The following is a 57671-nucleotide window of genomic DNA, read 5'->3' as shown; positions in this document are numbered from 1 at the left end:
GAAATTGTCCGGTCGATTCAATTGATACCAACTCTCTACATACTCCAATGTATTTTTGAATGATGGGTACAGAAAGTCGTGATTTTTAAACTCAATGGGGGAGTAGGCATCTTCACTAAGGACGGCAAAGGCGAAGCCTTTTTTCATGGTAATTCTTTCTTTATATAATGCTAATTTCCCCTTTAATTTACCGCTGCCTGCGATATTGGTCCTCAGCTTAACCAAGGGTTTAAACTCAAATACGGTAGTTGGAGTTTTGTCTTTGTACTGAACAATAGCGTCAGGGGTGTAACGCCATGTCTTGCTTATTGCAATAGTGAATGGCTGTGTCACAAACCGTTTAACATTTGGGTTAAAATCCAGTGCTCGAACCATTTGCATTTCGAAGTATGACTCGCAGTACAGGAGTCTCGGGTGCTTAGGCGAATTATAATAATACACCTGATTTTTTTGTTTACTTTGAACCAGCGGTTTTGTGAGACTCATTGATTTACTCCAAAATTTTGAACGTAAAAAATCCGACCGTTATTTGCAGTCTAGTGAAAGTTTGCTAGGTTTAAAGGTTGACCCTTTCTAAAAGGGGGAGGTGTTTGACTTAATTAGATTGGGGGCTTGAGGACAAAATTTTTCATGTGACTGATTATCTCGAAAATCTGAATTGCAGGTATGGTCGAGAACTTTTGATTTTGGATCAAGCACAAATAAATCGTGTTTAAAAAGGAGGGGAGGAAAATATTACGAAATGTTTCAACAAGTTACATGTTCAAAAAATGCACAGTCTATTTTTCATTGACCACGTATGACTGTGAAAATACTCGGTAAAATTAAATTTGGAACCTAATATGGAAGGTTTATTTTGCGCTAATTCATGTGGAATTTAATGGAGATATAATTGCCAATTGTTGGATTATGGTCAAAAAGCAATCAAATAAGTTTAATAGAATATATTGCTATATGCTTATACCACGCACTTCTATTAGTCTATCTAGTATAATGATTTAAGATACAGAATCAAGAGCTTAATTTTTCAAAAAACACTTATTATTCAAATGTTTCTGAAATATATAGAAAATAAGATATGTTTGATTATTTTGATATTCGACCTCAAATGATAACTTTGTGATAAAAATCGAATGTGAGCAGAAATACGGTGGATTCGAAGCTTTTTTAATCTGGTCCCTACAAATTTACCAGCATTTTACATCGATTGTCTGGGTACTCATCCATCGCTAACTTCGAATCGAGACCTGCAAAATATTGCAAATGCTAGAATTTGAAATCAGATCTTGTTCATTTCCAGTCTTGATTGATAGTAGGAGTGGGAAGAATAAAATCCATCTAACCTATATTCATCTAAATATGCTGTATCTGCACTCACTTCTAAAGTTAGGTTAACGACTTAGAGATTCTACAGAAGGGTCATAATTTCTAACCAGTGTGTACTGAGTGGTCCTTCCCTCAGCGGCTTGTGCTTTATAATAAGTCTCTTCCGACTTTATCTGATTCTTGGTGAGCTTTGTCGATGCTATCTTGGGCTTCCATTGTATATATCATTGACTGTAACATTTGTTTGAGGCCAGGCATTTCTGGTGGAATAGGAACTGATTGGGCTTTATCATTAAGCTTTAATTCGGTCAGAGTCATACTAAATTCTTCAATTCGTATGAGACGCTTAAATTCTTTTTCAATTTTCGCGTCATCATGCCCCAAAAAAGCATATTCATTCATTCTTAAGCTCTTGTTGGCATCTTGTAATTTTTGAGCCAGATCTTGTTTATCTTTGTTATCACCTACTGAGCCAATATAAATCTCTAATGCATGATTCATTTCAATGTCTAATCCACTGGAACCTATAGCGGTCAGTATGTTTTCATTATTCTGATCTTTGATTGATAAAGTTTTTTTAAAAGGGTCTGGTCGATAAAGCCATAAGCTCAAACAATCTTCTGTATGAAAAAATCCATGTAAAATTATACTCATTTTCCTAGTCAGTATCTTTTTTAAAATTACGTGAATAAAGCTAGCGTAGCTGGCAAGAATAATTTGGCGTCGCTCATGTATAGATTTATCTGAAGCTAAGGAAAGACATAGGGATGCTACTGCAATTGGGTGAGCTTCTATAATTTGTTCTGCTAAAACCTCCAATTGTTCCTCTGACTTATTAGCTTCCGAGTCTTGTGACTCGTCGTCTCCTCTTAGGTCTTTAACTATTCTAAGTATTTTTGAAGCAGCATTTGCAGGGATTTCATCTAATAAAATGCAACTTAACCTTTCATAATCTTTTTCTAATTCAAGTCCCTTAAGGATTGCTTTAAAGGGACGTTTCAATCCGGATGCAGGTAACTTGAAACCATTTTTTGGTTCACTCTCACTTGCCGAACAAAAATCTTCTTCCATATCTATCCCTCAAATGGTTTTTTTATTTAGTTGACTGTAAAGCCTAGTACATAATGTTAAAAATGAAATTGAAACAGACACTTGAAATAGGAAATCAACTGGTTCTCCGGCAAGTTAATTCCTTCTATTAGAAATTTGTAGAACGACTACGTATCAAGTATTTTGCTTAGAACAAATTATTTAGTTACCTTTTAGCTTGAAGCAGAAGCGACTAAGTCATATTCAAACACCGTTACTTGAGCTGCTAAACATCAGTGGTAATATTTAATCCAAATCATCTAAACATTTATCATTTAGCTTACCGCGAATGCTTAGGGTTATCACAATACCGACTATAGATGTGGTCTGTAAATAAGCCTGCAAACAAACGTGCCTACTCCCATATCATCAGCATTTTCTCATTAGTCTTTTATATCTTATACAGAAGACGATGCTCAATCATTTGGTGAGGTTGGGGTAAATGATGCGGTTTAAAATAAGCGAAGCCGGTTCAAAGAAAATTTGGTTTGGATCCAAAGCCTTACACTCACTGACATAGTTTGTTGGGCTTTTTGATACTTTTAATATCGCAAATTCTATTAGCCAAAATATAGTGATACTGACTGTAATAGTTGTATTTATTGATTTTTAGTTAAAATTCACAGAGTAGATAAATTTATATGCAGGCACGATACTATGATCCGATGATGGCTTAATTCTAGTGCTTACCTAGCATCAATCACAATGAGAGAAAAATACGCGAATAGCTGGAATGTGCCATTTGCAGACGATGACACACTAACTCTGAAAGGCCTAAGTGAGCCGAACGGAGACAGAAAAAATAGAGAGGTGCTTCCCAAAGCATTGTCATAGACATCGGCCGACTACAAACCAACTGATAACTGTGGATTTCCACATTATTCCCTTAGACATTTAAAGCCCACCCTGACGGAAAGTAATAAAACAGCACTTCAATGAACCTAGTTGTTTCCTATACTTTCCCTGGTGATTTCTCAATATTAATCGAGTCGATCAAAGTTTTAGACAATCTATTCCAGGATATCTTTAGTGTTGTGATAAAGATGCGCTTTGGTGATGCATATTGTGCCTCGCAATCAATAAGTCAAAGCTATTGTAATACGCCTTCTCAAATTACACGTAATATGCACCGTACTTGTCTCTGAGGTATTCAACTATCGTTTCATTTTGCTGAGATAATAAGACACCTACTACTAGGCGGCCTCGAGATTTTCTCTTTGTCCACTTCACTAATCCCTCAGTCTTATCGCTTCGCATGAAGGTAAAGTTAAGTTTGTCCCCAGCCTTAAGGTCTCCTTTGGTTTCTAGTTTCATACCATTCTTAGAGATATCCATAGCGATTGCTGATGCGCCCTCAGAAGCTACGTTGACGGGGATTTGTACACTTGCCCTAGGGTGGATCCTCAAGCTCTTCAAGTATTGGGCACGTTTGGCGTGCTGAATTAGGAAAGTGACAAAAGTTCCCAGTATTATCCCTTTGAAAAAACCAATAATTGCGAGGTAGATCATCTTGTTGTTTTGAGCGACAAAAAAGTCGACAAGCCCACTGTAACTGATATTTTGGATGTTAAACGTGTAACTTACTGCACATTGCATTACCATCAATGTACCACCTAATAAAAAACCATTGTAGAACGCCAAGCGTTTTACTTCGTAGCTGTCGAACGTATTGTCAATGATGGCTCGATAAACTACGGGGCTTAGCATTGCAAATGAGAGTGCCAACACTATACGTGCCAATGGATTACTTTCACTTCGAGCATCTAAATCGCTAACAATAATGAAATACAACGCGGCCGCTAGGGTCGACAATGCAATACACGTAGCAATCGATATCAAGTGGCTAGAGCTCCTATCACTTTTCCGTTGCGCAGCAACAACTGCTGCTATCATGATAGCCACAGAAAATGATAAGAAACTGCCAAAGGACCAAAGGAAGAAACGGTCTGAGAAAAAATTCGCTGGGTCTGTGTCTATACTGTTCTCTAATACCATGAGTATCATTGCAACAGAGAAGATCGAAACAAAACTAACTCCAACCAAGCATTGACCCAAGGATGTGAGTAATTTAGATTTGAAAGCATCACGCCCATTTGGTTGAAAACCACAGTTTTTCAACGCGTTAAACCTTTCAGATTCGTCACTATACTTTCTGACAATGCTCTTGCAGATACAGATTTCAAAATATTCTGCCATCCTATCAAGCTCGTTGATAAATTTGTGACTTTCATTAATTTCTAGATTAAGTATTAAGCTACCTAGCTCTAGCATCCTGCGTTCGGATTCATCTGTTGGGCCAAGTAAGCGCGGTGGACAAACTGATTTAGCTACTACACACAACAATAAACTGTTTAAAAAGTGCCAATGAATTGTTTTATTTTTATGCTCTTCTGAAAAGTTATTTAGATGTTCAAGCCATGTAGTCTCAACAGACTTATAACGAGGGGTTAACTCTTCTCCAGATTTGATAATTTGTTCTTTTGCAATTTTTAGATAATAGTCCGTTGGGATAAATCTATCGGTCAATGGAAGACTGCCTCTTAATTCAACAACATCTCTGGGAATGCGGGCAAAGCCGTGTAACTTCTTTCTCCATTCTTTTTCATACTTTTCCAAAGGCGCAACACTAGCAACACTAATGGAGATTAGCGCAAAAATTGTCCACCCCTGACTTTCCTGCTTAATACCCAATGCTTCTAAGACAGGCTTAAAAAATGATAACTGACTAAGGCCAGGAATTCCGTAGAGCGCTAAGGTGAGGGTAGCAATTGACAACGCATATAATAAAAAATATGCTACAAAACTCTTCGGACTTATATAGTCAATTGGTTTTCCTTTAAAACTATCAGGTGGAGCCTCCGACCATGAATTGAATCTCTTTTGTGAAAAAAACAGAATTATTACAAGGGCAACAAAAACATCTAACAACATAAAATAGAGCTCTGAACTATTATCGTCCGCCATGATTTTTCCCTATCAGCTATACTACCGATGTTGCCATTAAGCTTATTTCAACTCGATTTTATATAAAAATGCACGGAGACTCTGAAAGCTTTACACAACTCTAATTCCTGCTACCCAGATTATAACGATGCTCATCGTCAGTACATTTATAAAGCCCCTATCTGAGAGTATAAATGTGTAAGAAAATAAGATTCAAGATATTAGCTTATGGCCAGCGTCATGAAACGATACTTTGTTTCATCTCTTTAGCAATTATAGAAGCGCCTACCAAAATAGAAAAGAAAATACTGCAGATCTCTGATTTAGTTTGCTTGAATCTCAAAACTGGCACAGAGCCATCTTTCAGATTTGGTAATGCTCTGCTATGAAAGAGTCTGTTAATACCCACCGGATGAAAAGTCACATCATACCCAAAGCTTGAAGTGAACAGGAAGTTAAGCAAGTGAACGAACTTCTGCTTCGAATTAGGATATATACTTAATGTTTTATGTCAGCGAATGTAGGCAATTCGCAAATTGCAGCCGTCATTTCCCCATGGAGCTAATGTCCGTAATACGTACATTAGCTACCTTTTAAGTGCTAGACCGTAAACGACAGCAACTGGCACATTTGAGTAGTTCGGCTTTGAGCTAAAAGCGGTCATCGGTTTATGTTTACCTACCGTATCAAAAGCTGAGTAAGCGGACATTCACATGGCGCTATTTAATTTTTTTAAAACATAGAAATCATTACCTTCGATATTTCATCTCACATCCATCGGACTTATTGCACCTGACTTATGTTTACCTAAAACATGAGTATAAATTTGGGTGGTTTTAACGTCATCATGCCCCAGTAACTCTTGGACCACTCTAATGTCATGCCCTGTTTCAAGTAAGCGAGTTGCACAAATTTGTCTGGAACTAAATTTGAACATCCGCAGGATGGCCAGTATGGAAAAATGTATGGACGCATTTTTTAAAGCTATGCCGAAAAGTATGTGATGTAACCCGCTTCAAAACACCAGCCTCTAGAACTGCTTTTCTCAACGCTTTGCGAAATGCGGTTTGATGCAGATGATGGCGGCAAACATATCCATCATAGGGATGTACGCATCGAGTAGTTGAAGGAAAAGCATATTGCCATGACAAGTTAGTTGCAGCTTTTCCATATTTACGAAGCAGTGAAGATGGCAGCGATGTCAGGCCGTACCCTTCATTAATGTCCTTTTGGTGGATGCTCTCTACTTTTTTAATTTGTTTGGCAATGGCATCTTTCGCCAATTCAGGGAACAGTGTTGCACGGTCTTTTTGCCCTTTTGAACGGAAGATAAAAATAGTGCTTCGTTCAAAGTCAAAATCCTTTAAGCGTAACTTTAGCACCTCAGATATGCGGAAACCTCCGCCATACATGAGTATGCCAATCGTTTTATGAACACCTTTCAGCGTATCGATAATAGCAATCGCGCCTTTATGGCTTAGCACTTCAGGAACACGAACAGGTGTCTTAGCAAACTGAAAGGACATGTTGGTCAGATCCATTTCGAGCACATGACGATACATAAAAATGACGGCACATAAGGCTTGGTTTTGCGTGGTTGGTGCGACTTTAATTTCGATAGCTAGATGCGTTAAAAACTGCTCAACCTCTAATTCACCCATGTCCTTGGGGTGGCGCTTGCCATTGAAATAAATAAATCGTCGGATCCAATGCAGGTAGGCTTTTTCTGTTTTCAGACTGTAATGCTTAGTTCGTAAAACCACTCTAATAGATTCTATAAAAGGAGAGCGGGACATAATATTACCTTTAAATAAGACTGTATGTAAAAACAGGTATAATGCGGTTTTTTGAAAAATACCATTATCACTTCCTATTAAATAGATTTCTTAGGTCTCACTTTGTTTTACAGAAAATCGCTAAGTTATTAATTTAATTATGGAAAATATTTTGCTCATGGTTTTTAATAGGAAGCGAAAAAAGTCTCGTTAAAGTCGAGTCGAAGCCGTCAGGCTCCTTTTGTTTTTTAGTTCTGCTGCAAATTTGACTGATTTAAGAGAATAATAGTTAGTAAAATCATAAAGTAAGCACTAAAAGTGACGAAAAAACAATCAAACCGAGCAGTTACATATACGAAAGGTTCGTTAATCAGCGTTATATTTTCAAGGACGTATTATGCCTCAGTGGTTACTAAATAGACTTTTTGAATCAAAAGATCAACCAAAACCGACTTTTGCAATTCAAGGGACAATCAATTGGATGAGGGCTTTATCTGAGGTCGTTAATAGTGACGAATTCTCTGATGAAATAACAAATGATATTTATAAAAAAGTACAGCGCCGACCTAAAAATGAGGGCGCCGACACACTTGTATTTGAAAATATGCTTATGGCATACCACAACTTAGCTTCTTTAGATTCTTTAGATAAAGATGTTTCACATAAATACGATGTAATCCGTTCTGCAATTGTTTCTTGGTATTATTCAACATATTTTGCAGCCAGTGCTATGGTTGCAGCCTCATCTGGATCGCAACAAGAAACTCATACTGCTACAGCTAAAGTATGGCATTCTGATTTTGCTGAAAAAGGATTGTTGCCTTACCCGTTTAATTTATGTCTCTCTACTTTAGTCGGTAAAGATGTTAAATCTCAAATCAAAACTCTCAGAGCTGGAAATAGCTACACTTTGAATGTTCACTCTACTAATCTAGATGAAGCTAAAGGCGCTTGCTTAAGCTACTTGAGTGGTACTGCTGACTACAAAAAGTGGGAAGTTGAGGAGCGAGTAAAGGCATCTCGAGACTTTAAAAACCTTGGTGTAGATAATTTTAAAACTAAAGCTGCACAATCTTTGAGGGATGATGCCTTAAATAAAGGGCAAGTAAATTATCTATTTCAAGCATTTAGATATCGCGGTAAAGCTAATTATAGAGATTCGATATTTCTTTCCTACGGTAATAGTTATGAAGATAAAATGGATCTTTTTGTTAGCGATCTAAAAGATGTGACCTCGGCTTTTGTAAGGGTGGCATCAATTTACTGTCAAAAACGGGTTGTTAAGGGCGATTGGGAGTTATTTATCTCTGATCTGGAAGAAAATACCCGTTTAACTTTACCCGTAAATATAATGAAAATATAACAAGCGCATCAAATCTGACTCCGAAAGCTGTCCGAATTTTTGCATAAAACAAAGGCGCAAAAAATGCGTCCAACTTACTCCGCAGTTTATGCGGGCGTTACATTGCATCGAAATATGGAGTCTCCTCGTTAAATGGAAATAATTAAGTCTGTTCAGATTAGAAAATTTCGTTCATTAAAGTCAGTAACCAAAAAATTGGAATTTTCAGACCTTAATATTTTTGTAGGACAAAATGACCAAGGAAAATCGAACTTATTGAGAGCATTAAATCTTTTCTTCAACAATGAAACGGATTTGGATACTCGTTTTAGATTTTCAGAAGATTACTGTTATCACTCAAATACTGGCAAGGGTACCAGAAATGAAATTAGGATAGATTTAGTCATTGAGCCACCTAAAAGACGTTTTAAGCATGCAAAGCCGTTACGGTGGACAAAACGCTGGAGAAAAGATGGCTCGATCATTGAAGAAAGAAAATATATAGAAAGTGGTAATGAAGTACCTTCTAGAGATGGCGTGTCACAATGGTTAGATAAAATTAGATATAGATATATTCCTGCGATAAAGGGACAAAATTACTTTTCAGCTTTAATGGGTGAACTTTACGATGTATTGAATGAAGCTTATGCAGATATTTTATCTGCACAAGGTGAAGAGTTCATAAGTGGAATCCAAAAAATAACTAAAGGCATAACTAAAGATTTATCTGAGCAAATTGGGATTTCAAATACAATTCAAGTTCCTTCGGACTTTAAGCAGTTATTTTCTAATCTAGATTTTGGTGTTCGACTAAGTGGTAATACTTACCACTTAAAGCAACGCGGTGATGGAATAAAAATTAGACATATACCTGTGATTTTGAAATATATGTCAGAACAAGAACGGAGTATTTCAAGAGCGGGTTATGTTAAACCCGATACTATTTGGGGCTTTGAGGAACCTGAAAATAATCTAGAGTTAAGATACGCCTTTGAGTTAGCTAAAACATTTAAAGAGTACTCAAAAGATATTCAAATTTTCATTACAACTCATTCTCCTGCATTTTATGCACTTGATCAAACTGATGGAGATAATGTAAATACGTTTTACATTTCACAAGATGAAGATAGCTGTACTCAGGTTGATGTTGTTTCGCAAGAGAAAACTAATGAACTTCATGAAAGTATGGGATTACTTCCAATTATTACTCCTTATTTGACTAAAATATATGAGCATCAAAGCGAAATTGAAAATTTAAAGTCTAAGTTAGTTCAACTTGAAGATAGTGTACGTTTTGTTGTATTAACAGAGGATGAAAAGCATGAACATGTTATTTCATATTTTAAAGCGCAAGGTTGCAATGCAGAAGTAACTGAATTTTACTCTTATCTTGGTGCCAATCAAATAAGTTCGGCGCTCATTCTAGGCAAATATCTAAAAGATAAAAGACCTGATATACAAGTAATTATTCACAGAGATAGAGATTATCATACTGATAAAGATATAGATTCTATAAAAGATAAAGTCGAAAAAAGTGGTTTCGTTTTTTTTGTTACTAAAGGTGTGGATTTAGAATCAGAGTATATTTGTCCAAAACATATTAATGCTTTATATCAAGAAATTTCAATAGAGGAGGCTGAAACACTAATCCATCGTGCTACAGTTAAAGCGAAGGATGCTTCTATAGATCGGCTAATTGATCATGATCTTAAGAGCAAGAAGCCTGAGCAATCGGCTTATGCAAAACAAATTCGCTTACTGAACAAAAAATATGAGGATAACGTAGAGCGCTATAGGTATGGAAAAAAAGTTTTTGGTGAATTAAAGTCTGAGATACAAAGAACATTAAAAACTAATCCAGACTTATTTAAAGAGACTGAATTTATCAAGAATGAAGTCCTAGTCAAAATATTTTCAGAATAGCAATGTAACAAGCCACTTCACACGGAATTTTTACTCGCTTCGCTCCCAAAATTCCGGTGAGTGGGGCTTTAGGAAGTCAGTAAATTAATGGAGCTACATCTCATCTACACAGATTCAAATATCGTATTGTCTAAAAAGAAATATGGCGACTGGATTCAAATTCAAGAAGACTTTCCTGATTATAAAACATCATTAGGCCCTTGGAGTTTAGATGAAATGATCGATTTTCTTAAGGACGAATATGATAATCTTTTACCAAGTGCTTCTGCTCAAGTAAATGAGTTATCAAATAGCAGTTTAATTACAAAGGAACTGTCATATGATCTTCCCCCAGTTTCGTAGACACTTAACTTGCCTGTGAATATGTATTTTCATATTCATCTGGGGACACATGTCCAAGGTGGCTATGCAGTCGAGTTCGATTGTAAAACACCTCAATGTAATCGAACAAATCCGCTTTGGCTTCACTTCGGTTCACGTACACTTTTCGTTTCACTCGCTCCGTTTTAAGTGAGTGAAAAAAACTTTCTGCAACCGCATTATCTAAACAATGGCCTCGGCGGCTCATGCTGGGTATCAGATTATGAACACTTAAAAAGTCTAGATAGTCACCGCTGGCATATTGACTGCCCTGATCACTGTGTACTATCACCTCTGATACCGCAGGTCGTCTCCATATCGCCATCAGTAACGCTTTAATTACGATATCTGATGTCATTGTAGGTTGCATCGACCAACCAATAACCTTTCGTGAGAACAAGTCCAACACCACGGCCAAATACAGCCAGCCTTCATAGGTTTTGATGTACGTTATATCTGATACCCAAGCGGTATCAGGCTCGCTCACAACAAATTGCTGTTGTAGATGGTTATCTGCTGCAATATGAGGCGTAGAAGACTTGAAGTAGCGTCGCTTATAGCCAATATTAGCTTTGAGCTTGGCCTGCTTCATCAACTTAGCAACACGATTCACACCACACCTTTCACCTTGTCGCCTAAGATCATGCGTGATCCTAGGGCTGCCATAAACAGCCCCACTTTGCACATAACTTTCTTTGATGCGTTCAAGCAAGCGCTCATTGTCCTGTGCACTTTTTGATAATGGTTGCTTCGACCAGGCGTAAAATCCACTACGATGAACGTTTAACACACGGCACATGGTACTGACACGATAAACATGGAGTCGGGATTTTATGAACGTGTACCTTTCTTTGACTCGCTTGCAAAGTACACGGCGGCCTCCTTTAGGATGTTACGCTCTTCTGTCAGGCGCTTAACTTCAGCTTTAAGTTTGCGTATTTCTTCTTGCTCTGCCGATTGGCTAGTGGGTACTTTTACCTTACTCACCCAGTAATAGAGTGACTTATCTGATATACCTAAACGTTTAGAAACGTCAGGTACAGAATAGCCTTTTTCAACCACTTGGCGAACGGCTTCTTGCTTAAATTCATCGGGATATTTTTTATTCATAACACTTTTTACCTTACTTCAGTTTCTAAGTAAAAAGTGTCTACAAAGTTAGGGGAAGATCACATTTCTTATCCAGAAAATTTTACTTTACACATGTTATGAAAACTAATAATATTTTTATGTAATGGGAATGATTCTCATTACTATAACCTTCAAAGGAAAACTTTAAATGAAATCTTTTCTTAATATTGTCGCTCTATTAGCACTAACTAGCAGTGCAGCAGCCATTGCCAATACAATCAATTCAGTTGAGTGTTTTGATTGCTCTTATTCACAAAGAAACGCTAAGGCAAATACTTGGGCAATGCAAAATATTAGTAATTCGTCATTAGGTATTGCCAATGCTCAATCAGTAAACATTGTAGACTTGTCCAATAGAGAAATCTCAACTTTCAAAGTTTGGAAGCAAATGACGACTTTACCTCCACCACACCCATCCACTCCTTTGCCATACACTTCAGCGCAGAATACCCCAGAGCCGGTTCAGAATCATATGGATGCATTAATAACCGCCTTTTCGAATTTGAAGAGTAAGGCGGATAGCATAGTATTTCCTACTAGCCCAGAAACTGGAATAATCGACGCTTGGTCATTTGTTAACTGCGCATTTTGTCAGAATGATGTTAATACGTTTTTAAATGAAAGTATGTATGGCGAACTTCGTGCAGCTGAGCTCACTTTAGTGAGTATAGCGGAGGCTTTTGGTTTAATTCAAACTAGCATTTCAGACAGCTTTAAGATCGGCTTAGAATCCGGAGGTGAGCTAATAATCAAGTTGACAATTTTAGCTGATTCAAGTGATGGCGATTATCTTGAAGTGGAGATCGTTGAGGTTATTGACGCAGACAATAATAGTGTCCCGCAGAACGCAGCCGGTCTAAGCGGGTTGAATATTCGAGTGGGTTCTGAAAATCAGGCTAATCATATTAACCTTTTAATAGGTGCTTTCGGATATTTTATTCCTGTAAGGACAGGTGTTGTTACCATTAAAGATTGTGGCGGCGCTAATTTGCCAGCATGTTCTGGCGGCTCGTAAAATGTGACAATGTTATAGTTTGTATTATTGGGATACAGACCTTTCTCTGAGAGAAGAGTCACTCTTTAAAAATGCTTACGTATTAGGCCGCCTTTTAGCTCTGCTCAAAGGCGGCAAGTAGGTTCAAGGTTAACTCGATATTAATCGCCTGACTCTATCGATTTAAAAGCACGCTTCGCGCCATCTTCTCTGATGGTTTTTAACTTTAATCCAGCTGAGTTGGGTATCCGACGTAATATGCTTTATAAATGGAAAGAAAAGCTTGAATCTAAAGGTGAAGAAGCATTCCCCATCAAAAAGGGACGACCACTTAAAGAAAACCAGAGTGAAGTTTCAGCACTGAAGCAAGAAAATAACCGGCTTCGCGAAGAGGTCGACATCCTAAAAAAAGCAGCGGTATACTTTGCAAAAGAGCTCAAGTGAAGTATGCCTTTATTCGCGAGCAACGCCTCAATCATTCACTGATTATATTGTGTTCAATGCTTGGTGTGTCGACAAACGGCTACTATGACTGGCTGGGTAGACCGGCGAGTAAAACGACTAAAGATAATAGTCGTCTTGTGACAAAAATCCGTTGTTTCCACAAGGCGAGTTATTCTATTTATGGCTCCCCGCGCATTCATCAAGATTTGATAGTCGATGGTGAAAGTATTAGCCGCCAACGCGTGGCAAGGCTGATGAGAATGAACGGTATTCAATCTAAAGTGGCTAAGAAATTTGTCATCACCACAAACTCTAAGAATACATTATCGCCAGAGCCGGACCTCTTGAAGCGCTGCTTTAGAACGACAAATGCAAATCAAGCTTGGGTGTCAGATACAACGTTTATTCGGACTCGCCAGGGGTGGCTGTACTTGGCCATTATGCTCGATTTATATCAACGTAAGGTGATTGGCTGGGCCATGTCAGACCGCAATGATACAAAGCTGGTCAGTGATGCCTTGATGATGGCGCGTTGGCGACAGGGTAAAGTTAAGGATGTGATTGTACATTCAGACCAAGGCAGTACCTATGCTTCTAATGAATATCGAAGATTGCTCAACGAGCACAACATGCGGTGCAGTATGAGTCGAAAAGGCGAGTGCCACGATAATGCTGTTGCAGAAAGCTTTTTTAGCTCACTGAAAACTGAACTTACCGACGATGAAGACTACTTTACGCGTTCACAGGCTAAGCAAAGCATATTTGTATATATTTAAGTGTTTTACAATCGACAACGACGACATTCCTATTTGGGCTATGTAAGCCCAGTAGAATATGAGCAGGCGAATGCCTATTAATTAAATCGTCCGAAAAAATGTGGCAACCTCAGAACAAAGTTAATTTATTCGTGATGAAACCTGCGGGGGCAGGTTCGCTGAAACGTATCATTTGCCACCAAATTTACCGTTCAACCCGCAAAGTTATTTGGTCTGCTTTGGGTCGAAAACTGACCTTCATCCAGACTATCAGACAATTTCCAATATGTCTGCAATTCGCTCAAAGCCGAACTACTCAAATGTGCCAATTTCGGACATTCGGCATTAGCTTTTTGTGCACCATAAGATCCCATTTAAACGGATTACAAATTCCCTGACTTGCCAATTATCTTGTATTTAAATGGCCTGTATAAAAAATCAGGTATAATCGGATTTAGTGAATAATGCCCATGTCGCTTCCTATTATGTAATTTTGGTTGGTCTCGCTTTGTTTTTCTTAAAAACGCTAAGTTATTAATTTAACAATGGAAAATGTTTTTCACATCGTTTTTAATAGGAAGCAGAAAAGTCTCGTTAAACCGAGGTCTCCTTTTGCTTTTGCAACTTCGAGTGGTTTTACTCGTACGATAGTAAAAATACTGAATAAAATCAGAAGGTAAGACCTTAAAATGACGAAAGAAACTACCGAATCGAGAAGTTACATATACGACATGCTCGATAATAAGCGTTAGGTAACCAATGGAATTTAGGAAGCAATTAACGATAGGGTTATCGATTGTATTCGGTTGGGTTCCCGCTTTACTTTTAATGTGCTTCGCCGTTTTGGCTTTTGTTTCGGGTATTGCGAATCTATTTTCTGAAGCTTTGATTATATCATTAGGTTTTGTCCTGCTTGGTGCACTTGGTATATTGGGTTTTATAGCTTTAACCTCTGTTTGTTGGGGGCTAAAAGTAGAATTTGTTAAAAGGCTTTGGTTCTTAGTGTGCGGGGTAGGATCTTTGCTTGTTGCTTCAATCTACTTGATTCATAACAGTAGCAAGTCAAACTTGCATGATGATGCAACAATATATTTATTTGGATATATTTTTATCTGCCCTTTGGTAATAGGGTTTTATCACCTTTGGTTGCACATCAAGTGTTTGATAAAAGTTACCTAACAAACGCATCAAACTTGACTCCGCAGCAGGCCGGTTTTTTGCAAAATACACGGCGCAAAAAAGCGTCCAACTTGCTCCGCTGTTTATGCGAAGCGTTATATTGCAGCAGGATTCGATGGACTATCACCACTTTAAAATAAGCAAAGTTAACCTTCTCTTTTTGCTTCTTAAGCTCACTGTATTCCTGGGAGTGATATTTATATTTGCAAAGCTTAGATATGAAGCTCAACAGTTAGCGTTAATGCCAAATCAGTTGCTTGATCTAGTATTCATAAGTTGCTGTTTGGCGTTAGGGTGGATGTATCGCGTTAATTTAGATGATGTTGACCTAAGCGCAAATGACCAAAAGATAAAAATTAAGGTTGAATACAATCTTTACGGTTTTGTGTTTGTCAGACTTTTATCTAATAAGGGAAAAATGGCTTCTGTTCGGCTTTGGAATCCCACTAATTATAAATATGCTTTAGCAGAAGGTTTAACAGCTGAGTGTGTTTTCAAATCAGATAGTCAATTGCCAAAGGGTGGTTGTCGGCTTATTAATAGCTAATGGAAAGCGGTGATATGCAATATAACAAACCGTTTAACGAAAACGCCAGCAAACAACGCTGGCACGGACTCACAAACTACGTTCGCCCGTTAACGGGGCGTTATACGTTGGGGGAAAATGAGTAATAAATCACTTAAATGGATATTGCTGGCAACATACTTGGTGTTGGCCATAGTGTTCGGAGTCAATTATTCATGTCCGCAAGACTTAGCCCGCCCAATGATTTTAAGCATTAGCTTGGCTTACATTGTTAATCTCAACATAAACTTTTTTCTTAAGCTACCAATGAACGTTTTGCATTTTCCTGAAGCAAGACAGGTTTCAAATTTTAGTGCACGGCGGCGAGTAGTTCTGATAACTTGGGTTATGTTTTTGTCCGCTGTTATATGGGGTATAGCAGATGATTTTAGCTGCAACGTATAACAAAAACATTATTTCGCTCGCAAGCTCGCTGGGACAATTACTCACTGGCTGGCGCTTCGCGCATTACAGCCAGCAAGTAATTGCCCCATATGTTAAGCGTTATATGCCATCGGGGGAGTCGTGAAAAATATTGCACCATACGCTGATTCCGAACTACACCCACATGACCGCCCATTTGTTAGCGAAATTCCTCGATTAAAAAAGTTAATAGCAGCCGAAAACCTTGTCGGACTGGCGAACAATACAAAATGGAATGAACTGTTTACTTACATGCGAGAAAGTATTCAATTTGAATCCAAATGGATTCCAGGCTTTAGATTCAACTGCATCGATTCAGATTACATTTCCGTCTGGGACAATGAGTGGTATAACCACTTACCATATCCGATGCTCAGTGTAATGTGGTTTGAAATCGAATATAGAGAAGAAAGTGTTAAAAACAACCTCAGCGAGATTGTAACGACCGATCATTCGGCTCGTTTGGAACCACTTATCAAGTCTATTGGATTTGAATACGAGAAAGGATCAACATCTTTGCGAATCTATGGTTATTCACCACTTGACCGAAAAGGTTTTGAGTAAAGATGGCATATAACAAGCCAAGCCAGCGGGAATTTTACTCGCTGAAAAGCGCTCATAAAATCCCCTGCTTGAGGCGTTAGGGCTCAATGGATATGAAGCAAGCATTTTTATCAATTTTCATTTTATTACTTGCTGCTTGTGGAAGCGAAATTCCTGAGCATATTGATTTAAAATGGCATTACGAAAATTCGATTGATGTTGCTCGCTTTAAAGTTGTTCAAACAATTCCTGTTGTTCTTGGTGGTAGTCAATGTGACGCCATTGTTTGGGAGTTGGAATCAGTTGAAACTTTCAAAGGCAAACTTAAACAAGGTGACAAAATTAGAGTCTGGGGACCAAATGATCCAACTTATTGGGCTCTTGGAAAAGATCGGATTATGTTTTTAGATTACTATCAAGGTCAAGGGTATGATTCTTGTAGTTCTCATTTATTCTCTAATTTTAAACAAGTTACTTGGGGGGGTTGTGAAATATCCACTAAAGATAAAACAGAGAATGTATTGTTTCACACTATGATTAATTCTGAGCAGCGTGGTGATGATATTCCTGTTGCCAGTGAGACAGTGTTTAATATATTGCGCTCGTATTGAGTTCTGAGCCCTAACAAGCTGTTAAACAAGGACAAAAAACAGTTGGTTTTTGCTCCTTCGTCGCTAATTTTAACCAACTATTTTATTGCCTGTTAACAGGGCGTTATATACCATGAGATACATCGCGATATTACTTGTAGTATTTTCAGTCCTAGGTTGTTCCCGTGTAGTGAAGGAAGATGAGAGGATTTCATACTGGAAAAGTGAATTTTCAACTCAGATTCCCAAAGGTTCTACTTACGAAGATATTGAACGTTGGGCTACATCTCATAATATTCCCTTTAATGTTGCTAAAGGAGACGAGGGATATTTTCTTGTACTTGAAGAAACTAAAGAAAATAGCGTTGTTTGCGTATCTTGGGTGTATAAATTGGCCTTCCAAGTAAATGAAAAACGTGAACTGACTGAATACGAAATAGGGCGGGAAGGTAGGTGTTTATAATGGCATATAACAAGCCGTTTAACGAAAACGCCAGCAAACAACGCTGGCACGGACTCGCAAACTACGCTCGCCCGTTAACGGAGCATTAATGTCCGCTTATCGCTCATAGCTGCCTGTCACCTCAGTCCTACTAAATTTCTGCAATTGGCACATTTCAGCTATTCGCGTATTTTCTCTCGTTGAGATTGATAGCCATCATGGGATCATAGTATCGTGCCTGCAAATAAATTAGTACGAACTACCAACACTAATAAATGATGATAATTTTTAATTAATACAGTGGGTTACAGCATAGTCATAAGAAGTGAATTTGCAAACCCTTATGCTGGATAAAACAAAGCCCCGCGAGGGCGAGGCTTTGGATTCAAAAGTGGGTGCATCCTATTGTCTATTTGACTTTTAATTACCAAGATTAAGAATCACTTTTGTCTCTTTCTTCATTGTCTTTAATCAGAAATTGGTATATGACGAAAGCGGACAGTGCGATCTCAAAGACTACAAATAAAACAAATTTAAATGGTGAATCAGCATATGCATATTCAGTTGCGCCTTTAATTACAATTCTGCCATTATATATTGACCACATTGCGTGAAGTATTAACGCTACACTTGGTAGTAACAATAAGATCAAATCATTTACAGTTTTTTTGTTACTCATTTAGTTCTTTCTCCAATGTATCCGGCTCAGAAGTTAATTGCTCTACACCAGATTGAACAAAAGCGGCCGTTGCTTTATCTACTAGATAATTGTAAGCCATAGCCTTTGGCGATCCACCTTTCCCTAAGTTAGTTTTCTCAGCCATGTCTTTAGCTTTATTACCAGCTAAGTCACCAGCAACCCCCTCAGGTTCGGTTAATATGTTAGCAACATTTATAGCGGTTGAGATGCCTTGCGTTATTGGCGTTGGTATATAACCCAGTTGGTCACCAACTTCCTTTACAGGCTCACTAGTCAATATTTCTTTTGGAGCATTCGCTAAAATTTTACCACCTTGTTTTACAGAATTTCCTGCGCTTTTAGCTTCGTTACTTAATCCACTAAATACCTTTGCAAATCCATCAAATGGACTTTCAGCAAACTTACCATCTGGGTCAATATACTTGTATAGATTATTGTTTCCATTTTGCCGTGCGGCTGTCTAAGACAAGTTCGAGCAGCTAACGGACTTTAAAACGTCCTCCGTTATCCTTGCGAATACAAGGAGCTCAAGCACTTAGATAATTTGTAAATAACGATTATTTTGGCTACACGTTTGATGCTCTACAGCACCAAAATGTCAAACTATACGGTCTTACAAACATAAGCTAAACTCAGCACTTGATGTAAAAATTTTGGTTGAAAGATTATTGGTGAGTTCAGGTCGTAAACATTCATTGGAGCTTATATGCATATTACCATTGGGAATTTTCTAGCATGGCTAATCATTTACGTATTTTGTTTTTCGGTAACAAGCTTACTGTTATATATAGTTGGCGGGGCTGACTCTATAGATCACAACATTGGAAGTAGCTTAATTGCATCCGCAATTATTTTTTACGCGATTATTGGAAGTTTTCAATATGCGGACAAAGCAGCTTTTAATGAAGAAAGCAGAAAAACACGCTTATAATGTGTTGCGTTGAACAGCCTGAACAACTTAATTAAAGCACCTCATGGCTAAAAGGAAATTTCCGGAGCAAAGAACTTAAACGCTTTAGAGTGCCGACCTACGAAACCTGCAATCTCCCTAAATTCATAGCTGTTGAATTAGTTATACAAAGTATGGGGTAGGGTAATACAAGTGTTGTGTCGGCTAAGTCGAGCGACATAGTGAAAGTCTGTGTGAGCGAGTTCCGTACTCTGCAAAACTTTAACCGCGCATAGATGACATCAATTATAAGCATAGCCGATCATCCGTTAATTCCGCATTTTGCGCAAACTGGTAGCCGCGTTTCTCAAGCTCTTTGTCCAAAGGGTCGAGCATGATGTTCGCCAATAGTGGGGATAATGGCTCACCTTGAGGAACACCTACTCGACTTTCACTATCAAGCTGGTTACATCGATAACTCCACCTCGCAAGTAACGTTTAATTAATTTAAGCAGCCGTTTATCATTCACTTTACGGCTAAGGTAGGTCATGAGTAAATCGAGATCATCGCGGCCAAAAACTTAGACAGATCGTCATCGACAGCAAAACGGCGTTTCGTTTTAATAATGCCTTGCATCTGTTTCATCGCTTGATGCCCATTTTAATTTCGTCTAAACCCAAAACTGTTGTCTGAGAAGGTTGGGACGAAAATAGGCGTAAGGATTTAAGCAATGGCTTGTTGGATCTCGCGGTAAATAATGGTTGGAATTCCCATGAGATGTTTACCGCAATCAGGTTTATTAATTATTAGGTCACGGCTAATATTTGCACCTTATTATGTTCTGGTTAATTGTCTCTAATTAAAGAGTCTGGTGCCATTTAACCAGAACATATATCCAGCAATACGAGGTTGCCGATAGAGCTAAAAAAGGAGTTTGACAAAGTTCACAGTGTCGTAGAGGGTTTCGTTTTCAACGTGGAGCATATGACAACCGAACTGCTAGCGTCACCATGCTAAGACACTAATTAATATCACGCTGATAGAATTACTGATGAATTTATCGTATTGGTAGAGCAATCAATTCCTAAAGCGCTGTGAGATTCCTAAAAATCATATTTATCTACAACAGTGAGCCCAAATACCCACACAGAGAACAATATAAATATTCGTATAATGTATATTATGTTAAATTGACTATATTTCCTTATTAACTCTTCTTCTTATCTTGCTCAGTAATTGTAGGCTTCTATTATCTAAGTATATAGGTGCTGTTTTAAAGTCTTCGCTCATGTTTGGCTTCACTTGTCTTATTACGTGGTCTGGTGAACTATTTACATGCATTGACTCGTAATGAACTGTGACCTTGATAAATGTTGTAAGCATTTTTTATTTCTGGATTTTGCCATCTACTTCTCGGCAGATATAAATAAGGATACATAATGGACTCGAATAAAAATACTGATACGTCACGCATAATTGAAATGGCTTGGGAGGATCGCACTCCTTTCGAAGCTATCAATGTTTTATATGGTTTGAATGAAACCCAAACGATAAAGCTTATGCGAAAACAACTAAGCCCCCGGGCATTCAAAAATTGGCGGGCTCGTGTATCTGGTCGTAAAACTAAGCATGAAAAGATACGTAGTCCCTTAATTACGCGTGGCTATTGCTCGACACAATATAAACTGCGCTCAGCGTGATATTTTTAACGCAGAAATACTTCAACTGTAGTATCTACTGCTCAGTTAGATTTTCTATCGCGGCTTGCAAACTGGCCGCAGATAACTCACCAAAATGGCTTGATACCATAGTGCCGTGCTCATCGTAAAATAACGTCATCGGTAAACCATGGGCACCCATCATAGTCGCAACATCGCCTTTGGTGTCGAGCAACACATAGTTAAAGCTCTGATTAATATCCGCTAAAAACTCGGTCACGGTTGATGCTGGCTCACGCTGGTTTAACATGATGAACTTAACTTGAGGAAATCGTTTTTCTGCCGCTGATAATACCGGCATTTCACGTCTACAAGGCCCACACCATGAAGCCCAAAGATTAACGACGGTAATATTTTGATTGGCAACATGATGCAGGTTTACATCAACGCCTTCGGGCGTGGAAAACGACAAGTTTGGTAGCGCTGATTGTTCGTTTCCTGCATTTATGACGGCCTGAGTAACCGTAAATAATATTAATGTGGTCGCGGCTCCGCTGATAAGAATACTGCGTTGCTCAGGTTTACGCTTAAGTTGAATAATTAAAAATATTACGCCAGAAATAACACTAGAAAATGCATCAAATCCTCTGTCGCGGATATCGAGTATTTGCCAAACTGAATCGTAGCTTTCAAAGAATCGTATTACAAATACGACTCGCCCGACGATTAAGCTGTAAATGACTATGTTTATTAACGAGTCACCCACAGAGATGCTTTGCTTTTTGCCCAGTACGGCAACCACTATTAGCCCTACGATTAAACTAAAAAGTAAAATGATAGGCGATAAAGGAAGTGCGAATGAACCTAGGGTGATTGACGTCATAAAGATGGCCTCTATATAGGGTTCCCAGATGATTGTACTGGCGACATAGCATAATTAAACCACTGACTTATTTGAAAAACGGTCCCAATTTAACTATCAAATACACATTTCAAAGGGCAAATGATCATCTTATCATTATTAATACCGTTATCACCATGCCAGCGATTACTCACATATTTGAACGATAAGCTTTATAACATAGGTAATATACATACCCGTATAATTAGCGTTATACGGGTGTCAGGAACGATAAAATACTCCGGTAATATCCATAAACTCTTTTTATCCCATCGGTTGTCTACGGGATACCGCAGTGAAGGTTATTGAATATTAATTTTCGAAAGTATAGAACGATGTTATGCGCGAAAGGATGCATATGTCGGTTGTTAATATCGCTTATTAATGGCAATTGATTTTAAATTGAAAAGGTAACAAAGATGCTTAAATCCAGGTATTTACTAGGGACTAGTTGGCAACGAACAATGAGCAAAATATATAATTGGGTTAAGAGCAGTTTGTCCCCTGCCCTAAACCCAACGAATCTCTTACTGGTTACACGTCGTAAGTCGTGGACGACGTATCACCGCCGCGACCTGTCCAATTAGTGTGAAAGAACTCACCTCTTGGTTTATCAATGCGCTCGTAAGTATGTGCGCCGAAGTAATCGCGCTGAGCTTGTAATAAGTTAGCAGGCAAACGTGCTGTTCTGAAACCATCAAAATAGGTTAACGCTGAGCTTAAGCACGGTATGGCGATACCGTTGATAACAGCTGTGCCTACTACGTTTCTCCACCCTGCTTGCGCAGATTCAACGGTATCTTTGAAATAAGGCGTCAGTAATAAGTTCTCAAGTTTAGGGTCAACATCGTATGCTTCTTTAATTTTGCCTAAAAATGCAGAACGAATAATACAACCACCACGCCACATCAACGCGATGCCACCGTAGTTTAATTCCCACTTGTACTCTTTAGCTGCTTCTTGCATAAGCATATAGCCTTGAGCGTAAGATACGATTTTGGCGGCAAGTACTGCTTGGCGAAGATTTTCAATAAATTCAGCTTTATCACCGTTGAAACTAACCTCAGGGCCGGTAATCACTTTTGAGGCTTCTACGCGCTGTTCTTTCTTAGCTGAAATACAACGAGCAAATACCGAGTCAGCAATAAGGGTTAATGGAACACCTAAATCTAAGGCGGTTATGCCTGTCCACTTACCCGTACCCTTCTGACCTGCAGTGTCTAAAATTTTCTCTACTAATGGCTCACCGTTTTCATCTTTAAAGGCAAAAATGTCTTTAGTGATATCGATAAGGTAGCTGTCTAATTCAGTTGTATTCCAATGAGCAAATACTTTTTGGATTTCATCGGCGTTCAAGCCTAGTACGACTTTCATTAGTTGATACGCTTCACAAATAAGCTGCATGTCGCCGTATTCGATACCATTGTGAACCATTTTCACGAAGTGACCTGCACCAGCATCGCCAACCCAATCGCAACAAGGAACGACTTCGTTACCGTTTTCGTCAGCGACTTTGGCTGAAATAGATTGCAGAATATCTTTAACTATTGGCCATGCTTTCTTGGAGCCGCCAGGCATAATTGAAGGGCCTTTCAACGCACCTTCTTCACCACCTGAAACACCGGTACCAATATACAATAAGCCTTTGCTCTCTAGGTATTCGGTTCTACGGTTTGAATCTGGAAAATGGGTATTACCCCCATCTATGATAACGTCGCCTTTATCAAGAAATGGTATCAATTGTTCAATGAAGTCATCTACTGGTTGCCCAGCTTTTACCATTAACATTACTTTACGTGGAGTTGATAATGATTTAACAAGGTTTTCTACACTGTCGGCTCCACGAATATTCTTACCTTTGGCACGGCCTTCAATGAACTTTTCAACCTTCGAATGACTTCTGTTATAGGCCGTCACCGTAAAACCTTTTGATTCCATATTAAGGATCAAATTCTCACCCATTACGGCTAAACCAACTAAACCGATATCCGACTTGCTTTTCATTTCACATTCCTTAATCACGTGTACAGAGTAAAAATAACCCACGCCCTTGGTATTGATAAGATAAGGGCTGGGTTAGTTAATCTAATTAGGTTCGAATCATTGCCTATTTATTGGGGGCAAAAAGCGGATTTATCAAGGTTAAATACAACCTTGTTTTAACAACAGTTAACGGTCTACATTGTAACCGCGTCAATTTGGCAAATCTGTGCTACCTCGCGGTTTCGTTAAGACGTCTCGTAGACCTAGTTGGCAACCGCGCTGCCAACAACCGTTTCACAAATGGTCCTACGGTTGAATAGTATGCCATTTAGTACCGTAAATATGCCAGTTACAACCGTCAAATTTTTCCCAATATTGGTAGAGAAATAATATATTTAGCTTAATTGTGGTCATATTTAGTACCAATTCTTACAAATCACTATTAACTGTATAAAAACACAGTTAATATAAGCTGCACCGTGTTTTTATTATAATGTGTCAATATATATGTCCGAGCCCGCCGAATTTATTCCATTATTCCCACACGCTGAGCAACTTGATGTAGGCGTGTTATATATCAATCAGCAGGTGATGGCGCTTGACCTCATTATTCGTGACGCTGCTTACAGTTACGAGTTAGCCATAGAATATCTCAGTGAAAATCGCTTTAACCCAAATAATTTCAAGTCCATACGCAGTGAACTTAATCTGCTTTTTAATTGGGCATGGTTTGTGAAACGCTGCTCAATAGCTGACGTAGATAGGGTGTTACTTCGCAAGTTTGTAGATTTTTGCAACCAGCCTCCCCTGCATTTAGTCACACATGCCTCATACCCGTTTTTTATTGAGGACAGACAACACAAAACGCTAGCCCCTAACCCCAAATGGCAGCCATTTGTATTGCGCGATGGCACACGTTATGTGCGAAAGACAGCAACCTTAAAAGCACAACTTTCTTTGCTGAGTGGTTTTTTCTTGTTTCTTAGCGATATGGAATACTGTGACAAAAATCCTGCTGCGGTCTTATTACGTAGGCTGAACGTCAATAATACCCACGTTATTGAATCACCAGACGAAGAAAAAGCATTAAGTGAATTACAGTGGAAAAGCGTGTGGCAGCAAGTGAATCATCTTGGGACGACACAGCCAGAGAAACACCAACGAACCCGTTTGTTATTCGCCTTATTGTATTTACTTTACCCTAGAGTGTCAGAAATTGCCGCTAGGCCCGGATACACGCCCATGATGAGTAGCTTTATAAAGCACAGAAGTGGGCAATGGGTTTTTAAAATTCCCCGCAGTAAGGGCGGCAAGAGTCGCATGATCCCCTGCCCTGACGAGTTAATGGTCTGCTTAATGGACTATCGCCGTTACTTAGGTTTATCTGATCTCCCCGAACCCGATGAGCGCGTGCCACTGTTTGTGCGCCACAAGGCTGGCACACATGGGCGAGAAGCGGGTATTTTAAATGCACAACTGGGCATTGAAGCGATACGTAGCATAGTGCGAACTGTATTTGATACAACAGCCGATGTACTTGAAAATAGCGCCCCCCATGAAGCTCATGAGCTACGGGAATTTAGTGTTCATTCCCTGAGACATACAGGTATCACCACCTCAATTGCAGCAGGTACGCCACTACAGGTGGTGATGAAAAATGCTGGTCATGCAGACTTGTCAACGCTGTCAGTTTATATTTCTACCGATATCCAGCAACAAGCTAAATCAACTGTCACCCGTGCTTTGTAGTTTTTGATTAAGCTGAGCTAAATTTAAGCGCAGCCACCTTTATTTAAAGGATGGCTGCAAGCAATTAGATCTAATAGAAAAACAACTAATCATCAAGAGCATATGCGATAACGTAGTCGCCTGGTGGTGTTTCCATAAAATGATGACCTGCTGCCACTATGACTAAATAGCTCTTACCGTTTTCGCGATATAACATAGGGTTTGCTTGTCCGCCTGCAGGAAGAACATCTTGCCACAGCGTTTCACCGGTATTGATATCAATGGCTCTAATCAGGTTATCTGTGGCTGCAGCAATGAAAATGAGACCACTTTTAGTGACCACACTGCCGCCGTTATTAGGCGTGCCAATAGTAATTGGCAGGCCTGAGGCGATGCCGAAAGGTCCATTGTTACGCGCAGTACCTAATGGTCTGTCCCATAGAGTTTGCCCATTTTCTAAGTTGATTGCGCGAATGCCACCGTACGGGGGCTGTTTACACAATAATCCGGTAAAGGGTAAACGCCAACCAGCGTTTACGTCCACGGCATAAGGTGTACCTTGCTGTGGATCGCCAGCGCCTTCCGCACCGCCATCATCATGATCCATTTCGTCTCTTGGTTTCCAGCCTCGTTCATTGGCTTCTTCTCGTGACACTAAGCGATTGTAATTAGGCATATCATTGTAATTGGCGATCAACACACCACGACTTGGATCAATGGCTACGCTCCCCCAATCAGATCCACCGTTGTAACCAGGATACTGTATCCAGTGTTGGTCAGTGGTAGGCGGTGTATAAATGCCCTCGTAACTGGCTGCTTGAAACTGTATCCGACAAGCCAATTGGTCGAACATAGTTACGCCCCACATGTCGCGAGCAGTTAAGTCTGGCTTACGTAAGGTATGAAAAGTGGAGAACGGTTGTGTACTTGCTCGTTTCTCTGGTGCGACGCCACCTGTTGGCACCTTGCGTTCTTCTACGCCAGTAAGGGCTTCTCCTGTCTCTCTGTTAAGAATATAGATTTCCCCCTGTTTACTGGTCAGTACTAATGCTCGCACCAACCCTTTTTGGGAGGGGTAATCAATTAAACTGACTTGTGATCCAAGGTCGTAATCCCATACATCTTTGTGAACGGTTTGAAATGACCAAGCCGGCTTACCCGTGTTGACATTAATTGCTACCAATGACGTGGCATATTTAATTTCAGCCTCAGTGCGAGAGCTACTCCAGTAATCGGCCGATGAATTGCCCATGGGCAGATAAACCAAGCCTAAATCATTGTCACCTGTGGCCGATGTCCACATATTAGGTGTACCTCTGGTATAGGTTTCTCCTGGTGACGGGTATGTATCAATATCTGTTTTGACCATGTCCCATGCCCAACGTAGCTCACCCGTTTTAGCATCGAACCCTTTAATAACGCCAGAGGGCGCATAGCGTTTTTGTCCGTCTAACACTTGATGGCCTGTAATGATTACGCCTTGAACAACAACAGGTACGCCGGTAATAGCAACAAAACCACTCGGCGTTTTGCCCATATGTTGCTTGATATCAACCTGGCCATTGTCACCAAAATCACTACAAGGGCGACCAGAATTAGCGTCTACTTCAATAATACGGCCATCAAGGGTGCCGCTAATAATACGTTCGCGACAAAATGCAGCGTCAGGCAATGAAGCATTGAGTACTGGGTTATCATCGCTTCGCTGTTCAGCATCATCATTCATGTCAGGTAGCTTGTAGTAAGCCACACCTCTGCAAGCTGCTGTGTAGGGGATGTCTTTATCAGCTATGTTTGGGTTATATCGCCATAATTCTTTACCCGTCTGTGCAGATAGAGCGATGATCTGATTACGCGCACTGCACAAATATAAACGGTCGGCAATTTTAATCGGAGTGGTTTCGGCCCCATAGCGCTTAGCAGGAATGTCTTTGGTTCTGTATTGCCAAACTTTTTTTAAGGAGGATACATTGCTGGAGGTGATATCAGTGACAGGAGAATATCGGCTAGCGTTGTTGTCACGACCGTAGACTGGCCAATCGTCGTCTGAAACATCCGCCACGCCGTTGTGCTCGCCTAATTTGATTAAGCTTGTACCTGCTAGGGGGGGTTGGGCATTGTGTGTCCAGTTTGTTGGGATAAACGCCATGCTAAAAGCTCCAATAAACAATACTGCGAATGCACCCGCTAATGAAAAACTAGCCCGCTTAGAAATGCCTAAACTTGGCAGTAATAAAGCCAAGACAAAGCCCAACGTTACAGGGATGCCCATTCTTGGAACCCAGCGCCAGTAATCCAAGCCTGACTCCCAAGCGGTCCAACCTAAGGTGCCAATAAATAACAAGGCAAAAAACCATAAACCCAGCTGCTGTTTAAAATAGAGCAATGTGCTGCTCACCAGCAAAGTTGCCCCTGCTAATGCGTAATAGTAGGACCCATTTTCAAAAATTAGCCATAGACCGCCTATAAGTAAGTACAATCCTATTAAAAACGATAACACGGCGAATACTCTAAGCGGCCAGTCTAGAATATGTTTATTGGAGGAAGAAGGCATGGTGTGTTTTCCTTACTGTTGAAGTTCGAAAGCGGATTAAATTCAACACCTATTCATTCTCATTGACACGCATGAGGTATGCACTGTAAGGGATGGGTGTTTCTTATATGAATAGATGCAAACCATGCACCAAGGCAAATACCAGTTAGAGCAAGGGATAGAGCAAGGTGCGTGCATACGTATGTGAAATCGTTGCAGCGATATTGTAAAAATTACCGAGGTTAATTAGCTATAAAAGTGGCCTTGAAACAAGAATATGTTTAATAAGGCGAGCAAGACAATATCAATGGAATACTTCAATGTATTAAAAAGCCCGCCTGTTAAAAGAACCCAACGGGATCAGTTAACCCGTTTTAATATCAGTACCTGATATTCTGCAATGTTTAACAATCCGTACTGTTCATCATCTCGGTGTTTAAACGAAAACTGCTCGGGTTGGTGAAAGCCGTTTTGCCAATTAAATAAACATTCCCATTGTCGATTGTCAAAACCGGCCAATTCATAGTCATCAATACGCTGATTTTTGAAATTGATTACAACCAAAAGTGGTCCAGCATTGTGCTGATGTCCTTGATCATGGGCCTCGGTATTTCCTCGTTGATAGGCCAAAATATTGTTTGAGTGATCTCTATGCATTATTTGAATGCTGTCGCTGTGTAAGCTACTGTATTCCTTACGCAGTGCAATTAATGCTTTGTAGGCTTGATTTAACTGGGGGAATTGCTCAAGTCGCGACCAATCAATTGGGTCTTTATCATCGAACCACAAGTCTTCTAATAGCTCCTGACCTTGAAATAACATAGGTATGCCTGGGGCTGTTAATGTTAACGCAGCACCAATTACAGAGCGTTGACGAGCGAAATAGTCTTGGTCTACGTTACCAGGTGCAATCTCTTCTGCTAATCGCGCGCTACCGTTAGCTACTTCGTCATGAGACTCAACATAAACCACCCGGGAAAATGCGTTGCCTGAATATTTCCGAGTTAAGGCTTTTTCAACTAAGGATAGGTCTCGATCGTTGTCGTCAGGTTGGGTGAGGACATCGCGCACGGGATGAACAAAATCAGCGTCCCACTGGGCCGTGTAACCCAAGCCTCCATGGTCTGTTAAATCAGTGACAAAGTCGTTGCCGTGTAAATCTTCCGCTACCACCATCTTATTTGGATAACGGTTCTTCACTTCCGAGTTTATCCAGCGTATCAGATCATACGCTTCCTCAATACAGTCACCCGGATCTTCAGAGCCTGACACTGAGCGCATATACGGGATCATGTCCATACGTAGGCCATCAAGCCTAAATTCTTCAAGCCACATCATGGCATTGTCAAAAATGTATTTACGTACTTGCGGACGCCCATAATCTGGACGCGTATCACCCCAAGGCGTGTCACTGCGCCAGTCGTTATAGAAATAGATCCCGCCCTTATCATTCTCAGACCAGCCGTCAAATTGCCAAAGATGTAAATCACTCGGACCGAAATGGTTATAAACCACGTCGAGTACCACTGCAATATCGCGGGCGTGCGCTTCTTTTACCAAGTCCTTCAATCCGGTCGGTCCACCGTAGGCTTCTTCGACAGCAAAGGGATAAGCGGGGTTATAACCCCAACTAAAATCACCAGCGAATTCATTTACTGGCATCACTTCAATGCAATTGACGCCGAGCTCTACTAGGTAATCTAATTTCTCTATTGCGCTGGCAAAGGTACCGGGTTGGTCTTGAGATTTGTTAGTGCAATTGAATGTCCCGATATGTAGTTCGTAAATGATAAGCGCGTTAGTATTAGCCATGGAAAATACCGAATCGGGCCAAACGTAGTCGTCATCAAATACCACTGATGAACCAACGCTATTCGTTAAAAGGCGTGCTCTAGGGTCGTTACGTTTTAATATGTCACCGGCATCAGTGGTGATACTAAACTGGTATTGCTGTGTATTTTTTAGGTTAGGAATAGAGCCTTGCCAAATACCGTCATCAATCGCCTGTAAAGAAACCCCGTTTTCGCTCCAGTTATCAAATTCGCCACGAAAAGAAACCTTAGCCGCATTAGGTGCCCACACACTTACGTCGTAGCTTTTATCTGTTTTGAAAAGACCTAGTGATTGATCGTGATTGTTTGTCATATTCGCTCTCGGGAAAAGAAATTTGATGAACCCAACCACAAGCGTAATACGCGCCAAGTTGTAAAATTTAGCGGTAAAAGTCAATAACTCCTGATATTAACGCTATTTCATTCGGGTTGACGGTGATTGTATGCAAAAAAAAATTTGCTTGTAGCTAAACAAATTTTCCTAAGTGGATATAAATATTTTCCAGAGGTCAGTAAAATTTACCGATATCTGGTCCTCTAAGACTTATCAAATGCCCTGATGAGTGACACTTAGCAAAGTAAAAATATATGACTTCTGCGAGATAAACGCCTAGCGGAGCAACCGGACAAGCTATGGTTTAGCAAATTATTAACGTTTTATAGGGAAATGGCATGAGGCTTGCGATGTATGGTTAAACAAGTCGTTAAACAGTGAGGGCGATTTAACGTAGTAACGGTTTCAATAAACGGTGGCTCAACTTAGCATGGTATCAGTCATCACCCCTATATTGACAAATGAGAGGTAAATTATGAGTAACGATATTAATGGTAAAGTAAGCGCAGTTTATTCCGATGAACTTAAAGCGCGTGCGGGACTGCAGTCGGTGCTTGATAATTCAGGTTTATCAAGGACCGTGACTAAACTTGTTGCACCGCATGACAATGACTTTGATAAAAAGTTGGAAAAAAACGATAAACAAGTTGGTACTTTTATGCTTAAAGCTCATCTGTCATTTGCATTATTTGGTGTAATTCTGGGGTTATTTGGCGCGGGTATTTTGGCTTTTTATGGCCCTGCCTATACTCAGGCAAGCCCAGTAATGACTGCTATTGCTCTATCAGTGCTAGGATTCTTTTTTGGTTTGATGTTAGCGGGATTGGTTTCTCTTAGACCTGACCAAGATGGCGTTGTCAATCAAACTCGAGAGGCTACACAAGAAGGCAAATGGGTTGTAGTGGTGAGCACACCTTCTCATGAAAAAACTCAACAAGTAAATGACATTTTAAGCGAAACAGCGGAGTCAGTGACTTCGAGCTTGTGATCCCATAAGGATTTACACATCAACGGGATATCACCATTGTTGCTATCCCTTATTTGGCAACTCAAGATGGTAGCAGTTGTCGACTTATAGAGCTTATATACGTGCTGAAAGTGAGTTGATTAGCGTTTATATAGGCTTATTTAAGCAAACTAACCCGTAATCAATAGAATACTCCCTCGCCTCAATGTACGTATAAACACTCTAAATATAGCCCTTTAGCAGACTGAACTGATCTTACCGCACGGTATAATTTTCCTATTAAAAAGGTAATTTTGCAATATCAATTGTAAATGATAACGATTATCACTAACATGCAGTAAGTTAATCTATTATTTTCAAGGACGATAATCAATGCTTTGGTCTTTATTGGTTGGCATTAACACGCTGGCTGCAGTGTTGTTGCTATATATATGCTGGCGGTACCAATTCAAATACAAATCGGTGCTAATTCTATTTTGTTGGTCAGCGCTCTTGGCGGGTCCTTGGATATTCAAAGGACATAATGGAATTGAGTTTTCTTTGGTTTATGTGGCGCTTTATATTTGCTGCACCGCATGGTCACTCAGCTTATATAATAGCTATGTCGCTAAGCCATCAATTGCGAAGACAAGAACCGACAAAAAGTCCTCATTAGCGTCACAGGTATTTAAATCGAATAGAGTGGCCATGCACCGCTATCGTTGGGCAAATATACCCACCCATATTGTCAATCTTGTATTGGTCCTTCCTTTTGCGGGAACGGTTGCCATGGTCATCAGTATGAGTATTTTCGGTTTTATTGGCTTGAATAAGGTCAACGCCATGGTACTCAGTGCGCTAATCATGCCCTTACTGTGGGGCGCCTTTGCATATTGGACTATTTCTTCTCAGCGAAAATCGAGACCTCTTGTGCTACTGAGTATTCTTGCTGGTTTCAGCGCATTTTCATTATTTGGCTTGTAGTTAATATGCTTTCTATTTCACCACGTATTAGTCGTCAATCGTTATCTGGGCATGGTTGGTTGGGTTTGCTCAGTGGTGCCTTGCTGTACATCATCTGTTTGTCAGGGGCCATAGCCGTTTTTTATCCCGAATTTGAACGTTGGGAACAACCTGCTGTTGTGGAGTACACACACCTTTCGCCAGATGCGTTACAACAGGCTTACGAACAAGTGCTTAGCACTGTGCCAGCGAGAGACGTCATTCATGACGTCACAATGGTATTACCAACAAACGAATATCCTCGAGGCTACGTGACTGCAAATGCTCAAAGCTATTTTATTCTGCAAGACGGTAGTTTAGGCATTGAAAAATCCCACCCTTGGAAAGACCTGCTGGTGGACTTGCACATTGAATTGCATTTACCGCCAAGTATTGGCTTGGTATTAGTGAGCTTATTCGGTGTATTGTTATGCGGCCTGATTATCTCAGGATTTATGGCCCATAGGCGTATCTTTAAAGATGCGTTTAAACTGCGAATTCAAGCGGGAAGTCCGCATAGTCAACGTGATTTACATAATCGTTTGAGTGTCTGGGCAGCACCATTTCATTTAATGATAGGCATTACGGGGGCCTATTTTGGATTAGCGATGGTCTTCGCCTACGTTTTTTCATTAGCGTTTTACGATGGTGATAGTAAAGCGCTTATCGCTGATGTGTTCTCTAGTGAGCCTGTCTTGTCACAGCCTGTTGATACTGCCAATATTACCAAGGCACTTATCAATTTACCTACTGTGGTGCACAACGAAATACATAACAGCACAAATAACAACGCAGAACTCGATAGCTATGCAGACTTATCCGGGTATGTTCCTTTTTACGTAACCGTAGAAGATGTAGGCACACCAGAGCAATATATAATTGTTGGAGTGCGGTATCCTCAGCGCTTGATCTATGCTGAACAATACCGGTTTAATAATGATGGAGAATATATTAATAAAGCCGGTTTTTCAGATGGCTTAGCTGGACGACAAGGTATATTTTCAGTCTATCGAGTCCACTTTGGCCATTTTGGTAATGTAGCGGTTCAAATTGCTTATATGTTGCTTGGTATCGCTTTAAGCATTGTGAGCGTAACGGGTGTGAATATCTGGTTGGATAAGCGTCAAGGGCGGGATTTTATTAATAATGCGTGGGTGGCGACAGTTTGGGGCGTGCCAATGGCTTTAGCGTTATCCTCTGTTACGCAAGTGGTGTTTAACCTGCCTTCTATCGCAGTATTTTGGGGGGCCATGTTAGTGATGATTGGCTGGTCTTTGTATATTCAAAATGAAAATCACTGCCGCGGCTGGCTTAAATTATTAACCGGTGTTGCACTTATGTTGCTTGTCGCGGGATATTATCAACGATTTGCTATTGGTCTAATACCTCTAACCGGTCATTGGATAAATGGTGTTTGTTGCTTTAGCGCAGGCTTATTCCTGTATTTCGGTTATAGAGACTTACTCAAACAACCTAGTGTGCAGTTTGATTAAAGCCAAGTGTGGCCAAAGATTGAGACGCGAAGCGGTAACCTAAGAAGACGAAGCTGTGCGAAGCGTAAAATACTTCGCACGATTACATTTGATATTAAGCGCTTTTTTTGGCGATATTGAATAGTTGGTAAAAATTTTCGGTTGTTATTCGGGCGAGTTCCTCAACCGATACGCCCTTAAGCTTGGCAATAAACTCCCCTACTTCTCGCACATAACCTGGTTGATTTTGCTTTCCTCGGTAAGGCACAGGGGCAAGCCAAGGGGAATCAGTCTCGATCAGCAGGTTCTCTAATGGGATTTTTTTAACGACATCTTGCAGTGCTTGAGCACTTTTGAAGGTCACAATGCCTGAAATTGAAATATAAAATCCTAAGGCTATTGCTGCCTCAGCCATTTCCCAATCTTCAGTAAAACAGTGTAATACACCACGAGTAGTAGGCGCTTTATGTTGTTTTAGTAATGCAATGGTATCTTGGCGCGCGTCTCTGGTGTGGATAATCAAAGGTTTATTAAGCTCATTGGCCACTTTAATGTGATCGACAAATGATGTTAGCTGCACATCTTTGGTTTCAGCACTGTAAAAATAATCCAGACCTGTTTCACCGATGGCGACTATATTGTCAGAGCTTGCCATGGCGAGCAATTCGTCATAAGAGCATGCTTCATCTTGATGAAGCGGATGCACACCACAGCTCGCGGATACATTATTAAACGGTTTAATGGATTGCATCATCGCGGGAAAGTCATTAACGGATACGCATACACATAAAAAATGTTCTACGCCTCGTTGCTGAGCAAAATGGATAACCTCGGCAAGTTCTTGCGGGCTTTTATCTAATCGGTCGAGATGACAATGTGAATCTACAAACAAGAAATTTTCCTATTTTAAAAAGTTGATCAGCCTGCGTTAACGGCAAGACCTATTGAATACCGCTAAAATATTACTTTACCATCGACTGTAATATATTGACCAATACTAGGGTTTTATTGACCCCAGGATTACGTAATTGTTCATTGGCGCTGACACACAGCTTATGCATCTGCCATAAAGACTCTGGGTTGTTAGGCCCTTTTTTTAATTTTTCAAGTAACCAAATCTGCAGCCACTTAACCATATTAATTGCGTCATCTTGCCACTTAGTAGCAAGATCAGCAGGGTCTGCCGACCCAGCTTGCAAGGATTCAATTCCACGGGCCACATCTTGATAGCTTATTTTAGGTGGGGTAACGAGCCTCTCAACCAACAACAATGGTGAAGCACCGTATAAGCGTAACATGGCTTCATCGACATTTTGATAGCCTTGTTGGACTAACCAATCTATACAAGCCTGTTTGGTCGGGCTTGGCAAAGCAACCTTCTCGCAACGACTCAATATCGTCGGTAACAAGCGCTCAGTTTGGTCACTGAGCAATAATAAAAAGGTATTATTGGTGGGCTCTTCAAGCGTCTTAAGCAACGCATTTGCACTGGATTCGGTCATAGTATGTGCGTCATGGATCACCAAGACTTTGGCTCCTGATAACTGAGAGGAACCCGACAGTTTCTTGATCGCTTCCCGAATTGCATCTACGCCTATTTGCTTATCAGAGCGGATTTCATATAGGTCAGGATGATTACCCGCATTGAGTAATAAGCATGATTGACAAAGTCCGCACGGCGCAGCTTCTGTTTGTGCAACAACTTGTTTGTTTGAACACAGCAAATAGCGGCCCAATTGTTCAGTAAAATCACCTTTACCAATGCCTTTAAGACCTTTTAACAATAGTGCATGATGTAATTTATGCTGGGCAGCTCGCTGATATAATTGCTGTAAAGATCCCTGTAACCAAGAATACATACTAAACCGCCAAAAACTGTTGCATGGCATGCTTAATATCATGGTGTACTTGTTCCATTGATTGCATGGTATTGATGATGACGCAATTTGGATCCTGCTGAGCAATACTTAGGTAACGTGCTCTGGTACGTTCAAAAAATGAAATATCGAGCTGTTCAATACGATCAAGCTCACCTCTGCCTCGTGCGCGCTTTAAGCCTTCACTGGGTTCAACATCAAGATATAAAGTGAAATCTGGGGTAAAACCTTTTAATGTTATTTCTCTAAGGGGCTGTATCAATGATTGCGGGATCTCTCGCCCGCCCCCTTGATAAGCCTGAGACGACATGTCGTGGCGATCGCCTAGCACCCAGTCTCCTTTTTTAAGGGCTGGGTGAATGACGTTAAACAATAACTGGGCTCTGGCAGCGTACATCAATAGTAACTCAGCTTCAGTAGTAACTGTTTCGTCTTGCCAATCTTTTTTAACACATTCACGAATGGCTTCAGCCATCGCTGTACCACCAGGCTCGCGGGTACAGATCAGGCTGTGGCCTGCTTGTTCAATACAGGTTTTGACGATGCTTACGGCGGTACTTTTACCTGCCCCCTCTAAGCCTTCAATAACTATAAATTTACCTGTTGGGATCAAAACTACACTTCCTTTATCGCTAAATGACTTTCTGATTAATGGTTTAATTGATACTTGCGCACTGCCTGATTGTGCTCTTGCAAGGTAGTTGAAAAATGGTGACTGCCATCCCCTTTGGATACAAAATATAACTCATCAGTTGGTAATGGATTCAAGGCCGCATAGATAGCTAATAGACTTGGCATCGCAATAGGCGTGGGCGTTAAGCCTTTAATGATGTAGGTATTGTAGGGTGTAGCGGTGCGTAAGTCCTTGCGCCTAATATTGCCATCAAACTGCTCGCCAATTCCGTAAATAACGGTCGGATCCGTTTGCAGACGCATATTAAGTCTTAGGCGATTAACAAACACACCCGCTATACGTTCACGCTCATCAGCACGAGCTGTTTCTTTCTCGATAATAGATGCCATTATCAAGGCATCATAGGCCGATGTATAGGGGAGATTTTGCTCTCTTTGTTGCCATAGATTTTTTAACGCACTTTGCATTTCATTGTGCGCCCTTTGGACGATAGTAAACGCGGATGTGCCCGCAACAAAGTAATAGGTGTCGGGTAATAACCAACCCTCTAACGTGTTGCCAGTTAGGTCATGGGTTAATCGAACAACTTTATCTTCAAAATCATCGTTAACGATAATATGAGAATGGGTAACAATTTGTTTGCGCCAATCTTGCCACCTAAGCCCTTCAATAAGGGTGATAGCAAATTGCTTTTCCTTGCCGCTAGCAATCAGGCGAAAAACATCAATACCGTTCATTCCCGGCAGCAATTCATAGGTTCCGGCTTTGACGTTGGTTAATTCAGGCATTAGCTTTAACATGACTTTTAACCCGAGAGTGTGTTCGATAAGTGCCTGCTGTTTTAACTGACTGAGGATACTATTTGAAAATTGACCTTTATCGATACTAAGCAATGTTGGCTGCTGGAGTTGTAAAGGTTTTTCAGCCTGTTGTTGAAGATAATAATAGCCTGTCATTAAGGTGACGACAGTTAAAGTAATCAACCATGAGGTTGTTTTAATAACATTAATTTTCACAATACCGCCACTTTAATATTAGACACGATGATGGGTTACTTCTTGTTGCACTTGACGGGTTTTATCAGTTCGATAATAAGCTCGATGCCCATCAGCATATTCGATTGCATTGACCGGTACCACACCCATTAAGCTATTACATACGAATACTTCGCTAGCCGATTGCAAATTGCTTAACCCCTCCCGACATTGATGAATAGCAATACCATTAAGGGTAAAATAATCAATAATATGGTTACGCATGACCCCTTCAACACCACTAAAAGTAAGTGATGGTGTAAACCAAGCGTTTTCATTAAACCAAAAGAGATTACCGACAGATGATTCAACGATGATGTCGTCGGTGTCCAGCACAATACAGTCATGAAATGCGTCAAGGGCAAGTTCACGTTTGATAAAAACTTGCTCTAATCGATTTAAATGTTTCAACCCTGCTAACAGAGGTTGTTTAGCCAGAGTGATATTGCTGACATTTAACTCGATCCCCATTTCTTGCCAATTACCATACTGTATTGGCATGGCGTGACGAGTAATGATATACACTGGGTGATTTGCGCCAATGGGGCTATAACCGCGTCCGCCAGAACCGCGAGAAATCAATACTTTCAATACGGCGAGGGTTTCACTTCGCGCGCAATTCAATGCAGATTGAGTGAGTTCATCCCAATTGCTAAATGGAATATATAAGCGTTCACAGCAGTGCTTTAAGCGCTCCAAATGTGCGCTCCAGAGCTCTATTTCACCGTGCCTTACTACCATTGTGGTAAAACACCCATCGCCGTATTGTATTGCTCTGTCAGCGATATCAATTTCTAAGGCGGGTAATCCATTTACAATCATGAGATATCTTTGCAGTGAGTCGTATTAATCTAAACGAAAAAAAGCCTGTAATAGCAATGATATTACAGGCTTTGTCTGGTTACTAATAAAGTTGTATTAATGGTTAATAATTAAACTTTTTTAAACAATAACGAACCATTTGTACCGCCGAATCCAAATGAATTACACAGGGCATATTCCATTTTGACCGAACGCGTTTCGTGGGGCACAAAATCAAGATCGCAACCTTCACCAGGGGTGTCTAAGTTTATGGTTGGAGGAGCTACTTGATCGCGCAACGCCAAAATGGTGAAAATAGCTTCTACCGCACCAGCTGCGCCAAGTAAATGCCCAGTCATAGATTTAGTCGAACTGACTAACACTTTATTAGCGTATCCTTCGAAAATACTTTTTACTGCCGCGACTTCAGCAACATCACCCGCTTGAGTGGAGGTACCGTGAGCATTGATATAACCGACTTGTCGCGCATTAAGTGATGCATCATTTAATGCGTTTTGCATAGCCGCTGCAGCACCTTCACCATTTTCAGGTGGTGAGGTCATATGATAAGCGTCACCGCTCATTCCGAAGCCGACAAGTTCTGCGTAAATCTTTGCGCCTCGGGCTTTTGCCGATTCATACTCTTCTAGCATAACGACACCAGCGCCCTCGCCCATAACAAAACCGTCACGGTCTTTATCCCAAGGGCGGCTCGCAATCTCAGGCGCGTCATTACGCGTAGATAGCGCTCTGGCTGCCGCAAAACCACCTAAGCCTAACGGGCATATAGATGCCTCAGCTCCGCCCGCTAACATTGCGTCAGCATCACCGTAGGCAATAAGACGTGCTGCTACGCCCATATTATGTACACCTGTGGTACAAGCCGTCACAATGTTTAAATTAGGGCCTTTCAAACCTTTCATAATTGACAGAAAACCTGAAATCATGTTGGTGATCGTGGCGGGTACAAAAAACGGTGATATACGTTTGGGACCTGAATTAACCAACTTGGTGTGGTTTTCTTCAATCAAACTTAAACCACCAATACCCGATCCAATTGCGACACCAACTCGTGATGCATTTTTTTCAGTAATCTCAAGACCTGAATCAGCTAAAGCTTGCATTCCTGCAGCAACGCCAAATTGAATAAACTTATCCATTTTCTTGGTTTCTTTTTTGGCGATGTAGTCTTCAACATTGAAGCCTTTTACTTCACCTGCAAAATGCGTCGTATATTCCGATGCATCAAAAACCGTAATTGGACCGATACCACTTTTACCGTTGACGATATTCTGCCACGTGGAAGCATAATCATTGCCCACAGGAGAGAGTACGCCAAGACCGGTTACTACAACCCGACGTTTAGCCACTTTGGCCTCCGAACGTAATTTGAATTTGGTGTATTAGATAAAAGAAACGGCTCAGAAAGAGCCGTTTTTAAAAACTGTTTACGCGTCTTTGTGAGCGTTAACGTAGTCAATTGCAGATTGAACTGTGGTAATTTTTTCTGCTTCTTCATCAGGAATTTCTGTATCGAATTCCTCTTCCAAAGCCATAACCAATTCAACTGTGTCTAGAGAATCCGCACCTAGATCATCAACAAACGAGGCTTCTGATTTTACTTCTTCTTCTTTAACACCAAGTTGTTCAATAATGATTTTTTTAACGCGTTCTTCGATGTCACTCATAATTCTAGTTTTCCCTTAAAAGTCGCTAGATATAAATTTCGAGTAGTGTATTCACCAACCCTCTGCCTTGCAAGCAAGACATTGAAGTTTTTTACTGGTCGAACCACTAAAACAATACAATAATTAACTAAAAAATAACAGGCAAGTGATGTTTTAACAACAAGTTTGTTAGTTAAACACACTACCCCATAAACATTCCACCATTTACATGTAAGGTTTCACCCGTGATGTAAGCGGCGCTATTACTAGCTAAAAAGCCAACCGCTGCAGCTACTTCTTGAACGGAGCCTAAGCGATTTGCTGGAATATCTTTAAAAATGGCTTCGCGTTGGTCGTCACTTAATGCTTTGGTCATATCAGTGTCGATAAAACCTGGCGCAACCACATTGACCGTAATGCCTCGAGAAGCAACTTCACGTGCCATGGATTTACTAAAGCCTATTACACCCGCTTTCGCTGCAGCATAGTTAGCTTGACCAGCATTACCTGTGCTACCAACAACAGAACCAATATTAATGATTCTACCACAACGTTTTTTCATCATGCCACGTAAAACTGCTTTAGACATATTAAATACTGACGTAAGGTTGGTATTTAATATATCTTGCCACTCATGATCTTTCATGCGCATAAGTAGATTATCGCGGGTGATACCAGCATTATTAACTAAAATATCAATCACACCAAACTGCTCAGCTACAGCAGATAACAAGGTGGTCATAGACTCAGGTTCAGAGACATTCAGTACCATCCCCTTGCCATTTGCACCTAGATATTCGCTGATTGCCTGCGCGCCGTTTTCAGAAGTAGCCGTACCGATAACAGTGGCACCATCATTTACCAATTGCTCAGCGATAGCTTTACCAATACCACGACTCGCACCGGTTACCAATGCTATTTTTCCATCTAATCCAGACATGTATTTTCTCTTTATTAACGAATAACGGAGACTGTTTCCGCGTTATTAACTGCGTCACAGCTTAACGATTTATCAATGCGCTTAATCAGGCCCGTTAGTACTTTGCCAGGACCAATTTCATGTAATTGAGTAACATCTAACGACGCAAGTTTTTGAATCGTTTCTGTCCAGCGAACAGGGCTATACAACTGTCGTAAAAGCGCTGTTTTAATTGCTTGTGATGTGGTTTCAATTGCCACATCAACATTATTTATTACAGGGATAGACGGCGCGCTAAATTCTATTGAATCAAATAAGGAAGCGAGCTTATCTGCCGCTGGTTTCATTAACGCACAGTGTGATGGCACGCTTACGGCTAATGGCAACGCGCGTTTTGCTCCCGCTACTTTGCATAATTCAGCTGCTTTTTCAGCGGCTTTTGCATTACCTGCAATGACCACTTGGCCCGGAGAGTTAAAGTTGACCGCTGAGACAATTAGTTGAGTTTCGGTTTGAGCTTCAGCACATGCCTTTATTACTTTGGCATCGTCCAAACCAATTATGGCATACATCGCGCCAACACCTTCAGGTACAGCTTGTTGCATAAATTGACCACGGGCTTCAACTAATTTAATGCCGTCTTCAAAGGTCAATACCCCTGAACATACTAAAGCTGAGTATTCACCAAGGCTATGACCCGCTAGGTAATGTGGTAAATTGACATCCTGGGCCTTTAGTACTTGGAAAATAGCGTAGCTGGCTGCTAATAAAGCAGGTTGGGTAACCTGTGTTTGGCCTAACGTTTGAGTTTTGTCATTTTGTACAACATCCCAAAGATCATAACCTAACACTTTACTTGCGCGACTAAATGTTTCTTCTACTTGCGGATAATTCTCCGCTAAGTCTTTCAACATGCCCACTGTTTGTGATCCCTGACCTGGGAACACCCACGCGCGTTTTGACATAAAACTTCCTTTCAATTGCTCACTAAAATCTATAATTGTATAAGCTTAGTAAATTTAAAATTTCTTGTTAATAACGAATCAGGGCTGATGCCCAAGCAAATCCGCCACCAAAGGCTTCTAGTAATAAATTTTGACCACGTTTGATTCTACCATCACGAACCGCTTCATCTAATGCAGTCGGTACGGTAGCGGCTGAGGTATTACCATAGCGCTCTAACGTCATGACGACTTGATCAAGAGACATATCTAATTTTTTAGCAGTAGCCTTGATAATCCGAAAGTTCGCTTGGTGAGGAACAAGCCAATCTAAATCAGATTTCTGCATATTGTTGGCCGCGAGTGTTTCCTCAACAATTTCACTCAATTTAGTCACCGCGACACGAAATACTTCGTTGCCTTTCATGGTGCCCCAATTTTCGTGAATGGATAATTCATCACCACGGGTTGGATTACCAATGGCAAGTAAGTCACCGTATGAGCCGGCAGCATGAATGTGAGTAGAAAGAATACCAGGCTCTTCACTTGCTTCGATAATAGTAGCCCCAGCTGCGTCTCCAAATAATATGACCATGGTTCTGTCTTCTGGGCTGATCATTCGGCTTAAACAGTCTGTTCCAATAACCAAAATACGTTTAGCCATGCCTGATTTAATGTACTGATCAGCTACGCTCAATGCGTAACAATAACCAGCACAGGCGGCCGCTACATCAAATGCTGGGATACCGTCTATATCTAAGGCTTTTTGAATTTCACAGGCAGTACTGGGTAATGAATGACGGCCACTCGTAGTAGCACATACGATCATATCGAGTGATTTTGCGTCTATACCAGCGGCCTCTAGCGCCTTTTTACTGGCTTCATAGCCCATGGTCGCTGCGGTTTCATGAGCGCCAATAATGCGACGTTCTTTTATACCGGTTCGGTCCGTTATCCATTCGTCTGAGGTATCAACCATAAGAGATAAATCTGCGTTGCTGCGCACTTCGCTTGGATAATAACTACCTGTTCCAATTATTCTAGAATTCATTAATTACGAGCGCTCCATCAAGAGGTTTTCTATTTTATCTTTAATTTTAGTGGGAACTTGTCGATTGGCCTCCTGAACGGCTTCTCGAATAGCATACAAAAATGCCTCATCAGAGGCGTTTCCGTGGCTCTTGACCACAATTCCGCGCAATCCTATCAGACTAGCGCCGTTATACTGGTCGGGGTTCACTCGTAAATAAAGTCGACGTAATAAAGGGCGAGCTAATTTTGCCATGATTTTGCTCAATAAGTTGCGTTGAGCATCACGTTTTATTTGTTTAATCAATAACTTAACTAAACCTTCGCAGGACTTTAATGCAATATTTCCTGAGAAACCGTCCGTTACAATTACATCTGCTATATCGTTGAAAATATCGTCACCTTCGACGTAGCCTATATAATTCACTTGATGACTGTCCGTTAATAGTGCATTGGCTTGCTTAATCGCAGCAGGACCTTTAATTTGCTCTTCCCCTACATTTAAAATAGCTACACGGGGTTTTTCCACGCCTGCAATTTGTTCTGCTAATACAGAGCCCATGACTGCGTTCTGAAATAAGGTTTGTGCATCGCATTGTATGGTTGCGCCTAAGTCTAACAAGAAGACTTTACGCCCTTTTGCGGTAGGAAGGCTTGAAACCAAAGCCGGTCTGCTCACACCTGCCAACGTTTTTAATTGCGAACATGCTATCGCTAGAAGTGCACCGGTATTGCCTGCGCTGACACACGCGTCTGCCAACCCGTCTTTAACATGCCTAATAGCACAAGCCATTGAAGAATCTTTTTTATGCCGAAGTGCGGACACGGGGTTATCGTCCATTAAAACCTGTTGGTTGCAATGCACAATTATATAGCGATTAGGGGATAAGTCAGGGTGTTGCTTTAACCAAGATGTGATTACACCTTCGTCACCACAAAGTACCAAGTGGAGCTGGGGGAACTCAGTGAGAGCTTTAAATGCAGCGGATAAAATAATATGGGGGCCGTTATCGCCCCCCATAATATCTAACGCTAAGGTTAGATGACGCAAAGTTATCTCAAATTATAATGAGAGAACTTTTTTGCCTTTGTAGTAACCATCAGCTGTAATGTGATGACGAATATGCGTCTCACCTGATGTTGAATCTACAGACATAGTCGCAGTTCCCAACGAATCATGCGAACGACGCATGCCACGCTTTGAACGAGTTTTACGATTCTTTTGTACTGCCATTAGTTTGCTCCTAGTCTCGCTTAAGTTCTTTCAAAACCGCGAACGGGTTTGGACGTTCATCGACCGGTTCAATTTTTCCGAAAGACATGTCCTTTGCTTTTGTGCCGCAATCCTCCTCTGCATGAAGGGCGACAATTGGCAAAGATAAAATCATTTCGTCTTCAAATAATTGAAGTAAATTGACTTCTCCGTGGTCATTGACCTCTACCGGGTCGTAAATATCCGGTAACTCATCGGTCTTTTCATCATCAAGTCCCTGCACAGGACTGAAACAAAACGACACATCTAAAGGATGAGTAAAAACACCATTACATCTTTGACAGATAAGTGATGTTCCACAATGAATTTTACCTTCGAAATAAGAAAGACCCTGCTCGTCTTTTAAAAACTTCATTTCGATTTCAACTTCATCGTCTATGCTAGCAACCGTACCAACCAACCGCGGCATATCAGCCGTTAACATCACACCCTTATATTCAGAGCGTTTTGTGGCACTTTTGATAGGATCGAGCTGTCTGGGTAATTTTACTTTCTGCATAGCGCGCGCATGATAAAGGCTGAAAAGGGTTTAGTCAAAGAAAATATAATCTTAAGTCCTATGTAAAGTAAGCAGTTTATGCTTTTATGTTGGCCGACAATTATAATACAGGTCGCTAATTTGATGAAACTAATTCTTGCTTCAAGCTCTTTATATCGTAAATCATTGCTTGCCAAGCTTTGTATTCCCTTCACGTCTGAGTCGCCTGATGTGGATGAAACGCCTTTGACAAATGAAAAACCCGAACAACTCGTTTCTCGTTTGTCGCTGGCCAAAGCTGCATCCGTGGCCGCCCATCATCAAGGGATCGCGATTGGCTCTGATCAAGTTGCTTGCGTTGATGGGAAGATACTGGGTAAACCAGCTAATTTCAGCAATGCATTTAAGCAACTTACTTTTTTAAGTGGACGAACAGTAACCTTCTATACCGGGCTTTCGTTGTGCGACAGTCAAACTGGCAAGCAAGAAACGATAGTGGAAACTTTCGACGTGTCCTTTAAGCATCTTTCCCCGAAAAGCATTACCCGATATCTAGAAGTCGAAACACCTTACGACTGTGCAGGGAGTTTTAAAAGCGAAGGACTAGGGATTTGTTTATTTTCGAGCCTTGAAGGACGAGACCCAAACACGCTGGTTGGCTTGCCGTTAATCGCGCTTATTGAGCTACTGACAAAATTCGATGTAGATATATTTGATTATATTCAAAAAAGTTTATAAGGATATGGTTTCATCAGCAATATAAAGGTTGTTGATGAAACCAGATACTTTATCACATAGCTAATTTATCGAGCATTACTGATAGTTGCTTACGCCAATGGATTGTTTGTAAACCACTGTCCTTTTCTGCACTTGTTTTATCAATTACAGAAAATGCTGGACGCTTAGCCGGCGTAGGATATTGTTCGGCATAAATAGGTCGGACGGGTATTTCGTTCTTAAGTATGCCTTTTTCAAGCGCCAGCTCTTGTATGGCGACCGCAAAGTCATACCAACTCGCCACGCCGGCGTCTGTCCAATGATATAAACCCTTAACATGGTTATTATCGCTAACTCGCCATAACCAATCTGCTAGCCCTGCGGCGTAAGTCGGCGTGCCTATTTGATCAAACACCACGCCCAACTGTGGCTTTTCCTGCATTAAGCGCAGCATCGTTTTAACAAAATTATTGCCATGGGAGGAATACACCCATGCAGTTCTGACGATAACGGCTTCTGGTAACACATTTTGTATACCCCGTTCCCCAGCTAATTTTGACGCGCCATATACACCAAGTGGATTCGGTGTATCAGTGGTCAAATAGGGAGAATGTTTAGTACCATCAAAAACAAAATCCGTAGATACGTGTAATAAGCGAGCATTGAATTTTTTGCAAGCTTGCGCAAGATTGATTGCCCCTCGCTCATTAACGAGAAAGGCGCCTTCATTATCTGATTCAGCTTTATCTACCGCTGTATACGCCGCGGTATTGATTACAACGTCAGGTTGTACCATGCTGAATTTATCATGTACGCTTAGTGAGTCTGTTATATCTAGCTCGCCACTATCAAACGCATATACTTCTACGTCATTTGCTGGTGCGCGATTGACTAACTCCCAACCCAGCTGGCCGTTTTTTCCGGTGATCAGTACTTTCACAATTATTGCACTCTACTTAGTTTATATCAGTCAAATTTCGGTGCGTTCTCAAATAAACACCCTACTTTGTCTTTTTCTGATAAGGCTGGCTCATCACCGTTTACTAAGGGCCATTTAATGCCTAATACTGGATCGTTCCATAAGATGGATACTTCAGATTGCGGATAATAATAATCACTGCATTTATATACAAACTCAGCGGTCTCACTGGTCACATAAAATCCATGGGCGAATCCGGGAGGCACCCAAAGCTGTTTATTATTTTTAGCGGATAACTCAAGGCCTAAAGTCTGACCATAACTAGATGATGATTTCCTTAAATCGACAATCACATCGAATACACTGCCTTGAGTCACGCGCACTAACTTACCTTGCGTATGTTCTAACTGGTAATGCAATCCACGCAGGATACCCTGCCGAGACTTACTATGATTGTCTTGTACTAGCGATTCAACGCCAGTGGTTTGTGTGAAAACATCGGCGCGAAAGGTTTCCATAAAGAATCCTCTTTCGTCACCAAATACTTTCGGTTCGAAAATAACCACATCGTTTAAGGCTGTTTGGGTGATTTGCATATTAAAAACTCTTATTGGGTGAAGCGTTATTCGTAACCGGCGGCGACTTTAAGTAAATATTGTCCATAACCTGTTTTTGCTAGGCTATTACCTTGGATTATAAGTTGTTCCTTATTTATCCACTTATTGCGATAGGCTATCTCTTCTAAACACGCTACCTTCAAACCCTGTCTGTGCTCAACGGTTTGCACAAATTGCCCTGCTTCTAATAACGAGTCGTGGGTCCCAGTATCTAACCAAGCAAAACCACGACCCAGCAGAGACACATTCAAATCGCCTCTGTTTAGATAGGCTAGATTAACATCGGTAATTTCTAACTCACCACGAACCGAAGGTTTGATATTTTTGGCAATTTCGATAACATCATTGTCGTAAAAATATAAACCGGTTACCGCGTAGTTTGACTTGGGCTGTAGCGGTTTCTCTTCTATGCTGATTGCTTTTTTATCTTTATTAAATTCAACCACACCGAAGCGTTCGGGGTCGGTAACATGATAACCAAAGACCGTTGCACCTTTGCTGACGTTAATCGCGTCTTTAAGCTTGTCGGAAAAATGTTGGCCGTAAAATATGTTATCACCTAACACTAAACTGACATTCGCATCCCCGATGAAATCCTCTGCGATGATAAACGCCTGGGCAAGGCCATCGGGACTTGGTTGAGTGGCATATTCAATTTTAATACCGTAAGCATCGCCATTACCGAGCAAGCGCTCAAAATTAGCGCGATCTTCTGGTGTCGTGATGATCATCACTTCTTTAATGCCTGCCAACATCAATACAGAAAGCGGATAATAAATCATCGGCTTATCATAAATTGGTAAGAGTTGTTTTGATGTACCTTGGGTAATAGGGTGTAAACGAGAGCCAGAGCCCCCTGCTAAAATAATACCTTTATACTCTGCCATGCTTATTCTCCTTCGCCTAATCGACCTAATTTATACTTCCCTGATAATACTCTTTGCCACCAAGACTCATTGTTGAGGTACCATAAAACCGTTTTACGCATACCAGATACAAAATTCTCTTCAGGGGCCCATCCCAATTCTCGTTGAATTCGACCTGCATCGATAGCATATCGAGCGTCATGGCCAGGGCGGTCTTTTACAAAAGTAATTAAATCGGCGTACTGTGTAATGCCTTCGGCTCTCTGTTCGGGGGCGAGTTCATCGAGCAGTTCACAGATAGTGCGTACCACATCAAGATTTCGTTTCTCGTTGTGACCACCAATGTTAAACGTCTCCCCTACTCGTTTCGATTTAACGACTAAGCATAACGCTCGAGCGTGATCTTCCACAAATAACCAATCGCGAATTTGACTGCCATCGCCATATACTGGCAATGTTTTACCAGCCAATGCATTTAGAATAACGTGAGGCACAAGCTTTTCGGGAAAATGGAATGGTCCATAGTTATTTGAGCAATTCGTGATAACGGTAGGTAAACCGTATGTACGTTGCCAACTTCTCACGAGATGATCTGAACTTGCCTTACTTGCCGAATAGGGTGAACTCGGGGCATATGGAGTTTCTTCGGTGAATAAAGGTAGCTCACTATTGGCAGGTAACTCATCAGGATGAGGTAAATCGCCATACACTTCATCGGTAGATATATGATGAAAAATAAACTGAGTTTTACGCTGTTCTGGTAAATTCTGCCAATATTCACGAGCGGCATCTAATAAGGTATAGGTGCCAACTACATTGGTTTGAATAAAGGCTCCAGGACCATCAATTGAACGGTCAACATGTGACTCTGCAGCCAAATGCATAACAGCATCAGGCTGATGTTGATTAAAAACGCGGGTTATTTCAGCGGCATCGCAAATATCCACCTGTTCAAATATATAACGCTCGCTGCGTAGTTCAGGGGGGATGGATTCAGTATTTCCAGCGTAGGTCAATGCATCAACATTGATGACACTATCTTGGGTGTTCGCTAATAAGTGCCTTACAACCGCACTTCCAATAAATCCGGCTCCGCCGGTAACAAGTATTTTCATATAAAATTAAATTCCACTGAGCATTTTATTCGGACATCTTGTCCAAAGTACCTAATTTCTTGATTCGAGTATGTTTAAAGTTCTGCTTAGTTGTTGATCAAGCGGAGCTTGAAAGCTGACTCTTTCTTCTGTTTTAGGATGAATAAATGCGATCGAGTAAGCGTGCAGGAACAAGCGTTTCAAGCCTTTTTTGTTCATCTGTGCGGTAAAATCTGCATCACCGTATTTATCATCGCAAGCAATGGGGTGGCCAGCATGTAAACAGTGAACACGAATTTGATGGGTTCGGCCTGTAATCGGCGATGCTTCCACAAGTGTCGCACCAACAAAACGATTCAAAACACGAAAACGTGTTTCAGACGGCTTCCCTTCAGTATCGATGCACACTAAACGTTCACCTGATTTAAGCGTGTTCTTTAATAAGGGCGCATTGACCTTGTAACGATTCTCTGGCCACTCGCCTACCACTAACGCTTGATAACGCTTATCCATTTTTTTATCACGCAGCTGTTCATGTAATGCTTTTAAAGCTGAGCGCTTTTTGGCAATCACTAAGCAGCCTGATGTGTCCCTGTCTAGGCGGTGAACTAACTCTAAAAACCGTGCTTGTGGGCGCAATGCTCTTAGGGCTTCTATTACACCGAAACTTAGTCCGCTGCCGCCGTGCACTGCCATTCCTGATGGCTTATTCAACACGATAAGTAAATCATCTTCGAATAATATATGTGATTCAAGCGATGCTACCTTATCTAGTTTTGTAGAAGGGGCTTCGTTTGGTTCGGACACCCTAATCGGGGGGATTCGCAATTGGTCATTCGCCTGAAGCTTATATTCTGGCTTCACACGTTTTTTGTTTACGCGGATTTCTCCTTTGCGCACAATGCGGTAAATAAGGCTTTTAGGCACACCTTTTAATAAGGTACGCAAATAATTATCGATGCGTTGACCTTCAAGGTCTGGCTCGATATCGATAAACTGTACTTTCTGGAATGTAGTATCTGTGGTCATCAGAGTATTATAACTGGAAGCCCCCCATGTATGACCAGCACTTTATTCACTTGCCAGCATTAAGAATTTAATGTGATAATGCCTCAGTCCTGCTTTAGGCAACTGCCAAGCAAGGCAAACAGATGTAATAATCCGTTCTGGTAGCAATGCGGCACATACAAAGTCGTTAAATATTGCCCTATCGATCGCGAAGTGAGTAACTTTTCGTGGATTAGATAAAACAGAACCAAGACATCAGCGATGATAAATAACTATTTGATCGCGATCGATGTAAAGAATGTAATTGAATTGACAACATACTGGGTTTGTTATGCCCTTTTTCTCAACGCATAACCACCGAGTATTAACCGTTTTAAGAAACGAATTAAAGATGTCAGGAAAGGCCGACACTGACACCCAAGCGGGAAGTATTAATATATATATGCATTAAATAATGCATAAGGTACTTAGGCAAAAACTTAAAATTAGTTAGATACAGCCGAGAGGCTGCATGACAAAAACTTGTCGAATCACAGCGCATGTCTTTCATCCATGGCGATCGGTACACCACCGAGTCAATAAGAATGAAAAGAATGTTAATCAATGCAACTCAGCAAGAAGAATTGCGTGTTGCCCTCGTTGATGGTCAAAAGCTTTACGATTTAGATATAGAAAGCCCAGGCCATGAACAGAAAAAAGCCAATATATATAAAGGCACCATCACTCGAGTAGAGCCAAGCTTAGAAGCGGCATTTGTTGATTACGGCGCAGAGCGTCATGGTTTCCTTCCTTTAAAAGAAATTGCACGTACTTACTTCCCTCAAGGTTATAAGTTTGAAGGCCGTCCAAACATTAAAGACGTCATCAAAGAAGGGCAGGAAGTCATTATACAAATTGACAAAGAAGAGCGTGGCCAAAAAGGCGCTGCGTTAACAACTTTTGTCAGTTTAGCAGGCAGCTACCTAGTCTTAATGCCGAACAACCCACGTGCTGGCGGTATTTCTCGTCGTATTGAAGGTGATGAGCGTACCGATTTAAAGCAAGCGCTGAGCAACCTATCGTTACCAGACGGCATGGGCTTAATCGTCCGTACAGCGGGTGTTGGTAAATCAGCTGAGGAATTACAATGGGATCTAAGTGTTTTGTTAACCCATTGGACCGCGATTTCTGAAGCGGCTGAGTCACGCCCTGCTCCATTTTTAATTCACCAAGAAAGCAACGTTATCGTGCGTGCTATTCGTGACTATTTGCGTCGCGACATCGGTGAAATACTGATTGATAAAACCAGTATTTATGAACAAGCGATGAAGCATATAGAGCTAGTGCGACCTGACTTTGCAAATCGCGTAAAACTGTATCGTGGCGATGTGCCTTTGTTCAGCCATTATCAGATTGAAAGCCAAATTGAATCTGCATTTCAACGTGAAGTACGTCTACCTTCAGGTGGCTCAATCGTTATTGACCCGACTGAAGCGTTAACATCAATTGATATTAACTCTGCACGCGCAACAAAAGGCAGTGATATCGAAGAAACTGCTTTTAATACTAACCTAGAAGCAGCCGATGAAGTCGCTCGTCAATTGCGTCTACGTGATTTAGGTGGCTTGGTCGTTATCGATTTCATTGATATGACACCGGTACGTCATCAGCGCGAAGTTGAAAACCGACTTAAAGATGCAGTTCGCCATGATCGCGCTCGGGTTCAGCTCGGCCGTATATCACGTTTCGGTTTATTAGAAATGTCGCGCCAACGTTTACGCCCTTCTTTAGGTGATTCAGCGCACAATGTTTGTCCACGTTGTAGTGGTCACGGAACCATCCGTGGTACTGAATCGTTGGCTTTATCTGTTCTACGTATTATGGAAGAAGAAAGCATTAAGGATAATACGGGGCAAATTGAAGCCCAGTTACCTGTTAATGTGGCAACGTATTTATTGAATGAAAAACGTGGTGCTGTAGCGGGCGTTGAGAAACGTCACAATGTGCAATTAGTGATCATTCCTAACCCGAACATGGAAACACCTCATTATAGTGTCGCGCGCCGCCGTCCTGATGATGCAGTTCATGATATGAGTTACAACGTCGAGTTGATGAAAAGCGAAGACACTGAAGCAGATAAAGCTGTTACTGCGATGCCAGTGAAAGAGCAACCTGTTTTACAAAGCTTTGTGACACCGCCTAAAGTTGTCGCTGCTCCATCAGCAGTAGCCGATGCAAAAGGCGATACTGAAAGTGTTTCATTGTTGTCGCAAATAGCAAATTGGTTAAAATCATTGCTTGCTTCGACACCTAAGCAGGAACCAGAGCCAGAACCTAAGCCCGAACCAAAGCCTCAGCAAAGACAACAACCTCGTCGTAACCGTAATAACCCTCGTCGTGGCAAGCAAAGCGATAACCGTTCTGAAGGTCGTAACGAAAACCGTACTGATAACCGTACTGATAACCGTAACGACAACCGCACTGATAAACGTGCGGATAATCACACTGATAACAGTGACGTAAAAGAGAGTTCAAGCGAACGTAAGCCACGTCGTGATGATAATCGCAAACCGCGTCGCGATAATAAACAAGTGAAAGACACTGCTGAAAACAGCCCTGAGCAGAAAAAAGAGCCAGTTCAAAAAGCTGCTGAGCCGCGCAAAGAAGTTAAGGAACAAAAAGTTGCTGAACGTCGTAAACGCAGAGATACCCGCCGTAGCATTCGCGTTGATGACAGCCAAGAGCAAGTATCTACCGATGCAACGGGTAACAACAATGCTACAAATTCACCAGCAGATGACAAAGTTGTAAACGCTGTTGAACAAACGGCTAAGCAATACACGCCTTCAAGTGTTGATGCTCAAGCGCCCGTTGTAGCAAGCGCGCAAAATATCGAGTCTCCTAAAAAGCCTAAGGCTAAAACGGAAGAAAAACGAGCGCAAGCGGCATCTCATGAAACGCATGAAGATCCAGCGAAACCTGAATCAAGCGAAAGTGATAATAATGACAAAGATGAAAATACGACTCAGCGTACACGTAGTCGTCGTTCACCTCGTCATATTCGAGCTGCTGGTCAAAAGCGTCGTAAAGATGAAGAAGCCCAAGCGACGCAGAACGTTGATGATGTACAAAGTGCCAAACAAGACGAATTACAATTTGACTCTCCTCAGGTATCTGAAACTGCGCCAGTGCAAACTGAGCAAGCGATAAACGAATCTGTAGCGCCTACTGTTGACTCAGCTTCAGCGACTATTGTTAGCGCAGATGTTGCATCTCAAGCTCCGGCTCAAGGTGACTTATTGACTCAACCAGAAGACACTATTGCTACAGGCCAAGAAATCGCACAGGCACCAGAAGTAGCAGCTATTCAGTCTATCGAAAAGCAGCCTTCTACGCCTGAAGTTAACGTTGAACCAAGTGAACAAGTAACAGCGGAAGTTGAAACTGTCGCTCTAGAAGTTGCCGCAAAAGGTAGCAAGCAGCCTCAAGAGATTGAACAAGAAAAGCCAAAAGCAAAAATAGCGCCGGCTAAAGCGACCGCAGTAAGTGTTAAAATTCACAAAGCGAGTGCATCACACCCAATGGCGACCCCTGCGAGTGTTGAGCAAGTGTTTAGTGAATTGAATATTGGTTCATTAGGTGATGATTCTCGTCCAGCAGTTAATGCATCGGGTAAATCAGCAGCGATGGTTGCTGCATCAAATCGTGCTGGTGCGCCAGCGACTAGACCTGTCTCTCAAGACTAGTTTCGTCGTGCACAAGCACGTTTACCTAAGGTAAATCTAAACCGTTGTTAGCCTCGCTAACAACGGTTTTTTATATTCTAGATTGCTAATCATGGGATATACTGTATCCTCGCGCCCTCTCTATCAAGCTTACAAAAGCAGCATAGAATTTGATAATCAATTCACGACCAGCGAGTAAAATATGAGTTTTGCCGATTTAGGCTTATCCCCCGCAATTTTGTCTGCCGTTACAGCGAAAGGCTACACCGAACCATCACCTATTCAAGCACAAGCTATTCCTGCCATCCTAGAAGGCAAGGATATAATGGCGGCCGCGCAAACAGGTACAGGCAAAACCGCAGGCTTTACTCTGCCCCTTCTTGAATTACTAAACCGTGGTACCCACGCGCGTGGAAACCAAGCTCGTGCATTGGTATTAACCCCTACTCGTGAGCTTGCTGCCCAGGTTGCAGCTAGCGTAGTTGAATATGGTAAAGATTTACCGTTACGTTCAGCGGTAGTCTTTGGCGGTGTGGGTATCAACCCGCAAATGATTAAATTGCGCAAAGGCGTTGATATTCTAGTCGCCACGCCGGGTCGACTGCTTGATTTATATAATCAAAATGCGGTTAGATTCGACGATCTTGAAATTTTGGTATTAGATGAAGCTGACCGAATGCTCGATATGGGGTTTATTCACGATATCAAAAAAGTGCTGAAGTTATTACCAGCTAAGCGTCAAAACTTATTATTTTCAGCCACTTTTTCAGATGAGATCCGCACCTTAGCCAAAGGTTTGGTAAACAATCCAGTTGAAGTATCTGTATCACCACCAAACACCACGGTAGAAGCGGTAGAACAGTGGGTTTGTCCGGTAGATAAAAACCAGAAAACGCCAGCGTTAATCCGTATGATTAAAGACAATGATTGGCAACAAGTTCTTGTTTTCAGTCGTACTAAACATGGCGCTAATCGCATTGCCAAACAATTGGAGGCTCGAGGGATCACCTCAGCAGCAATCCATGGTAATAAGAGTCAAGGCGCCCGTACTAAAGCTTTGGCTGAATTTAAAAGCGGTAAAGTACGTGCACTAGTCGCCACCGATATTGCCGCCCGCGGGTTAGATATAAGTCAGCTCCCACAGGTAGTTAACTATGACTTACCAAATGTAGCTGAAGATTATGTGCATCGCATTGGACGTACCGGTCGTGCAGGTGCAAGTGGAACAGCATTTTCATTGGTTACAGCTGACGAGTTTTCATTACTGGCGGATATAGAGCGTTTTACTAAACAAATTATAAATCGCAAAAGTATTGAAGGGTTTGAACCTGTACATGGTTTACCAGAGTCTCGTTTGGACTCTCGCCCAATGAAGCCTAAAAAACCTAAAAAACCCAATGTGCAACACCGTGACGGACAACGTTCTGGTGATAATGCGCGAGGTCATTTTGCCGGTAACCGCAGAGGAAATGGTCCTCAAAATGCCAGCCCTCGACGTAAATCTTCATAAGCTAACACGTTATTCCTTCCACTTACGTTATATGTTGCATCAACTTATAACGTAAGTGGCATGCCTTCCAGTAAAAATTTACAGATCCTTAGATTATCTACCCCAATATTTGATATTGTACCTTCCTTGATTTCGCTTTAGATGGAGCTATTTGCTGTGGGTATATTGTTATCTAAAAAGCGCTTTTATGTTCCCTTCGTTATATTTTTATTCGTTGTTATCTCACTATTTTTAACTTATGTATTTAGACAATCTGTCGCCACCTTAGCCATTGAAACCTTTGCTAAAGAACAGAATATTCGTGTTGAGTGTTTAACGTTCGATATTGATTGGCAGTTTAATGTCACCATACAAAAAGCCTGTATCACCCTGCATAATCTAACTATACAACTCAATAACGCACATTTTATGCGTGTAAAAAATCAATTATCCATTTCTTCGCTAAGGGTCAAACATGAAATAAGCGCCAATATTGCCGAAAAACCTACGTCGACCATTAGCAATTTTGACTTAGCAAGTTGGCAATTACCGAGTGCGCTCCCACTATTAAATATCCAGTCAGTACACATTGAGTCGGCTTTGCTATCTGCCCCATTAAAATTCGAACTTAGCCAACCCTCAAGTAATTCACTTCTTATTGAAGGGGATTTCAATGCCACGCTAGAGTTACGCAATATTAAAGACAAGGATCAAACACTGATTATTGCAGATGTTGATTGGTCACTTGATAAAGCGTCATCTTACTTTAAGCAAAATCTTTCCAGTTTACATTCTTTGCAAACACTATTGACTCAACGCCAGTTGATGGATGCGCCTATATCCACTCATATAAAGTTTGATGGCACACAACTGAATTCTTGGCACAAACTAGATGTAAATTTCGATTATCAGTTTGATAAGTGCGAAATTAATACCCATGTTAGCGGTAAAATATTTGGAGATATTTCTTTAGCGAGCCAGGAGTTGGTGCTTGATCTGAGCCAATCGGCTATTGTTCTTATGCCTAAGCAAGGTTGTTATACTGTAATGCCGACATTACCTTATACACTCCCCAATAAGTTTGAATTAGCCTCTCCCGCTCCCATTATCATTAATTCTGAGCAGGTTAATACGTCGAAATTTAGCGTTCGCAGTTTAACACCAAACATGTCGGCGGATTTTGAGCAACTGTCTATCCAATTACCTAGTGAGAAAAAGAACCCAGCAGTAAGCAGCACTGTATCTGTGCAAACAGAATTGCTGCATTCAGCAGACAAGTTGTTAGCAACAGGCAACAATACGGATATCCAGTTAGGCGCCACACAAATACCAAATACGTCGGTTGCCGATCCACAGTCACTGTTAATTAACATAGTAGGGAATTTACACTGGAACGCGGATAACTGGGGGTTAGAGGGTATAAAAAGTGAGATAAAAGTAGATCGATTTATCGATTACGGCATCAATGCCAAGTTAATTGAAGGCGAAATAACAGGTGATATATCATCAAACTCAGGGATTTCGATAAGCGCGAATTTAAAGGCCCAAGGCACGAAATACACCCTACAAACCTCTGCACGTGACGCTACAACGCAAACCGAAAATGGGCTTTCTCAGACCACTGCCGTGCCTACTAAAAGTAAAGTGATAACAACTAAAGCCCTTAGCAGCTCATTGGAAGTAACCGGAGAAAACTTCAAACAGCTTACTCTTTCTGTCAATAGCACCTTATACCAAATCAAGATCGATGATATTTTGATCAACAAACTAACCAATAATCTCCAAGGTTCTGTTATCGATCTGAATAAAGTATCCCTAGTAGGGGGTTCTATATTAAGCGGGATTGCACTAAATCTTGAGAATGACCAATACCTAACTCTTTCAGAGGTTGATGTCTCTCATAAGTTAAATGCACAGCGCGAAGCCAATATCCTAACCAGTCATCATCAAGTCGTTGTAGATAACACCTTCAACTTTAGTATTGAACAAAAAGAACAGGTTCTTGGATTAACGCTTAACAGACAAGCATTAAGTGGATTGCAACCAGCTATCAGCCGTTTTATGCCAGCACTTATATTACAAAACGGCACGCTGGAACTTGACGGTCAGTATCAGCTAAAAGATGCAACGTTCGAAGGTTCTTTTACACTTGCTGATGTTGTGCTCAAATATCAAGAGTTTAATATCAATAATTTATCGACAAGTGGCTCATTGCAACTAAATTCAGCGGGCCTTCAGCTACCTAAAACTACATTGAACATCGAAAGTGCGGATACAGGCGTTCCCATTGAGCATGTGAATATGCAGTATTACGTACAGAATAATGTAGCAAAGGTTGAGCAGGTAACGGGAAAGGTATTAGGTGGTAAGTTTGCACTGGATAAACTGTGGTTAGATAAACGAGATCAACAAGCACAAATTACTGTGGAAAATATCGATTTAGCTCAAGTGGTGGATTTACAAAAACAAGCAGGAATTAATGTGACGGGCAGCGTTGGCGGGATATTACCTATGATTGTGCAGAATGAACAATTTTATATAGACGGTGGTTTATTAAAAAGCCAAGGTCCCGGAACTCTTAAGATCAACGGTAATCCAGCATTCGACTCAATTGCTGAACAACAAACAGAATTGAATTATCTTAAAAATTTAAAATTTAAACAATTAAGTAGCCAAGTGAAATTAAATCCAGATGGGTTATTGTTTTTAGATTTTTCAATATTAGGGCAAAATGCTAATCAACAGCAGGAAGTTAATTTTAATTACCATCACGAAGAAAATATTCTAACCTTATTAAGATC

The 57671-nt window shown here is 40.9% G+C and carries 51 protein-coding genes (2 of these 51 cut by a window edge); 22 read left to right on the top strand and 29 right to left on the bottom strand.

The genetic code is table 11. The features are described from left to right. The 5 genes from GQR89_RS10485 to GQR89_RS10470 form a co-directional block, all read right to left on the bottom strand. Positions 1 to 486, bottom strand: the 5' portion of a protein-coding gene (locus tag GQR89_RS10485) for a TnsA endonuclease N-terminal domain-containing protein (RefSeq protein WP_158769997.1). 147 nt of this gene lie to the left of the window's left edge; only the first 486 of its 633 coding nucleotides appear in the window; the start codon lies at positions 484 to 486; the stop codon falls past the left edge of the window. A gap of 987 nt (positions 487 to 1473) precedes the next feature. Beyond that, positions 1474 to 2397: a hypothetical protein gene (locus GQR89_RS10480; RefSeq protein ID WP_158769996.1), complete on the bottom strand. Its 924-nt coding sequence runs from the start codon at positions 2395 to 2397 to the stop codon at positions 1474 to 1476. Positions 2398 to 3528: 1131 nt separating this feature from the next. Further along, positions 3529 to 5379 (bottom strand): PilZ domain-containing protein, encoded by a 1851-nt coding sequence (locus GQR89_RS10475; RefSeq protein ID WP_158769995.1) that lies wholly within the window; start codon positions 5377 to 5379, stop codon positions 3529 to 3531. A gap of 742 nt (positions 5380 to 6121) precedes the next feature. Beyond that, entirely contained in the window at positions 6122 to 6295 is a 174-nt protein-coding gene (locus tag GQR89_RS21665) for a tyrosine-type recombinase/integrase (protein WP_304611182.1), read from the bottom strand. After that, positions 6282 to 7154: an integron integrase gene (locus tag GQR89_RS10470; protein ID WP_304611181.1), complete on the bottom strand. Its 873-nt coding sequence runs from the start codon at positions 7152 to 7154 to the stop codon at positions 6282 to 6284. The genes GQR89_RS21665 and GQR89_RS10470 overlap by 14 nt, the downstream gene beginning before the upstream one ends. A 376-nt stretch (positions 7155 to 7530) precedes the next feature. Between GQR89_RS10470 and GQR89_RS10465 the strand changes: the two genes are divergently transcribed. The 3 genes from GQR89_RS10465 (at position 7531) to GQR89_RS10455 (ending at position 10740) form a co-directional block, all read left to right on the top strand. After that, positions 7531 to 8496 carry a hypothetical protein gene (locus tag GQR89_RS10465; protein WP_158769994.1) on the top strand — a complete coding sequence of 322 codons (966 nt, stop codon included), beginning with the start codon at positions 7531 to 7533 and terminating at the stop codon, positions 8494 to 8496. Positions 8497 to 8628: 132 nt separating this feature from the next. Continuing rightward, complete coding sequence (locus tag GQR89_RS10460) at positions 8629 to 10398, top strand: ATP-dependent endonuclease (RefSeq protein ID WP_158769993.1); 1770 nt, start codon at positions 8629 to 8631, stop codon at positions 10396 to 10398. 87 nt (positions 10399 to 10485) lie between these two features. Continuing rightward, the gene (locus tag GQR89_RS10455; protein ID WP_158769992.1) at positions 10486 to 10740 is read left to right on the top strand and encodes a hypothetical protein; all 255 of its coding nucleotides are present in this window, start codon (positions 10486 to 10488) and stop codon (positions 10738 to 10740) included. 4 nt (positions 10741 to 10744) lie between these two features. Here the strand turns inward: GQR89_RS10455 and GQR89_RS10450 are convergent. After that, positions 10745 to 11868 (bottom strand): IS3 family transposase gene (locus tag GQR89_RS10450; RefSeq protein WP_370460941.1). Its coding sequence is split into 2 segments (ribosomal slippage): positions 10745 to 11640 and positions 11640 to 11868, totalling 1125 coding nucleotides; the frame shifts between segments, so codons are not numbered across the junction. A 169-nt stretch (positions 11869 to 12037) separates the two neighbouring features. Between GQR89_RS10450 and GQR89_RS10445 the strand changes: the two genes are divergently transcribed. The 9 genes from GQR89_RS10445 (at position 12038) to GQR89_RS10410 (ending at position 17845) form a co-directional block, all read left to right on the top strand. Further along, entirely contained in the window at positions 12038 to 12904 is an 867-nt protein-coding gene (locus GQR89_RS10445) for a hypothetical protein (protein WP_158769990.1), read from the top strand. 192 nt (positions 12905 to 13096) lie between these two features. Continuing rightward, positions 13097 to 13327 (top strand): transposase, encoded by a 231-nt coding sequence (locus tag GQR89_RS10440; protein WP_255455621.1) that lies wholly within the window; start codon positions 13097 to 13099, stop codon positions 13325 to 13327. Beyond that, positions 13324 to 14103, top strand: a complete 780-nt coding sequence (locus GQR89_RS10435) for an IS3 family transposase (protein WP_158769988.1) — start codon at positions 13324 to 13326, stop codon at positions 14101 to 14103. Before GQR89_RS10440 ends, GQR89_RS10435 begins: the two co-directional genes overlap by 4 nt. Then, on the top strand, positions 14104 to 14184 hold the full coding sequence (locus GQR89_RS21740; RefSeq protein ID WP_370461074.1) for an IS3 family transposase: 81 nt from the start codon (positions 14104 to 14106) through the stop codon (positions 14182 to 14184). Positions 14185 to 14841: 657 nt separating this feature from the next. Further along, on the top strand, positions 14842 to 15261 hold the full coding sequence (locus tag GQR89_RS10430; RefSeq protein WP_158769987.1) for a hypothetical protein: 420 nt from the start codon (positions 14842 to 14844) through the stop codon (positions 15259 to 15261). Between the two features lie 115 nt (positions 15262 to 15376). After that, positions 15377 to 15808, top strand: coding sequence for a hypothetical protein (locus GQR89_RS10425; protein WP_158769986.1), 432 nt, complete (start codon positions 15377 to 15379; stop codon positions 15806 to 15808). A gap of 543 nt (positions 15809 to 16351) precedes the next feature. Beyond that, positions 16352 to 16813, top strand: coding sequence for a DUF6678 family protein (locus GQR89_RS10420; protein WP_233268938.1), 462 nt, complete (start codon positions 16352 to 16354; stop codon positions 16811 to 16813). Between the two features lie 86 nt (positions 16814 to 16899). Then, positions 16900 to 17403: a hypothetical protein gene (locus tag GQR89_RS10415; protein WP_158769985.1), complete on the top strand. Its 504-nt coding sequence runs from the start codon at positions 16900 to 16902 to the stop codon at positions 17401 to 17403. A 169-nt stretch (positions 17404 to 17572) separates the two neighbouring features. Beyond that, the gene (locus tag GQR89_RS10410; RefSeq protein ID WP_158769984.1) at positions 17573 to 17845 is read left to right on the top strand and encodes a hypothetical protein; all 273 of its coding nucleotides are present in this window, start codon (positions 17573 to 17575) and stop codon (positions 17843 to 17845) included. A gap of 650 nt (positions 17846 to 18495) precedes the next feature. Here the strand turns inward: GQR89_RS10410 and GQR89_RS10405 are convergent. Further along, the gene (locus GQR89_RS10405; RefSeq protein WP_158769983.1) at positions 18496 to 18801 is read right to left on the bottom strand and encodes a hypothetical protein; all 306 of its coding nucleotides are present in this window, start codon (positions 18799 to 18801) and stop codon (positions 18496 to 18498) included. 429 nt (positions 18802 to 19230) lie between these two features. Here GQR89_RS10405 and GQR89_RS10400 point away from each other — a divergent pair, with 429 nt between their 5' ends. Both GQR89_RS10400 and GQR89_RS10395 read left to right on the top strand, forming a co-directional pair. After that, on the top strand, positions 19231 to 19455 hold the full coding sequence (locus tag GQR89_RS10400) for a hypothetical protein (protein WP_158769982.1): 225 nt from the start codon (positions 19231 to 19233) through the stop codon (positions 19453 to 19455). 1398 nt (positions 19456 to 20853) lie between these two features. Next, entirely contained in the window at positions 20854 to 21114 is a 261-nt protein-coding gene (locus tag GQR89_RS10395) for a TIGR03643 family protein (protein WP_158769981.1), read from the top strand. A gap of 34 nt (positions 21115 to 21148) precedes the next feature. On the opposite strand, the gene GQR89_RS10390 is transcribed toward GQR89_RS10395, so the two are convergent. Further along, the gene (locus GQR89_RS10390; protein ID WP_158769980.1) at positions 21149 to 21955 is read right to left on the bottom strand and encodes a TlpA disulfide reductase family protein; all 807 of its coding nucleotides are present in this window, start codon (positions 21953 to 21955) and stop codon (positions 21149 to 21151) included. 552 nt (positions 21956 to 22507) lie between these two features. After that, a complete protein-coding gene (gene gnd, locus GQR89_RS10385) occupies positions 22508 to 23977 on the bottom strand; it encodes a decarboxylating NADP(+)-dependent phosphogluconate dehydrogenase (protein WP_158769979.1) in 1470 nt (489 codons plus the stop codon). A gap of 486 nt (positions 23978 to 24463) precedes the next feature. On the opposite strand from gnd, the gene GQR89_RS10380 reads away from it, so the two are divergent. Continuing rightward, a complete protein-coding gene (locus GQR89_RS10380) occupies positions 24464 to 25705 on the top strand; it encodes a site-specific integrase (RefSeq protein WP_158769978.1) in 1242 nt (413 codons plus the stop codon). A gap of 85 nt (positions 25706 to 25790) precedes the next feature. On the opposite strand, the gene GQR89_RS10375 is transcribed toward GQR89_RS10380, so the two are convergent. Together GQR89_RS10375 and GQR89_RS10370 are read right to left on the bottom strand one after the other, a co-directional pair. After that, positions 25791 to 28238 carry a membrane-bound PQQ-dependent dehydrogenase, glucose/quinate/shikimate family gene (locus GQR89_RS10375; protein WP_199271310.1) on the bottom strand — a complete coding sequence of 816 codons (2448 nt, stop codon included), beginning with the start codon at positions 28236 to 28238 and terminating at the stop codon, positions 25791 to 25793. Positions 28239 to 28577: 339 nt separating this feature from the next. After that, entirely contained in the window at positions 28578 to 30362 is a 1785-nt protein-coding gene (locus GQR89_RS10370) for an alpha-amylase family glycosyl hydrolase (protein WP_158769977.1), read from the bottom strand. A 496-nt stretch (positions 30363 to 30858) separates the two neighbouring features. Between GQR89_RS10370 and GQR89_RS10365 the strand changes: the two genes are divergently transcribed. The 3 genes from GQR89_RS10365 (at position 30859) to GQR89_RS10355 (ending at position 33824) form a co-directional block, all read left to right on the top strand. Beyond that, the gene (locus GQR89_RS10365; protein WP_158769976.1) at positions 30859 to 31371 is read left to right on the top strand and encodes a hypothetical protein; all 513 of its coding nucleotides are present in this window, start codon (positions 30859 to 30861) and stop codon (positions 31369 to 31371) included. Positions 31372 to 31722: 351 nt separating this feature from the next. After that, entirely contained in the window at positions 31723 to 32313 is a 591-nt protein-coding gene (locus GQR89_RS10360; protein ID WP_158769975.1) for a hypothetical protein, read from the top strand. A gap of 5 nt (positions 32314 to 32318) precedes the next feature. Further along, positions 32319 to 33824, top strand: coding sequence for a PepSY domain-containing protein (locus tag GQR89_RS10355; RefSeq protein ID WP_158769974.1), 1506 nt, complete (start codon positions 32319 to 32321; stop codon positions 33822 to 33824). A gap of 94 nt (positions 33825 to 33918) precedes the next feature. On the opposite strand, the gene GQR89_RS10350 is transcribed toward GQR89_RS10355, so the two are convergent. The 13 genes from GQR89_RS10350 to yceD all read right to left on the bottom strand — a co-directional run bounded on the left by GQR89_RS10350 (position 33919) and on the right by yceD (position 44477). After that, positions 33919 to 34695: a TatD family hydrolase gene (locus GQR89_RS10350; RefSeq protein ID WP_158769973.1), complete on the bottom strand. Its 777-nt coding sequence runs from the start codon at positions 34693 to 34695 to the stop codon at positions 33919 to 33921. Between the two features lie 70 nt (positions 34696 to 34765). Continuing rightward, positions 34766 to 35662: a DNA polymerase III subunit delta' gene (holB, locus tag GQR89_RS10345; protein ID WP_158769972.1), complete on the bottom strand. Its 897-nt coding sequence runs from the start codon at positions 35660 to 35662 to the stop codon at positions 34766 to 34768. Between the two features lies 1 nt (position 35663). Next, positions 35664 to 36293, bottom strand: a complete 630-nt coding sequence (gene tmk, locus GQR89_RS10340; protein ID WP_158769971.1) for a dTMP kinase — start codon at positions 36291 to 36293, stop codon at positions 35664 to 35666. 35 nt (positions 36294 to 36328) lie between these two features. Then, positions 36329 to 37330, bottom strand: coding sequence for an endolytic transglycosylase MltG (mltG, locus tag GQR89_RS10335; RefSeq protein ID WP_158769970.1), 1002 nt, complete (start codon positions 37328 to 37330; stop codon positions 36329 to 36331). Positions 37331 to 37348: 18 nt separating this feature from the next. Continuing rightward, a complete protein-coding gene (gene pabC, locus GQR89_RS10330) occupies positions 37349 to 38170 on the bottom strand; it encodes an aminodeoxychorismate lyase (RefSeq protein ID WP_158769969.1) in 822 nt (273 codons plus the stop codon). A 110-nt stretch (positions 38171 to 38280) separates the two neighbouring features. Next, positions 38281 to 39519: a beta-ketoacyl-ACP synthase II gene (fabF, locus tag GQR89_RS10325; RefSeq protein ID WP_158769968.1), complete on the bottom strand. Its 1239-nt coding sequence runs from the start codon at positions 39517 to 39519 to the stop codon at positions 38281 to 38283. A 78-nt stretch (positions 39520 to 39597) separates the two neighbouring features. Further along, the gene (acpP, locus tag GQR89_RS10320) at positions 39598 to 39837 is read right to left on the bottom strand and encodes an acyl carrier protein (RefSeq protein ID WP_006993870.1); all 240 of its coding nucleotides are present in this window, start codon (positions 39835 to 39837) and stop codon (positions 39598 to 39600) included. A 181-nt stretch (positions 39838 to 40018) separates the two neighbouring features. Continuing rightward, positions 40019 to 40756, bottom strand: coding sequence for a 3-oxoacyl-ACP reductase FabG (gene fabG / locus GQR89_RS10315; protein ID WP_158769967.1), 738 nt, complete (start codon positions 40754 to 40756; stop codon positions 40019 to 40021). A gap of 14 nt (positions 40757 to 40770) precedes the next feature. Further along, complete coding sequence (gene fabD, locus GQR89_RS10310) at positions 40771 to 41700, bottom strand: ACP S-malonyltransferase (RefSeq protein WP_158769966.1); 930 nt, start codon at positions 41698 to 41700, stop codon at positions 40771 to 40773. Between the two features lie 67 nt (positions 41701 to 41767). Further along, a complete protein-coding gene (locus GQR89_RS10305) occupies positions 41768 to 42727 on the bottom strand; it encodes a beta-ketoacyl-ACP synthase III (RefSeq protein WP_158769965.1) in 960 nt (319 codons plus the stop codon). A 3-nt stretch (positions 42728 to 42730) separates the two neighbouring features. After that, entirely contained in the window at positions 42731 to 43756 is a 1026-nt protein-coding gene (gene plsX / locus GQR89_RS10300; RefSeq protein ID WP_158769964.1) for a phosphate acyltransferase PlsX, read from the bottom strand. Positions 43757 to 43768: 12 nt separating this feature from the next. Then, complete coding sequence (gene rpmF / locus GQR89_RS10295; RefSeq protein ID WP_158769963.1) at positions 43769 to 43939, bottom strand: 50S ribosomal protein L32; 171 nt, start codon at positions 43937 to 43939, stop codon at positions 43769 to 43771. Between the two features lie 10 nt (positions 43940 to 43949). Further along, complete coding sequence (gene yceD / locus GQR89_RS10290; RefSeq protein WP_158769962.1) at positions 43950 to 44477, bottom strand: 23S rRNA accumulation protein YceD; 528 nt, start codon at positions 44475 to 44477, stop codon at positions 43950 to 43952. Positions 44478 to 44600: 123 nt separating this feature from the next. Between yceD and GQR89_RS10285 the strand changes: the two genes are divergently transcribed. Then, entirely contained in the window at positions 44601 to 45194 is a 594-nt protein-coding gene (locus tag GQR89_RS10285) for a nucleoside triphosphate pyrophosphatase (protein ID WP_158769961.1), read from the top strand. Between the two features lie 52 nt (positions 45195 to 45246). Here GQR89_RS10285 and rfbD read toward each other — a convergent pair whose 3' ends face one another. Genes rfbD through rluC form a run of 5 tightly spaced genes read right to left on the bottom strand, consistent with a single transcriptional unit; the run spans position 45247 to position 49698 of the window. Beyond that, positions 45247 to 46113: a dTDP-4-dehydrorhamnose reductase gene (gene rfbD, locus GQR89_RS10280; protein ID WP_158769960.1), complete on the bottom strand. Its 867-nt coding sequence runs from the start codon at positions 46111 to 46113 to the stop codon at positions 45247 to 45249. Positions 46114 to 46139: 26 nt separating this feature from the next. Next, the gene (gene rfbC / locus GQR89_RS10275; RefSeq protein WP_158769959.1) at positions 46140 to 46688 is read right to left on the bottom strand and encodes a dTDP-4-dehydrorhamnose 3,5-epimerase; all 549 of its coding nucleotides are present in this window, start codon (positions 46686 to 46688) and stop codon (positions 46140 to 46142) included. A gap of 26 nt (positions 46689 to 46714) precedes the next feature. Next, positions 46715 to 47596, bottom strand: a complete 882-nt coding sequence (rfbA, locus tag GQR89_RS10270) for a glucose-1-phosphate thymidylyltransferase RfbA (protein WP_158769958.1) — start codon at positions 47594 to 47596, stop codon at positions 46715 to 46717. Between the two features lie 2 nt (positions 47597 to 47598). Beyond that, positions 47599 to 48690: a dTDP-glucose 4,6-dehydratase gene (gene rfbB / locus GQR89_RS10265; protein ID WP_158769957.1), complete on the bottom strand. Its 1092-nt coding sequence runs from the start codon at positions 48688 to 48690 to the stop codon at positions 47599 to 47601. A gap of 51 nt (positions 48691 to 48741) precedes the next feature. Next, positions 48742 to 49698, bottom strand: a complete 957-nt coding sequence (rluC, locus tag GQR89_RS10260; protein WP_158769956.1) for a 23S rRNA pseudouridine(955/2504/2580) synthase RluC — start codon at positions 49696 to 49698, stop codon at positions 48742 to 48744. A gap of 572 nt (positions 49699 to 50270) precedes the next feature. Between rluC and rne the strand changes: the two genes are divergently transcribed. The 3 genes from rne to GQR89_RS10245 form a co-directional block, all read left to right on the top strand. Further along, positions 50271 to 53402, top strand: coding sequence for a ribonuclease E (gene rne / locus GQR89_RS10255; RefSeq protein WP_158769955.1), 3132 nt, complete (start codon positions 50271 to 50273; stop codon positions 53400 to 53402). A 181-nt stretch (positions 53403 to 53583) separates the two neighbouring features. Then, positions 53584 to 54891 (top strand): DEAD/DEAH box helicase, encoded by a 1308-nt coding sequence (locus tag GQR89_RS10250; RefSeq protein ID WP_158769954.1) that lies wholly within the window; start codon positions 53584 to 53586, stop codon positions 54889 to 54891. A gap of 156 nt (positions 54892 to 55047) precedes the next feature. Further along, positions 55048 to 57671, top strand: partial view of a YdbH domain-containing protein gene (locus GQR89_RS10245; protein WP_158769953.1) — the 5' portion only. The gene runs 67 nt beyond the window's last position; 2624 of the gene's 2691 nt are visible here — the first part of the coding sequence; its start codon is at positions 55048 to 55050; the stop codon falls past the right edge of the window.

It is taken from the genome of Paraglaciecola sp. L1A13, from assembly GCF_009796745.1.
Classification (GTDB): Bacteria; Pseudomonadota; Gammaproteobacteria; order Enterobacterales; family Alteromonadaceae; genus Paraglaciecola.
This window is presented reverse-complemented; position numbering and strand designations above follow the sequence as displayed.

Coding starts and splice junctions, on each gene's coding strand:
- GQR89_RS10365 (WP_158769976.1), top strand. CDS start 30,859: ATGAGTAACGATATTAATGGTAAAGTAAGCGCAGTTTATTCCGATGAA.
- yceD (WP_158769962.1), bottom strand. CDS start 44,477: ATGCAGAAAGTAAAATTACCCAGACAGCTCGATCCTATCAAAAGTGCC.
- fabD (WP_158769966.1), bottom strand. CDS start 41,700: ATGTCAAAACGCGCGTGGGTGTTCCCAGGTCAGGGATCACAAACAGTG.
- GQR89_RS10370 (WP_158769977.1), bottom strand. CDS start 30,362: ATGACAAACAATCACGATCAATCACTAGGTCTTTTCAAAACAGATAAA.
- GQR89_RS10440 (WP_255455621.1), top strand. CDS start 13,097: ATGGTTTTTAACTTTAATCCAGCTGAGTTGGGTATCCGACGTAATATG.
- GQR89_RS10285 (WP_158769961.1), top strand. CDS start 44,601: ATGAAACTAATTCTTGCTTCAAGCTCTTTATATCGTAAATCATTGCTT.
- pabC (WP_158769969.1), bottom strand. CDS start 38,170: ATGATTGTAAATGGATTACCCGCCTTAGAAATTGATATCGCTGACAGA.
- GQR89_RS10415 (WP_158769985.1), top strand. CDS start 16,900: ATGGATATGAAGCAAGCATTTTTATCAATTTTCATTTTATTACTTGCT.
- GQR89_RS10480 (WP_158769996.1), bottom strand. CDS start 2,397: ATGGAAGAAGATTTTTGTTCGGCAAGTGAGAGTGAACCAAAAAATGGT.
- holB (WP_158769972.1), bottom strand. CDS start 35,662: ATGTATTCTTGGTTACAGGGATCTTTACAGCAATTATATCAGCGAGCT.
- GQR89_RS10380 (WP_158769978.1), top strand. CDS start 24,464: ATGTCCGAGCCCGCCGAATTTATTCCATTATTCCCACACGCTGAGCAA.
- GQR89_RS10455 (WP_158769992.1), top strand. CDS start 10,486: ATGGAGCTACATCTCATCTACACAGATTCAAATATCGTATTGTCTAAA.
- GQR89_RS10400 (WP_158769982.1), top strand. CDS start 19,231: ATGCATATTACCATTGGGAATTTTCTAGCATGGCTAATCATTTACGTA.
- GQR89_RS10375 (WP_199271310.1), bottom strand. CDS start 28,238: ATGCCTTCTTCCTCCAATAAACATATTCTAGACTGGCCGCTTAGAGTA.
- GQR89_RS10445 (WP_158769990.1), top strand. CDS start 12,038: ATGAAATCTTTTCTTAATATTGTCGCTCTATTAGCACTAACTAGCAGT.
- GQR89_RS10250 (WP_158769954.1), top strand. CDS start 53,584: ATGAGTTTTGCCGATTTAGGCTTATCCCCCGCAATTTTGTCTGCCGTT.
- GQR89_RS10465 (WP_158769994.1), top strand. CDS start 7,531: ATGCCTCAGTGGTTACTAAATAGACTTTTTGAATCAAAAGATCAACCA.
- GQR89_RS10425 (WP_158769986.1), top strand. CDS start 15,377: ATGGACTATCACCACTTTAAAATAAGCAAAGTTAACCTTCTCTTTTTG.
- GQR89_RS10355 (WP_158769974.1), top strand. CDS start 32,319: ATGCTTTCTATTTCACCACGTATTAGTCGTCAATCGTTATCTGGGCAT.
- GQR89_RS10360 (WP_158769975.1), top strand. CDS start 31,723: ATGCTTTGGTCTTTATTGGTTGGCATTAACACGCTGGCTGCAGTGTTG.
- GQR89_RS10470 (WP_304611181.1), bottom strand. CDS start 7,154: ATGTCCCGCTCTCCTTTTATAGAATCTATTAGAGTGGTTTTACGAACT.
- rne (WP_158769955.1), top strand. CDS start 50,271: ATGTTAATCAATGCAACTCAGCAAGAAGAATTGCGTGTTGCCCTCGTT.
- GQR89_RS10390 (WP_158769980.1), bottom strand. CDS start 21,955: ATGACGTCAATCACCCTAGGTTCATTCGCACTTCCTTTATCGCCTATC.
- acpP (WP_006993870.1), bottom strand. CDS start 39,837: ATGAGTGACATCGAAGAACGCGTTAAAAAAATCATTATTGAACAACTT.
- rfbA (WP_158769958.1), bottom strand. CDS start 47,596: ATGGCAGAGTATAAAGGTATTATTTTAGCAGGGGGCTCTGGCTCTCGT.
- rfbB (WP_158769957.1), bottom strand. CDS start 48,690: ATGAAAATACTTGTTACCGGCGGAGCCGGATTTATTGGAAGTGCGGTT.
- GQR89_RS21665 (WP_304611182.1), bottom strand. CDS start 6,295: ATGTTCAAATTTAGTTCCAGACAAATTTGTGCAACTCGCTTACTTGAA.
- GQR89_RS10460 (WP_158769993.1), top strand. CDS start 8,629: ATGGAAATAATTAAGTCTGTTCAGATTAGAAAATTTCGTTCATTAAAG.
- rpmF (WP_158769963.1), bottom strand. CDS start 43,939: ATGGCAGTACAAAAGAATCGTAAAACTCGTTCAAAGCGTGGCATGCGT.
- rfbC (WP_158769959.1), bottom strand. CDS start 46,688: ATGCAAATCACCCAAACAGCCTTAAACGATGTGGTTATTTTCGAACCG.
- GQR89_RS10395 (WP_158769981.1), top strand. CDS start 20,854: ATGGACTCGAATAAAAATACTGATACGTCACGCATAATTGAAATGGCT.
- GQR89_RS10305 (WP_158769965.1), bottom strand. CDS start 42,727: ATGAATTCTAGAATAATTGGAACAGGTAGTTATTATCCAAGCGAAGTG.
- gnd (WP_158769979.1), bottom strand. CDS start 23,977: ATGAAAAGCAAGTCGGATATCGGTTTAGTTGGTTTAGCCGTAATGGGT.
- GQR89_RS10475 (WP_158769995.1), bottom strand. CDS start 5,379: ATGGCGGACGATAATAGTTCAGAGCTCTATTTTATGTTGTTAGATGTT.
- fabG (WP_158769967.1), bottom strand. CDS start 40,756: ATGTCTGGATTAGATGGAAAAATAGCATTGGTAACCGGTGCGAGTCGT.
- rluC (WP_158769956.1), bottom strand. CDS start 49,698: ATGACCACAGATACTACATTCCAGAAAGTACAGTTTATCGATATCGAG.
- GQR89_RS10430 (WP_158769987.1), top strand. CDS start 14,842: ATGGAATTTAGGAAGCAATTAACGATAGGGTTATCGATTGTATTCGGT.